Source organism: Variovorax sp. F042, assembly GCF_057814215.1.
The window spans coordinates 53601-104234 of sequence record NZ_JBVASX010000020.1; the positions used below are offsets into that span (position 1 = coordinate 53601).

Genomic DNA, 50634 nt, shown 5'->3' on the forward strand with positions numbered 1-50634 from the left:
GTGAACGGCGAAGCCGACCACCTGCCGGAACAAGCGTTCTACATGGTGGGCACCATCGACGAAGCGTTCGAAAAAGCCAAGAAGGTCGCTTAAGGCGGCATAGGAACTCAGATGGCAAACACCATTCACGTCGACGTGGTCAGCGCGGAAGAGTCGATCTTCTCGGGCGAAGCCAGGTTCGTCGCGCTGCCCGGTGAAGCCGGTGAGCTCGGCATCTATCCGCGCCACACTCCGCTGATCACGCGCATCCGCCCCGGCGCCGTGCGCATCGAAACGGCCGACGGCAAGGAAGAGTTCGTCTTCGTGGCCGGCGGCATTCTCGAAGTGCAGCCCAACGCCGTCACCGTGCTGTCCGACACCGCGATCCGCGGCAAGGACCTCGATGACGAGAAGGCCAACCAGGCCAAGGCCGCCGCCGAGGAAGCGCTGAAGAACGCGAAGAGCGACATCGACATCGCGATGGCTCAGTCCGAGCTGGCCGTGATGGCCGCCCAGATCGCGGCACTGCGCAAGTACCGCCAGAAGAAGTAATCGGTCTTCCCGATTGCTCCGACAAGAAGCCGCCTTCGGGCGGCTTTTTTGCGTCCGTACGCTTTCGCTCGATCATCTTTGGCTGAAACATGGTCGAAGTTCGGCCTTGTCTGGCTGAAGAGCGCCGCCTAGTATTCACCTTCGTCCAGCAGCCGGGGCTGCGGGCGCAAAGCAAAAGAACACCGGAGACAAAGCGCGTGGCACCCTGGAGTGGCATCACTGCGGACGAGATGCGGCTGCTGGAAACGACCTTCTGGTCGGCCGGCGGCTCGCGCCACGCCATGGCCGAGCAACTCGGCTTTTCCAAGAGCAAAGCCAACGGGCTGATCGCCGGCCTCGTCGACCAGGGCCTGCTCGCCGAAGCCGGCCTGCAACGTTCCTCAGGCGGTCGCCGCGCGGAAAACCTCCAACTGCATGCCGGCCTTGGCGTGCTCGTCGGCATCGACATCGGCGCCACCAGCCTCGACGTGGCCGTGCTTCGGCCCGATCTCACCGTGCTCGCGCAGCACGACGAACCGGCCGACGTGCGCGAAGGCCCGGCCGTGGTGCTGGCCCGCGTGCGCACGCTCATGCGCGAACTGCTGGCCCGCTGCAACGCGAGCGCCAAGGACGTGCTCGGCATCGGCATCGGCGTGCCCGGCCCCGTCAACTTCGAGATCGGCCAGCTCGTGAACCCGCCGCTGATGCCCGCGTGGGACAGCTTCTCCATCCGCGACTACCTGCGCGAGGACTACGCGGCGCCCGTCTTCGTCGACAACGACGTGAACCTCATGGCGCTCGGCGAACTGTGGCGCCTCAAGCGCTCGCTGACCAACTTCCTCGTCATCAAGATCGGCACCGGAATCGGCTGCGGCATCGTCTGCCACGGCGAGGTATACCGCGGCGCCGCAGGCTCGGCCGGTGACGTGGGCCACATCTGCGTCGACCAGGAAGGCCCCCGCTGCCACTGCGGCAACCTCGGCTGTGTCGAGGCCATGGCCGCCGGCCCCGCGATCACGCGCATGGCGATGCAGGCGGCCGAGGCCGGCGAGAGCGCGACGCTGGCCGAGTGCCTGCGCGTGCACGGGCGCATCGACGCCATCGATGTGGGCCAGGCCAGCCGCGGCGGCGACACGGCCGCTAACGCCATCATCCAGCGCGCGGGCAGCCTGATCGGGCAGATGCTCGCCTCGGTCGTCAACTTCTTCAATCCGTCGCATGTGTTCATCGGCGGCGGCATCACGCGCATCGGCCCGCTGTTTCTTGCGGCCGTGCGGCAGAGCGTGTACCAGCGCTCACTGGCGCTCTCCACGCGACATCTGGAAATCCAGTACACGCCGTTGGGCATGCAGGGCGGCCTGATCGGCGCCGGCGTGCTCGCGATGCAAGAGACCCTGAAGGCCCGGGGAGTGGCGCCATGAACGCGGCCGAGAACATCAAGGGCAGTGTCGCTGTCGAGTTCGATGGCGTGGTCAAGGCATTCGGCCCCGTGCAGGTGCTGCACGGCGTGAGCTTTGCGCTCGCGCCCGGCCACGTCTACGGCCTGCTCGGCGAGAACGGCGCAGGCAAGTCCACGCTGATGAAGATCCTGGCCGGCTACGAGCCGCTGAGCGGAGGCACGCTGCGCGTCAACGGACAGCCGCAGCAGTTCGCGAGCTCGCGCGATGCCGAAGCACTGGGCATCGTGCTGATCCACCAGGAGTTCAATCTCGCCGAAGACCTGAGCGTGGCGCAGAACATCTTCCTCGGCCACGAGAAGAAAAAGGGCTGGCTGCTCGACGACGCCTCGATGGAGCGCGACGCCGCCACCGCACTTGCAGCAGTGGGCCTGAACATCGACCCCCGCACCAAGGTGCGAAAGTTCATCGTCGCCGAGAAGCAGCTCGTCGAGATCGCGAAAGCCATCGCTCGCCGCGCACGCCTGCTCATCATGGACGAGCCCACGGCCACTCTGACGCCGGGCGAGACCGAGCGCCTGTTCAAGCTCATCGCCCAGCTGCGCGCCGATGGCGTCACCATCGTCTACATCTCGCACAAGCTCGACGAAGTGGAGCAGGTGACGGACGAAGTCATCGTCATGCGCGACGGCCGCTTCGTCGCGCGTGCGCCGACGTCCGAGGTCACGCGCCAGCAGATGGCCAACCTCATGGTGGGCCGCGAACTGGCCGACCTCTACCCGCCGCGCGACGTGGTCGTCGCCGCCGACGCGCCCGCCATGCGCGTACGCAACTTCAGCGTGCCCGGCTGGGCGCAGGACGCGAGCTTCGAAGTGCGCCCCGGCGAGATCCTCGGCTTCGCGGGCCTCGTCGGCGCGGGCCGCACCGAACTCTTCGAAGGCCTGCTCGGCCTGCGCCCCGCGAGCGGCAGCGTAGAGATGCTCGGCAAGCCCGTGCCCCACGACAAGGGCTGGCGCAACCCGCGCGATGCCGCCAAGCACGGCCTCACCTACCTCAGCGAAGACCGCAAGGGCAAGGGCCTGCACGTCAACTTCGGCCTGCGCCAGAACCTCACGCTGATGGCGCTCGAACGCTATGCCCAGCCCTGGCTCAAGCCCGAGGCCGAACGCGGCGCCTTGGCCGGGGCGGTGAAAGACTACGGCATTCGCACCGGCTCGCTCGACGTCAAGGCATCGTCGCTCTCGGGCGGCAACCAGCAGAAGCTCGCGCTCGCCAAGGTGCTTCAGCCGCAGCCCAAGGTAGTGGTGCTTGACGAGCCCACGCGCGGCGTCGACGTGGGCGCCAAGCGCGACATCTATTTCCTGATCCAGCGACTCGCCCGCGAAGGGCTCGCGGTGATCGTCGTCTCGTCGGAGCTGATGGAGCTGATCGGCCTGTGCCACCGCGTCGCGGTGATGCGCGCGGGCCGTCTCGTTGCCACGCTCGACGCGGACCATCTGACTGAAGAGGAGCTCATCGCTCATGCCACCGGAACAGCCAACACCACCGCAGACGCTTGAAGCCGCGCAGCAGCAGCACCGCAGCGAGGCCAAGCCGGGCTGGGTGCAGCGCCTGCACGGGCTCGGCCCGGTCATCGGCCTCGTGCTGCTGTGCATTGCCGGCACGCTGCTGAACGGCGACTTCGCGACCCTCGACAACGCGATGAACGTGCTCACGCGCACGGCCTTCATCGGCATCATCGCGGTGGGCATGTGCTTCGTGATCATCTCCGGCGGCATCGACCTGTCGGTGGGCTCGATGGCCGCACTCATCGCGGGCAGCGTGATCATGTTCATCAACTGGGCCGGCCCGGCCTCGGGCTCGCCGCTGCTCGCGGTGGTGATGGGCGCTGTACTGGCGGTGGTGCTCGGTGCGGTGTTCGGGCTCGCGCATGGCCTGCTCATCACCAAGGGGCGCATCGAGCCCTTCATCGTGACGCTGGGCACGCTCGGCATCTTCCGCGCATACCTCACGTACTTTGCCGACGGCGGCGCGCTCACGCTCGACAACGACCTGTCGGACCTCTACGCGCCGGTGTACTACGCGAGCCTCGCGGGCATTCCGGTGCCGGTGTGGGTTTTCGTGATCGTCGCGGTCATCGGCGGCATCATCCTCAATCGCACAGCGTATGGGCGCTACGTACAGGCCATCGGCTCGAACGAACAGGTGGCGCGTTACGCGGCAGTCGACGTCGACCGCGTGAAGATCCTCACCTACGTGCTGCTCGGCGTGTGCGTAGGCATTGCCACGCTGCTGTACGTGCCGCGCCTGGGCTCGGCCTCGCCGACCACCGGCCTGCTGTGGGAGCTCGAAGCCATTGCCGCGGTGATCGTCGGCGGCACCGCGCTCAAGGGCGGCGCGGGCAGCATCACCGGCACCGTGGTGGGCGCGATCCTGCTCTCGGTCATCAGCAACATCCTGAACCTCACCAGCATCATCAGCGTGTACCTGAACGCTGCGGTGCAGGGCTTCGTGATCATCATCGTCGCGTTCCTCCAGCGAGGCCACCGCTAATCCCTTTCCCGTTCGTTCCATCAACCACAAGGAGACACCCAGCATGACGACTTTCACCCGACGCCTCGCACTCACGGCAGTTGCCGCCGCAGCGTTCGCCAGCCTGCCCGCGCTTGCCGCGGAAAAGGTCAACCTTGGCGTTTCGATTCCCGCGGCCACGCACAGCTTCATGGGCGGCATCAACTACTGGGCCAACCAGGCGAAGAAAGACCTGGAGAAGGAACACAAGGACCTGAAGATCACGATCAAGACGGCGGCCAACGCGCCCGAGCAGGCCAACCAGCTGCAAGACCTGTCGACCGTCACCAAGATCAACGCGCTGGTCGTGTTCCCCTTCGAATCCGCCGCGCTGACCAAGCCGGTTGCGCAGGTCAAGGCCAAGGGCGCCTACGTGACCGTGGTGGACCGCGGCCTCACCGACACCAGCGCACAAGATGCGTACGTTGCCGGCGACAACACGGCCTTCGGCAAGATCCCGGCCGAGTACATCGTGAAGCAGCTGGGCGGCAAGGGCAACGTGGTGGCGCTGCGCGGCATTGCGACCACGCTCGACAACGAACGCATGGACGCCTTCAATGCAGTGCTCAAGGGTAGTCCCGACATCAAGCTGCTCGACGCCAAGTACGCCAACTGGAACCGCGACGACGCCTTCAAGGTCACGCAGGACTACCTGACGCGCTTCAAGAGCATCGATGCCATCTGGGCCGCCGACGACGACATGGCCGTGGGCGTGCTCAAGGCCATCGAGCAGGCCAAGCGCGACGACATCAAGATCATCTTCGGCGGCGCGGGCGCCAAGGGCATGGTCAAGACCATCATGGACGGCAAGGACAAGCGCATCACCGCCGATGTGAGCTACTCGCCGAAGTTCATCTACGACGCGATCAAGCTGACGGCCGAGGCGCGCCTGAAGGGCGAGAAGCTGCCGGCGACGACGATCATTCCTTCGGTGCTGATCACCAAAGAGAACGCCAAGGACTTCTACCACCCCAACTCGCCTTTCTAAGGTGACCGAGATCGCTTCACGCAAGCTCCGCTACGCCATGGTCGGCGGCGGCCGCGACGCCTTCATCGGCGGCGTGCACCGCAAGGCCATGGCGCTCGACGGCCAGATCGAGCTCGTGGCCGGCGCGCTGTCGTCGAGCCCGGACAAGGCGCGCGCCTCGGGCCGCGACCTCGGCCTGGCCGACGACCGCAACCACGGCGATTGGCAGGCGCTGCTGGCCGACGAGCTGAAGCGCCCGGAGGGCGAGCGCATCGACTTCGTGTCGATCGTCACGCCCAACCACGTGCATTTTCCGGTGGCGCAGGCCTTTGCCGAAGCGGGCTTCCACGTGGTCTGCGACAAGCCGCTGGTGCACACGCGCGAGCAGGCCGACGCGCTGGTTGCGACCGTGGCGAAGCAGGGCACGGTGTTCGGCGTCACCTACAACTACACCGGCTATCCGATGGTGCGGCAGGCGCGCGAGATGGTGCGCTCGGGCCAGATCGGCGAGGTGCGCAAGGTCGTCGTCGAATACAACCAGGGCTGGCTCGCAAGCCATGTCGAAGGCGGCACCAACAAGCAGGCTGACTGGCGCACCGACCCCGCACGCAGCGGCGCGGCCGGCGCCATCGGCGACATCGGCTCGCATGCCGAGAACCTCGTGGCCACAGTCACCGGACTGCAGATCGAAAGCCTGTGCGCCGACCTCGGGGCGCTGGTGCCGGGCCGCATGCTCGACGACGACGGCAGCCTGCTGCTGCGTTTCAAGGGCGGCGCGCGCGGTGTGCTCATCGCTTCGCAGATCAACACCGGCCTGGAGAACGACCTGCGCCTGCGCGTGTCGGGCACGCTGGGCACGCTCGAATGGCGCCAGGAGCAGCCGAGCCGGCTGGTGCACCTGCCGCATGACGGGCCCCTGCGCGTGTTGACGCGTGGCGCGGCGTGGCTGTGCGAATCGGCGCGGCGCGCAAGCCGGCTGCCGGCGGGGCATCCCGAAGGCTTCATCGAGGCCTTCGCCAACGTATACGCAGGCGTTGCTGCGGACATCCGCGCCCGGCTCGCGGGCCAGCCGGCCGATCCGCTGGATGCCGACTACCCGCGCGTGGAAGACGGCGCGCGTGGGGTGCGCTTCATCGAACGCACGGTGGCTTCGTCGAAAAGCGAATTAAAGTGGACGCCCTGGTAGCGCGCAGCGCGCTGCACAGGCCTCCATGACACCCTCCGCATCCGACGCTTCTTCCACTTCATCGGCAACGCAGCCCTGGCTCGCCGCCCTCTGGCGCCGCTGCATCACGCTGTTCCCCCTGAAGCTGGTCGGCAACACGGTCGCCACCCTCGGCTTCTTCCCGCTGTACTTCTGGATCATGAAGAACGCCGGCCAGGCCTGGGTGCTGCCGCTCACACCCATCGACCGGCTGATCGCCTTCTGGCCGGCGCTGCTGCCGGTGTACCTCTCGCTCTGGGGCTACATCGCGCTGCCGGTGCTGCTGGCCAAGGACAAGCGCGAGCTGCTGGGCTTCTCCTTCGGCTGCGCGGCCATGACGGCGCTGGCGCTGCTCGTGTTCTGGTTCATGCCCACGGCGATTCCCAACTTCGCGGTCGAGGCGGCCCCGGGCACCTCGCTGCAATTCCTCAAGATGGTCGACTCGGCCGGCAACGCCTTTCCCTCGCTGCACGTCTCGTTCTCGGTGTTCGCCTGCGTCATGCTGGCGCGGCAACTGCGCGATGTGGGTGCGCCGGTTTGGCTTCGCGTCGTGAACGTGGCCTGGGCCGCGGGCATCGTCTATTCGACGATGGCGGTGCGCCAGCATGTGCTGATCGACGTGCTGGGTGGCCTCGCGCTGGGTGTGGCGCTCGGTGTCGTCACGCGGCAGCGCGGCCCGGTGCTCGCGCCGGCGCAGCAGGCGCGTCCGGCTTAGGCCGATTGCGCTATTCCGCCGCCGCGGTGCACGCGGTACAACCCGGGGATCGTCGTCCACCGATGCGGGAGCCCGTCATGAAGATCCGTTTGTCCGCCGCCGCTGCCTGCATGGCGGCCAGCGCCATCGCGTGTCCCGCGTTCGCGCTCGATTTCCCTTCGCGCAAGCCCGGCCTGTGGGAGATCCAGTCCGGGGACCCCACGGGCAAGGGCGCCGGCCACACCATGCAGCAGTGCATCGACGCGGCCAGCGACAAGGCCTTGCGCGACATGGGCCAGGGCATGGGCAAGGACATGTGCTCCAAGCAGGAGCTGCGCGCCGACGGCGGCAAGCTGGTGATGGACTCGGTCTGCAAGATCGGCAACACCGTCGCCACCTCGCATGCAGTGATGAGCGGCGACTTCAGCACCGCCTATCGCATGGAAAGCAAATCGACCTACAACCCGCCGCTGATGGGCCGCGCCGAAGGCGCGAGCGTCATGGAGGCGAAGTGGATCGGCCCCTGCAAGGCCGACCAGAAGCCGGGCGACATGGTCATGTCCAACGGCATGAAGATGAACGTGCTCGACATGATGAAGACCCGGCCGCAAAAACCATAGCCTGTTGCGCAAGCCCGGCTGCGCCTACCATGGCGTGCCATGCCCGCAAAGCAGGAAGAAGATCTCCTCGTTGTCGCCCGGCCCGAGGGCCTGTACTGCCCGCCCGGCGATTTCTACATCGACCCGTGGCGGCCGGTGGCGCGCGCCGTCATCACGCACGCGCACTCTGACCACGCGCGCCCCGGGCATGCGCACTACCTGGCCCACACCGACAGCGCCGGCACGCTGCGCACGCGGCTCGGCCCTGACATCGACCTGCAGACGCTAGCCTACGGCGAGGCCATCGAGCACCACGGCGTGCGCGTCTCGCTGCATCCGGCCGGCCATGTGCTGGGCTCGGCACAGGTGCGGCTCGAACACGGCGGGCGCGTGTGGGTGGCCTCGGGCGACTACAAGACCGAACCCGACGGCACCTGCACGCCCTTCGAGCCCGTGCCTTGCGACACTTTCATCACCGAGTCGACCTTCGGCCTGCCGATCTACCGCTGGCCCACGCAGGCCGTGCTGTTCGCGGAGATCGATGCATGGTGGCGCGCCAATGCGGAAGCAGGACGCGCGTCGGTGCTGTTCTGCTATGCCTTCGGCAAGGCGCAGCGCATCCTGCACGGGGTGGACGCAAGCATCGGGCCGATCGTCGTGCACGGGGCGGTGGAGCCGCTCAACGCCGTGTACCGGGCGGCGGGCGTGGCATTGCCGCCTACCTCGCGCGTGAGCGATGAAGGCGTCGATGCCGCATTGCTGAAGCGCGCGCTGGTGCTCGCGCCGCCATCAGCACAAGGCTCGCCGTGGATGAAGCGCTTCGGCAACTACGCCGATGCCTTTGCGAGCGGGTGGATGCAGCTGCGCGGCACCCGGCGGCGGCGCGGCGTGGACCGCGGCTTCGTGATGTCCGACCATGCCGACTGGCCTGGACTGCAGCAGGCAATTGCAGGCACCGGCGCGGAGCGCGTGTTCGTCACGCATGGCAGCGTGCAGGTGATGGTGCGATGGCTCACCGAGATCGGCCTCGACGCACAAGGCTTCAAGACCGAGTACGGCGACGAGGACGATCAGGAGGCAGAGGCATGAAAGCCTTCGCTGCCCTCTACCGCGACCTCGACGCCAGCACGTCGAGCCTCGCCAAGCAGGCGGCACTGCAGCGCTACCTGCGCGACGCAGATGCTGCCGATGCCGCATGGGCCGTCTACTTCCTCGCCGGCGGCAAGCCGCGCCAGCTCGTGCCCACCAAGCTGCTGCGCCTGCTTGCACAGGAAGCGGCGGGCCTGCCCGAATGGCTGTTCGACGAAAGCTACGACGCGGTGGGCGACCTCGCCGAAACCATTGCGCTGCTGTTGCCGCCACCGAGCGAGGCGCATGAGCTCGGCCTCGCGGACTGGGTCGAGCAGCATCTGCTGCCGCTGCGCGAAGCCGCAAAGACCTCGCCCGAGCAGCTTGCAGACCGCCTGCGCGCGCAATGGCGGCAGCTTGCTGCCGAAGAGCGGCTGGTGTACTTCAAGCTCATCACCGGTGCGTTCCGTGTCGGCGTGTCGAAACTGCAGGTCACGCAGGCGCTCGCCGCGGTCGGCGGCATCGATGCCAAGCGCGTCGCGCAGCGGCTCATGGGCTACACGCACATCGGCGCGCGGCCAAGGGCCGACGACTACCGCACGCTCATCGCCCCCGAGTCAAGCGCCGAGCAGGTGCAGAAGACCAGCGGCCAGCCGTACCCCTTCTTCCTCGCGCATCCGTTCAACCTGCCGCTCGAGCAGTTCGACGCCGCGCTGGGCCCGCCGTCCGACTGGATCGTGGAATGGAAATGGGACGGCATCCGTGCGCAGCTCATCAAGCGCGCGGGCGTCGTGTGGCTGTGGTCGCGTGGCGAAGAGCTGGTGACGGAGCGCTTCCCCGAGCTCGCCGCTCTCGGTGAAGCCCTGCCCGACGGCACCGTGCTGGACGGCGAGATCGCCGTGTGGCGCGACGACCGCGTGCAGCCCTTCGCCGAGCTGCAGAAGCGCATCGGCCGCAAGACGCTGGGCGCGAAGCTGCTGCGCGACATTCCCGTGGTGCTGCTGGCCTACGACATCCTCGAATGGGAAGGCCGCGACCTGCGCGTGCTGCCGCAGTCGCAGCGCCGCACGCTGCTCGACGACCTGGTCACGCGCATGCAGCGTCCCTCACTGCTGCCGAGCCCGATGCTCACGGGCTCAGACTGGTTCGATCTCGCGCGCCAGCGCGAAGCGGCACGCACCATGGGCGTCGAAGGCATGATGCTCAAGCGCCGCGACGCGCAGTACGGCGTGGGCCGCACCAAGGACGTCGGCGTATGGTGGAAGTGGAAGATCGACCCGCTCAGCGTCGATGCGGTGCTGATCTACGCGCAGCGCGGCCACGGCCGGCGCGCGAGCCTCTTCAGCGACTACACCTTCGCCGTGTGGGACGGCCCGCCCGGGCAGGAAGACCGAAAGCTCGTGCCCTTCGCCAAGGCCTACTCGGGCCTCACTGATGCCGAGATGGCGCGCGTGGACGCGATCATCCGCAAGACCACGGTGGAAAGCTTCGGGCCGGTGAAGAGCGTGAAGCCGACACTGGTGTTCGAGTTGGGCTTCGAGGGCATCGCGCGCAGTACGCGGCACAAGAGCGGCATCGCGGTGCGGTTTCCGCGGATGCTGCGGTGGCGGGAAGACAAGCCGGTGGAAGAAGCGGACACCCTGCAGACGCTGGCGGCGTTGTTGCCCCTATGAAAAGGGCCGTCAAGCAGGCGCTCGACGTGTGGTTCGCTGCGCGCGGCTGGAAGCCCTTCAAGTTCCAGCGCGAGGTCTGGAAGGCCATCGGCGAAGGCAAGTCCGGCCTGCTGCATGCCACTACCGGTGCAGGCAAGACCTACGCGGTGTGGCTCGGCGCACTGCAAGCCTTCTCGCAGGCTCGCAAGGCAAGCGCGCGGCCTGTGGCCCCGCCGCTCACCGTGCTGTGGCTCACACCCATGCGCGCGCTTGCGGCCGACACGCTGCGCGCCCTGCAGCAACCGCTCGAAGCCCTAGGCGCCGAGGTGCATCCGTGGAGCGCGGGCGCGCGCAGCGGCGACACCACGTCTGCCGAACGCAGCGCGCAGAACCAGCGCCTGCCCACGGTGCTCGTCACCACGCCCGAAAGCCTTTCGCTGCTGCTCGCGCGTGCCGATGCCCGCGAGGTGCTCGGCCACGTGCAGATGGCGGTGGTCGACGAATGGCACGAGCTGCTCGGCAACAAGCGCGGCGTACAGGTGCAGCTTGCGCTCGCGCGGCTGAAGCGCTGGAACACTGGCCTCGCGATCTGGGGCATGTCGGCCACGCTGGGCAATCTGCATGAGGCGATGCATGCGCTGCTGGGGCATGAAGAAGGCGTGCTCGTGCAGGGGCAGGTGCCGAAGAAGCTCGTCATCGATTCGCTGCTGCCTGGCACTGCCGAGCGCTTTCCGTGGGGTGGTCACCTCGGCCTCACGATGCTGCCGCAGGTGATCAGCGAGATTGCCGCGAGCAAGACTGCGCTGGTCTTCACCAACACACGCTCGCAGGCCGAGATCTGGTACCAGGCGATGCTCGAAGCCAAGCCCGAATGGGCCGGCCTCATCGCGCTGCATCACGGCTCGCTCGACCGCGAAGTGCGCGAGTGGGTCGAGCTGGGCCTGAAGAGCGGCGAGCTGAAGGCAGTGGTCTGCACATCGAGCCTCGACCTGGGCGTGGACTTCCTGCCGGTCGAGCGCGTACTGCAGATCGGCTCGCCCAAGGGCGTGGCGCGGCTGCTGCAGCGCGCGGGCCGTTCGGGCCATGCGCCAGGGCGGCCGTCGCGCATCACGCTCGTGCCCACGCACAGCGTCGAGATGGTGGAAGGCTCGGCAGCGCGCACGGCCATTGCGGCGGGGCACATCGAGGCGCGGCATTCGCCCGACCAGCCGCTCGACGTGCTGGTGCAGCACCTGGTGACGGTGGCGCTGGGCGGTGGCTTCGTGCCCGGCGACCTGTACGAAGAGGTGCGAGGCACGGCCGCGTACGAAGGCCTTTCGCGCGAGAGCTGGCAGTGGTGCCTCGACTTCGTCTCGCAAGGCGGCCCCTCGCTCGCGGCCTATCCGGACTACAAGCGCGCCGTGCCCGATGCAGAAGGCGTCTGGCGCGTGCCCGATGCGCGGCTCGCACGGCGGCATCGCATGAACATCGGCACCATCGTGAGCGACGCGAGCATGTCGGTGCAGTACCTCGGCGGCTCGAAGATCGGCAACGTCGAAGAGAGCTTCGTCGCACGCATGAAGGCCGGCGACTGCTTCCTGTTCGGCGGCCGGTTGCTCGAACTCGTGCGCATCCACGACATGACGGCCTGGGTACGGCGCGCCAGTGGCAAGCGCCCTGCGGTGCCGCGCTGGAGCGGCGGGCGCATGCCGCTGTCGAACACGCTGGCCGATGCGGTGGTGCAGCAGCTGGCGCTGGCCGGCGAGGGGCACTACGACTCGCCCGAGCTGCAATGCGTGCGCCCGTTGCTCGAAATACAGCAGCAGTGGTCGGCACTGCCGACGCCGCAGACGCTGTTGGCCGAGACCTTGAGCACGCGCGAGGGCTCGCACCTGTTCCTCTATCCGTTCGCGGGCCGGCATGTGCACCTTGGGCTCGCGAGCCTGCTGGCCTGGCGCGTCGCGCAGCATGAGGCGCGTACCTTCTCGATCGCAGTCAACGACTACGGTTTCGAGCTGCTGAGCGCGACCGAGGTCGATTGGACTGCGCTGCTGCCGCAAGTGCTGAAGTTGCCGGAGGGCGATGACGCGCATGCGGCGTTGCTGCACGAAGTGCTGGCGTCGCTCAACGCGAGCGAACTCGCGCAGCGGCGCTTCCGCGAGATCGCGCGCGTGTCGGGGCTCATCTACCAAGGCTATCCGGGTGAGAAGCGCAGCAGCAAGCAGTTGCAGGCATCGTCCTCGTTGTTCTGGGAGGTGTTCCGCAAGTACGACCCCGGCAACAGGCTGCTGCAGCAGGCCGAGCAGGAGCTGCTTTCGCAGGAGCTCGAAATCGGCCGCCTGCGCGCCAGCCTCGAGCGCATGGCCACGCAGCAGCTCGTACTGAAGCCGCTGGCGCGGCCGACGCCGTTCTCATTTCCGCTGATGGTCGAGCTGTTCCGCGAGAAGCTGTCGAACGAGAACGTGGCCGACCGCATTGCGCGCATGGTCGAGCAGCTGGAGAAGGCTGCAGGTGGCGCTGTCACGGCTGGTGGCGTGGAGCGCGTGAAAGGCACGCTGGCCTTCGGTCAGGAGGGGCCGGGCAAGCCGGCGAAGTCGCCGTCAAGTTCTCGACGAGAGCGCAGGCGGCCTTCGCGTCCGTTGCCGCCCCTGTGAACAGATCAGCCGGCGCCGTGCGCCTTCACCCATCGCACGATGTCCGCCGCACTCATCGCTCCGGCCTGTCGCGCTACTTCGCGGCCACCGCGGAACAATGCCAGCGTCGGGATGCTGCGGATGTTGAAGCGCGCGCCCAGGGCAGGCACGGCCTCGGTGTCGACCTTGGCCAACCGCACCCGCGGTTCGAGCTGGGCCGCGGCCTGCTCGTAGCCCGGCGCCATCTGGCGGCACGGGCCGCACCAGGGCGCCCAGAAGTCGACCAGCACCGGGATCTCGTTGCGCGAGATGTGGCGGTCGAAGGTGGCTTCGTCCGGCAGCGCAGTCGAATGGCCGGCGAACAGCGGGCGGTGGCAGCTGCCGCAGTCGGGCGCACTGCCCAGCTGCGCCGCGCGCACGCGGTTGGTCGTGTGGCAATGCGGGCAGACGATGTGCAGCGGGGGCGATTCGGTCATCTGTAGAAACTGGGGGCTGCTGGAGCCCATTGCAAGACGGTCGCCTGCCAGAGCGTCTTTTGCGACACTGGCAGCCCGTGACCTTTCCAGACTCCTCCGCATCGCCGCTCCCGGTCCATTGGGCGGGCGAACTGCTGCACCTGCTGCCCGAGCGGGCGTTGTGGTGGCCCGATGCGCGCGTGCTGTTCGTGGCCGACCTGCATCTGGGCAAGGCCGCGACCTACCGCGCGCTCGGCCAGCCGGTGCCGGGCGGCACCACGCAGGAAAACCTGGCGCGGCTCGATGTGCTGATCGAACGGCATGCACCGCAGCGCATCGTGTTTCTCGGCGACTTCCTGCACGCGGCGCAGGCGCGCACCGTGCTCGCCACGGTGGAGGCTTGGCGCACGCGCCATGCGGGCGTCCCGATGACGCTGGTGCGCGGCAACCACGACAGCCGCGCGGGCGATCCGCCGGACACGCTCGGCATCGCGGTGGTCGACGAGCCATTTCTGCTCGGGCCGTTCGCCTGCTGCCACCATCCGCAGACCCATGCGACGCACTTCGTGCTGGCGGGGCACCTGCATCCCGTTTGCAGGCTCCACGGACCGGGGCGCGACAGCGTGCGGCTGCCTTGCTTCGTGAGCGATGCGCAGCAAGCCGTGCTGCCGGCTTTTGGCGAGTTCACGGGCGGGTGGTTGATGGAATCGGCGCCGGGGCGGCGCTTTCATGCGGTGGGTGGCGATGCCGTGTGGGCCTTGCCGCCGCAGGAAGGCTAGAGCACGACGGGCTCGTCCGGCAGCTCGTTCACGTCCACATCGCCCTCGCCCAGCGGAAAGTGTTTCACCAGCAAGGCCGAGATTTCTTCCAGCGCCTGCGTGAGCCCATCCTCGAAACGGCCTTCGCGAAAGGCCGCGCCCATGCGCTGCGCCATTGCGGCCCATTCGGCATCGTCTACGCGAGCATTGATGCCGCGGTCCGCCACGATCTCGATGGCGTGTTCGGCCAGCAGCAGGTAGATGAGCACGCCGTTGTTGTGTGCGGTGTCCCACACGCGCAGCTTGCCGAACAGCGTGACGGCACGCTCGCGCGGCGGCGCATGGCGCCACAGGTACGACATCGGCAGGCCGGCCTCGACGCAGATGCGGATCTCGCCGCTGTGGCGTCGCTCGCTCGCGGCCACGCGGCCTGCAAGGCGTTCCAGCGCGGCCGCGGGTAGCGCACGGCGAACCTCGGACTCGTCGATCCAGCGATGGCGCCAGATGCGGCCGAGCTTTGAGAAGAAGCTGGCGTCGGTTGGATTGGTCGTCGTCATCGTGTTCACCAGTCCCCCGACGCGCCGCCGCCGCCGAAATTGCCGCCGCCGCCGGAGCTGAAACCTCCGCCGCCGCCGCCACCACCGCCGCTCCAGCCTCCGCCTCCACCGGAGCTCCAGCCGCCACCCCCGCCGCCGCCAGTCCGCCCGGCGCCCGCGACCAGCGAGACGATGAGTGCGACAAGCGCCGCGATCACCGCGATGGCGATGCTGGTGGTGATGAAGAAAACGACCACGCCCACACCGCCGCCCACGACCATCGTGCCCAGCTTCTTGCCGAGGACGGCGCGCGCGACCGGCGCACCGATGAAGACGCCGACGAACAGGAAGATCGCGAGGTTCTCCCAGTCGAAGCCACCACCGCCGCCTCCGCTGCCCGTGTCGCGCGAAGGCTCCGGCAGCGGCTCGCCGTCGACCAGCCCGATGAGCCGATCCACCGCCGCGTTCAGTCCGCCCGCGAAGTCGTTGTTGCGAAAGCGCGGCTTCATCTCCTCGTCGATGATGCGCACGGCCGCGAGGTCGGGCACCGCACCTTCGAGCGCCTTGGCGGTGGCGATGCGCATCTTGCGGTCGTCCTTGGCCACGACCACCAGCAGGCCGTCGCCGACGTCCTTGCGGCCGATCTTCCAGGCGTCGCCCACGCGCTGCGTGTAGCTGGCGATGTCCTCGGGCGCGGTGGTCGGCACCATCAGCACCACGATCTGCGAACCCTTGCGCTGCTCGAAGGCTGCGAGCTTGGTGTCCAGGCCGTTGCGCTGCGCGCTGTCCAGCGTGCCGGTCTGGTCGATCACCCGCGCGGTGAGCGCGGGCACCGGCAGCAGGCCCTGGGCCAGCGCGACCCCGGCCAGGGTCGCGAGAACGAGCGCGGCCAGTGCGCGACGGAGCAGTGCGGCAATGGCCATTGGTGCTGGCTTACTTCTTCGGAGCGCTGAAGTCGACAGTAGGCGGCGTGGAAATCTGCGCCTCGTTCTGCACCGAGAAGTTGGGCTTCGGCGCGTAGCTGAAGATCTTGGCCGTGATGTTGGTCGGGAAGCTGCGCGCGAGCACGTTGTACTCCTGCACGCTTTCGATGTAGCGGTTGCGCGCCACGGTGATGCGGTTCTCGGTGCCTTCCAGCGTCACGCGCAGGTCGCGGAAGGCCTGGTTGGCCTTGAGCTCGGGGTAGCGTTCCGACACCACCATCAGCCGCGACAGTGCTGACGAGAGCTCGCCTTGCGCCTGCTGGAACTTGTTGAAGGCTTCGGGGTTGTTCAGCGTCTCGGGCGTCACCTGGATCGAGGTGGCCTTGGCGCGCGCCTCGATCACCTTGGTGAGCGTGTCCTGCTCGAAGCTGGCTTCGCCCTTCACGGTGGCCACGATGTTGGGCACGAGGTCGGCGCGCCGCTGGTACTGGTTGAGCACCTCGCTCCAGGCCGATTTGCTGGCCTCGTCGAGGGACTGGAACTGGTTGTAGCCGCATCCGCTCAGGGACAAGACCGCCGCGAGAATCAAGAGCCAGCGCTTCATCATCATTTGCATTACCTCCGCAGAATTGCCGGAAGGTAGCATAGATGGCTCCATGTCCCTCGACCCTCTACAAGCCTTGCGGGCCGCCAACCGTGCGGTACTGCCCGTTGCTTCCGACGCTTTCGGCACGCTGCTGATCGCGGGCGCGACCGGTGCGCTGGGAGCGGAGCTGCTGCGGCGGCTGGCCGGCAGCCACCGGCATGCCCATACCCGCGTGCTGGCGCGCGAGCCCATTCGCGACGGGTTGCGCGGCGTGGAAACCTACCTGAGCCCGGCCCCGCCGATCGCGCAATGGCCGCTGACTTCGGCCCACACGGCCATCGTCGCCTTCGATCCGCCGCGGCTATACCACGACCGCGAACGCGCGCTGTGGGTGCCCGAGCCTTCAGATTTGCCCGAACTGGCCCGATGGCTGCGCGCCTGCGGCGTGCAGACGCTGGCCATCGTGCAGCCGCACGACCAGGGCCGGCTGCCCGAGGCGCTCAAGCGGGGGCTCGCGAGCCTCGACGAGCAGGCGGTGGTGGCCTGCGGCTTCGAGCGCGTGATCCTCGTGCGCTCGGCGCGCAAGCCGGTGAACGCGAAGTTCGCCAACCCGCTCGAGCGGCTGGCCGCGTGGATGCTGTCCGTCGTGCGCTTCATGGTGCCTAGCAGCGAACAGCCGGTGCGCGCATCGAAGGTGGCCGAGCTGGTCGACGTGGCGCTGCGCATCGCGCCGCCGGGCGTGCATGTGGCCGCACCCGAAATGGTGTGGCAGGCCGCCCAGGGCGACATGCCCGGCGTGGCCGCACGCTGGCTTGGCGTATCGGGTTAATTCAGCTGCGCCACTGGCGCAGCAGTTCCGCCGAATCGACCACCAGCCCGAGGTGCAGCGACACCATCGCCAGCGCCGCGCCCTCCAGGTGCGGGTCGGTGCCGCGCACCAGGTCGCGCAGCACGATCACGCGGTAGTTGTGGTTGTTGGCGTCGAAGGCCGTGTTGAGCACGCAGCAGTCGGTAAAGCCGCCGTTGAGCACCACCGTCTCGATGCGCTGGTTGCGCAGCAGAAAGTCGAGGTCGGTCGGGTAGAAGGCCGACAGCCGGCGCTTGCTGTCCACGCGCATGTCGCCGGGCTCGACGCGCGTGACCCACTCGGTCCACTTCGAGCCTTCGATGGCGTGCGCGTCGGCGTTCGGAATTTCGCCGACGTGCAGCGGAAAGGTGCGCCGCCATGCAGAAGGAATGCCGCGAATGTCGTCCACGCCATCGGGCCGCAGCACCGACTTGATGTGCACGATGCGCACACCCATGGCGCGCACTTCGTCGTGGAAGCTGTCGATGGGCGCCACCACGTCGCGTGCGCGCGGCGCGGGGCAGGGGCAGTCGGGGCTGTCGTCGAGGTGGCCCCGATGCATGTCGATGGAGACGACCGCGGTGGTGGCGGGGTTCAGGTAGTCGGCGAATTGCGCCGCGTCGAGCTCGCGCTCTTCGTTGTAGACCCAGGCCTTCATCGGCGTTCTTCTCTCACGTAGGGTTGGCCCAGCGCGCCGGGCTCTTCATCGGCGCCGCGCCGCGAGAGCGCGACCCACACCATCACGCCGAGCGTCACCGCATACGGCGTCATCATCACGAAGTACTGCGGCAGCTGCACGCCGGCTGCGGCCAGCTGCGGAATCAGCGCCTCGATGCAGCCGAACAGCAGCGCGCCGACCAGCGCCTTCCACGGCGACCAGCGCGCGAAGATCACCAGGCCCACCGCGATCCAGCCGCGTCCGCCGGTCATGCCCGCGATCCACAGCTTGGTGCTGACCACCGAGATGTAGGCGCCCGCCAGCCCCACCAGCGCCGAGCCCGCGAGCACCGCCGCGAAGCGCCATGCCGTCACGCGGATGCCGGCCGCGTCGGCCGCCTGCGGGTTCTCGCCCACCGCGCGCAGCCGCAGGCCGGTGGAGGTGCGTGCAAAGAACCACGCCACCGTGCCGAAGATCGGCAGCGTGAGCCACACCATCGCGTTCTGCTCGAAGAGCCTGCCCACGACCGGCAGCAGCGACAACGGCCACAGCGCCATCGCGCCGATGCCTTCGGTGGCATGGTTGGTCCAGTCGGCCATCGAGCCGACCAGCGCCGTGAGCCCCTGGCAGAAGAACACCAGTGCGAGACCGGCAATCACCTGGTTCACGCGCAGCCAGATCACCATTACCGCGAACAGCACCGACACCACGCTGGCCGCCAGCATTGCGAGCACCAGCGACACGGCCGGCTGCCCGATGACGATCTGCGCACCGATGCCGGCGAGTGCGCCGACCAGCATCAGCCCTTCGGCGCCGAGCGCGAGCACGCCCGCGCGCTCGCAAATGATGAGGCCCAGCGCCGCAAGCGCATACGGCACCGCGAAGTCCGGCGTGCTCGCGAGCCAGTTGAGCATGATGCTGCCGCTCATTGCGCAGCCTCCCCGCCCACGCGGCGCAGCCGGTGGCGAATGAAGAAATCGCTCGACGCCACGCACACCACGATCACCGCCTGGATGAGCTGCACCATCGAGAACGGCACCTGGTAGAACACCTGCAGGCTGCGTCCGGTGACGAACAGCGCCGCCACCAGCAGCGCCACCACCGTGGCCGCGAGCGGGTTGTTGCGCGCGAGAAAGGCGATAAGGATGCCCGAGAAGCCATAGCCCTGATAGAAGGCCTGAGTGAGCCGGCCCTCCTGCCCCGCGACCACCGCGAAGCCCGCGAGTCCGGCCATCGCGCCCGACAGCAGCACCGCGCCATAGATCGTGCGCCGCACCGGCACGCCGTTGGCATGCGCAACGCGCGGGTTCGCATCGACGAAGCGCAGGTAGAGCCCCACGCGGCTCACGCTCACCAGCCACCACGCCAGCAGCGCGACCACGCCTGCGAGCAGGATCGAACTGCCGATGCCCGCACCCAGCTCGGGCAGCCGCTCGAACACGCGGAACTGCGGCGAGTACGGAAAGTTGTCCTTCGGGTCCTTCCAGCTGCCGTAGACCAGGTGCAGCAGGAAGTTGGCCGCCATGTAGTTGAGCATCAGCGTCGAGATGATCTCGTTCACGCCGAGCTTCAGCTTGAGCCACGCGGGGCCCAGCACCCACAGCAGGCCGCAGCCGATGGCTGCCGCAAACATCAGCGGTAGGCGCAGGTTCTCGGGGCCGATCTGCCACATCGAGATGGTGGTCGCGCCGATGGCGCCCCAGATCATCTGGCCCTCGAGGCCGAGGTTCCAGAAGCGCGCGCGGAATGCGATGGAGCCCGCGAGGCCGACGAGGATCATCGGCGCGGCCTGGAACAGCACGGCGCGGAAGTTCTGGCCGTCGAAGAAGGTCTGCATCACGAACTCGTTGGCGAGTTCATCGGCGGGCACGCCCGCGGCCACGAGGATCGCGGCGGAGATGGCGAAGCCCACGAGCAATGCGGCCGCAAGGATCAGCGCCTGCCAGCGCCAGGCCATGTGCTGGCGGATTTCGAGCGCGTAGCGGCGGCGCGCGAGCGGTTGTGTGTGCTGCTGCGAGTTCACCTGGGTCCTGGGTGCTTGTGCCATGTCGACGGAGAGCGAGGCATCAGCCATGGTCCACCATCGCCTGTCCGATGGCCTGCCGGTCGGCGGGTTGAGCGAACTCGCCGGCGATGCGCCCGCGCGTCATCACGCCCACGCGGTCGGCCAGCTGCAGCACTTCGTCGAGGTCTTCGCTGATCAGCAGCACCGCCGCGCCGCTGTCGCGCGCGGCGCGCAGCCGCGCGTGCACCTCGGCGCTGGCGCGCACGTCGAGCCCGCGGCTCGGGCTGTGCGCAAGCACCAGCGTGGGCGACTTGCCGAATTCGCGCGCGAGCACCAGCTTCTGCGCATTGCCGCCCGAGAGCAGCGCGGCCTTCTGCGCGACCGAGCGCACGCCCTGCACGTCGAAGGCGCGCACCGCTTCCTGCGTGTCGCTCTGGATGCGGCCGCGGCGCAGGCGCCACACGGGGCCGTAGCGGCCGGTGTGCACGCGGCCGATGGCGTAGTTCTCGGCGACAGAAAGGCCACCCGCGAGCGCGAGCCCGTAGCGGTCGGCCGGAATGGCTGCAATGCCGATGCCGCGGCGTGCCGATGCGGCCATGGTTTTCAGGTCGCCGTGGCCTTCGAGTCGTATCTCGCCTTCCGTGGCTTCACCCGGCAGGCCCATGATCGCGCCCGCCAGCTCGCCCTGGCCGTTGCCGCCTACACCGGCCAGGCCGTAGATTTCGCCCGCGTGCAGTTCGAGATTCACGCCGTCGAGCACGCGCCGGCCTTCGGGCGAGGCGGGTGTGCGCAACCCGCGCACCGAAAGGCGCACGGGGCCGCGCGATGCGGTCGAAGCCTGGAATCCTTGCGTGGCAATCGATTCACCCACCGTGAGCTTCACCAGCTCGGCGACCGATGCTTCGCCCGGCTTCAGCGTGGCCACCGTGCGCCCGCCGCGCATCACCGTCACGCGGTCGGCATACGTCTTCACATCGGCCATCTTGTGCGTGACCAGCACCACGGCGGAACCGGCGCGCGCCAGGCCCTGCACCGTCTGCAGCAGGCGCGCGGCCTCCTGGTCGGTCAGCACGGCCGTGGGCTCGTCGAGGATCAGGATGCGCGCACCCGCGAGCAGCACCTTGAGGATCTCCACGCGCTGCTGTTCGGCAATCGACAGTGCATCGATGCGTTTCGACGGATCGATGTCGAAACCCAGCTCCGAGGCCTTGTTGCGGATGTCGCGCTCGATCTCGCGCAGCCGCTCGCCATGGCTTTGAAATTCGGCCGGCGGCGGCGCGGTGAGCAAGATGTTCTGCGCCACGGTGAACGGTCGCACCAGCTTGAAATGCTGGTGGACCATGCCGATGCGGTGCTTCGCCGCGTCACGCGGACCGGCGAAGCGCACCGCGTTGTCGTCCACCAGCAGCTGCCCGGCCTCGGGCGCATAGAGCCCGGCCGCGATGTTCATCAGCGAAGACTTGCCCGCGCCGTTCTCGCCCAGCAGCGCATGCACTTCGCCCCAGCGCGCGGCAAAGTGAGCGTCGGTCAGCGCCGCGAAGCCGTCGAAGGACTTGCGGATGCCAGTGAGTTCTAGCGCGTTGTTGGGCATGAAATTACTTCTGCGTGACCACGCCCTTGACGAACCAGTCCATCTTCCACAGGTCCGCATCGGACAGCACCGCGCCCTTGGCAACGCGCTCCTTGCCGTCGCGGTCGGCGAGCGGGCCGGCGTAGACCTGCTTGCCCTTCATGATCGCGTCGCGCTCGGCGGTGATGACCGCGGCCTTGTCCTTGGGAACGGCGGGGCCGAAGCCCGCGATGTCGGTGCCGCCGTCCTTCATCTCGATGAAGGCGCCGTACTGCGCGGGCTTCCAGTTGCCGGCCATCACTTTCTTCAGCTCGGGCGTCAGGAAGCGGTCCCACACCCACACCGAAGAGCAAAGCGTGGCCTTGGGCGCGAACTGGCGCAGGTCGCGGTGGTGGCCGGTGCCGTACACGCCGCGCTCCTGCGCGACGATCTGCGGCGTGGGGCTGTCGACGTGCTGGCCGATCACGTCGGCGCCCTGGTCGATGAGCGCGGCGGCGGCGGCGCGTTCCTTCACCGGGTCGTTCCAGGCGCCGGTGTAGATCACATTGACCGTGGCGTTCGGGTTCATCTTCTGCGCGCCGAGCGCGAAAGCGTTGATGGTCCAGTTCACCACGCCGAAGGGGTTGGCCGCGACGAAGCCGAGCTTGCCGGTCTTCGATGCAGCGCCGGCGGCCATGCCGCAGAGGTACTGGCTTTCGTAGGTGCGGCCGTAGAACGATTCGAGGTTGCTGCCGTTGGTGGTACCCGAGCCGTTGAGGAAGGCGACATCGGGGTACTTGGCGGCCAGGTCCTTGAAGCTGTCGGAATAACCGAAGGCCGTGCCAATCACGATGTTGGCGCCGCGCTGGATGAACTTCTCCGCCGCGGGCTTGATGGCCGATGCGTCTTCGGGCACGTTCTCGACGAACTGGATCTTCTGGCCGATTTCCTTTTCGATCTTCACGCGGGCCTCGTCAAAGGCCTGCGTCCAGCCGCCGTCGTTCTTCGGGCCGAAGTAGAGCATCGCGATCTTCGGCTTGTCCTTCAGCGTGAAGCCGTCGGCGGCTGCGGCGGGCAGTGTGGTGAAGAAGGCGCCGCTGGCCGCGATGGTCATCGCGAGGCCCAGGCCGGGAGTGAGGGTGCGCAACTGCATGGGACTACCTTTGGTGAGAGGCTTTGAAGAAAGGGAGGACGGAAAAAAGAGAACGAGCGCAGCGCATGTCACATCATGAAGTTGATGCGGAACACATTGCCCTCGGGATCGAGCAGCACCGATTGGTACCAGTTGTAGTAAGTGACGTACGGCGGCTTGATGAGCGTGGCGCCGGCTTCGAGCGCGACAGGCACCATGCGGTCGACGTCGGCCTGGCTGTCGACGTCGATGTTCAGCAGGAACTTGACGCCGCGTGTGTCTGAAAACTCGCTCAGGTGCAGCAGTTCGTAGGCATCGAGTGCGTTGAAGCCAAGGCTCGACTTGCCGGTGTCCAGGCCTCGGAAGATGGGTGAGCGAATCGCTTCGATCTCTTTGAAACCGAATACTCGCTGGTAGAAGCCGCTGAGTGCGACCACGTCTTTTGCGAAGACGTTGACGTAGGAGAGGTGGGCCATGTCAGTTGCTCATTGGGCGTTTGCTGTTGTTCTTGTTCGGGGTGCGAGCACGCCGTCGGCGTGATCGCACCCCGAAGAACAGCAGGCAGTCATTTCAAGCCATCGCCTTCGTGCCACCAAAGGTCGTCTGCTTGACGAACTTCGACGTCAGGTGGTCCCCAGAAGAAATCGGCGCGTACTTCGCCGACTCCCCTGGCGCGAGGCAGCTAGGCAGGCACTCGACCATCGCGTCGTAGTTCGGCTGATGGAAGAACACCAGCGATTGCCGGCGATTGGTGCTCGCGATCTCGAAAGGCGGATTGATCACGCGGTGCAGCGTGGACACCCACTGGTCGTTGGTCCACTGCATCATGAGGTCGGCGATGTTGACCACCAAGCCGCCTTCGACCTGCGGCACGTCGACCCACTGGCCGGCCTTGTTGAACACCTGCAGGCCCTTGTCGTCGGGCAGCACGATGGTGAGGCTGCCGTAGTCGCTGTGCGCCCCCGCGCGCAGCTGGCCGGGCAGCGGTTGCTCGCGCTGCGGCGGATAGCTCAGCACGCGGAACATGCTGATGTGCTTGTCGATCTTGTCGTCGAAGAAGGTCTCGGGCAGCGACAGGCCGAGCGCAAAGACACGCATCAGCGAGCGCGAGAGATCGCTCATCGCCTCGAAGTAGCCTTCGTAGGCTTCGCGGAAGCCTTCGATGGGCGGCCAGCTGTTGGGCTCGAAGTGCGGACCGGCGGCGGGGCCGCGGTGGTAGTCATCTTGCGGCACGTTCGACGGGCCGATAGAGAAAGATTCCTTCAGGTCGCCGGGAGCCGCTTCTTCGAGGCTGTACGAGAGCCCTTCCTCGCCCACCGCGCTGTAGCCGCGCACCGCGTCTTCGCGCGGGCGGTCGACCTTGCGCTTTTCACCCAGCGGCATGTCGAAGAACTTGCGCGAGAGCGACGACACGCGCGAGATCAGCTCGGGCGCTATGCCGTGGTTCGTGATGACGAGAAAGCCGATGCTGCGGCAGGCCTCGTCGACCTTCTTCGCGACCTCGGCCTTGCCTTCGGCGGTGCCCGCGAAGTAGGGCTCTAGATCGATGATGGGGACAGACAGCAGGGTCATGGCAGGTTCCTCATGCTTGGCATGCCTTTCGCCATGCAACGTCTGTGCCAGTTGGACCAAATGGACAAAACGCATTCGTCGCGTCAGCATGGTGCGCAACGACGCGCTGCGAAGGCTGCTGCGGCGCAAGGCGATGCACCACGGCCTTACAGTGGTGCGCTGTGTTGCCTGCCGATTCACCAACGAACGAACAAGAGCGAGGGAAGATGCCGAAGACCAAAGCGCTGGCTGCCAGTGCCAGCAAAGAGAAGAGCCCAGCGCGCAAGCGCGCAAAACCCGCGGTGCGCAGCGCGTCCGCGGTGAGCCGCCGGCTGCGCCAGATCGAGGACAAGCGCAACGCGATCCTCGGTGCGGCGCTGGGGCTGTTCTCCCGCTTCGGCCTGCATGGCACGTCGATCGACCAGGTGGCGGCACGCGCCGATGTATCGAAGAGCAACCTGCTCTACTACTTCGCGAACAAGGAAGAGCTCTACGTCAACGTGCTGCGCGATCTGCTCGCGCTGTGGCTCGAACCGCTGCGCGGCTTCAGTGCCGAGCAGGACCCGGCGGAGGCCATCGGCGACTACATCCGCCGCAAGCTGGTGGTCTCGCGCGACAGGCCCGATGCATCACGGCTCTTCTGCCTGGAAATGATCCAGGGCGCGCCATTGCTGCGCGACGAGCTCGACCGCGAGCTGCGCACGCTGGTGGAGAAAAAGTCGGAGGTGATCCGTGCGTGGGTCGAGGCGGGCAAGCTGGCGCCCGTCGATCCGCATCACCTGATCTTCGCGCTGTGGGCGGTGACGCAGCACTACGCGGACTTCGGCGTGCAGGTGCAGGCGCTGTCGGGGCATACGCTGGACGATGAGGCGTTCTTCGAGAAGACCGTCGAGAACGTGCAGCGCATCTTTCTTCAAGGCATTACGCCGCGCTGATTCAGGTGGATTTCAGTGCGGCGGCGCCGCGATCTCGTGATAGCGCCGGTCGAAGTAGATCAAGCCCTGCGTCGCACCACCGATGGCAATGGCCACCGCTTCGCAGAACAGCACGTCGTGCGTGCCCGCGCTCGTCGCATGCACCACGCGGCAGTCGAAGGACACGGCTGCATCGTCGAGCATCGGCGAGCCAGTGGTCTTGCGGCTCCACTGGCCGGCGGCGAAGCGCTCATCCATCGGCGTCTTGCCGCCGAACAATGCGGAGAGCGACTGGTGTCCCGCTGCCAGCACGTTCACGCACAGCACGCCGTTGGTCTTGAATGCCGGGTACACCGAGGCCGAACGGTTCAGGCATACCAGCAGCGTCGGTGGCTCGTCGGTCACGCTGCACACGGCCGATGCCGTGAAGCCGGCGCGACCCGCGGGGCCGTCGGTGGTGATGATGTTCACCGCCGCGCCCAGCCGCGCCATCGCGTTGCGGTAGTCGGCCTTCTCCAGGCTCGGCAGCAGGCCGGCGGGGTTCGATGACGATGAAGCAGCGTGGGAGGCCATGGCATTCAGCAGCATGTGGTGAGTCCTTCAGGCCAGCACGCAGGCCTCGTCGAAGGGCAGCCGCGGCAGGCGGCCGAACACCTTCGACGCATCGCCGTGGCCCAGGTTGATGAGGAAGTTGACGGTCCAGTCGGTGCCTTCGAAGAAGGCCGCGTCGACTTTCGCCTTGTCGAAGCCCGACATCGGGCCTGCATCGAGGCCGACCGCGCGCGCTGCGAGCAGCAGGTAGCCCGCCTGCAGGCTGGCATTGCGAAAGGCGGTCTCGTGCGCGGCCTCGGGGCTGCCGGTGAACCAGCTGCGCGCATCGGCATGCGGGAACAGCGTGGGCAGCTTGTCGTAGAACTTGCGGTCCCACGCGGCGATGACCGTGACCGGTGCGGCCATGGTCTTGTCGAGGTTGCCCTTGGAGAGAGCCGGTGCGAGGCGCTGCTTGCCTTCGGGCGTGCGCACGAAGACGAAGCGCGCGGGCGAGCAGTTGGCCGATGTGGGGCCGAGGCTCGCCAGCGCGTAGATCTGCTGCAGCTGTGCGTCGGTGACGGGTTCGTCGGTCCAGCCGTTGTGGGTGCGTGCGCCGGTGAAGAGCAGCGACAGCGCGGCGTCGTCGAGTGTGGATGCAAGAGTTGTGGTCATGCTGGAACGGCGGATGCGCTGACCCGCGAGAGAAAGTCGAGCAGGCTGCGGTTGAAGGCTTCGGCCTCGGTCACGCTGTGGGCATGGCCGCCGTGCGGCATGAAGTCGAGCGTGACGTCGCTCAGGCCATCGGCCAGGCGCTGCGAGCAGGTCCAGGGCACGAGCGTGTCGTCTTTCGCCGCGGCGATGAGTGTGGGTGCGGTGATGTCGACGAGGCGAGCGTCGATGTCGAAGGCGCGCAGGGCAGCGATGCGCGCACGCATGTTGGCCTCGCCCGGAAAGTGCGCGAAGGCGTGGTCGACTTCGTCGGTCACGCGCTGTGCGTGTTCGGCGGCCCAGGCTGCGGGGTACAGGAAGATCGGTTGCGCTTCTACGTACGCGCGCGGGCCGCATGCGCCGAGCAGTGCGAGCCGCGCATCGAAGCAGCGCGCCGAATGCGGGTTGGGCTTCGACCACGCGTTGACGAGCACGAGGCTCGCAATGCGCGAAGGCGCGTCGAGCGCTAGCTGCAAACCCACGAGGCCGCCGAGTGCATGGCCCGCGAAGTGGCATTGCGAAGTGTTCGTGGCGTCGAGGATTTCGAGCACGTCCTTCGCCATGTCTTCGATGGCATACATCTCTGGCAATGCGGCAGGGCTGCGGCCGGTGCCGCGCTGGTCGTACGCAATGACGCGGTGCCCGGCGGCAACCAGCGCGCCGAGCTGCGGCTGCCAGAACCCGGCCGAGCCACCGAGGCCCGACGACAGCAGCACGGTGGCTGCGGCATCGGACGGCCCGTGCACTTCGTAGTGCAGCGACGGCATGTGCTTCAGCCCTTCTTGCCGACGTGCGCGATCGAGGCGATCTCGACCAGGGCATCGGGCTTCACCAGGCCGCACTGGATGCAGTAGCGCGCGGGCTTGGTGCCGGGAAAGAACTCGGCATACACCGTGTTGATCTTCCCGTAGTCGGCCCAGTCCTTGATCATGATCTGGTTGAAGGTCACGTCGTCCATGGTGCCGCCCGCTGCCTCGACCACGCCCTGGATGATGGTGAGCACGTGACGAGCCTGCGCGGCCGCGTCGCCCACGTGGACCACGTTGTTGTCCTTGTCGAAGGGCAGCGTGCCCGACACGTAGAGCACGCCGTCGGCGAGCGTGCCGGGAACATAGGGGGCGAGTGGCACGCCGGTGCCGGGCGGGATGATGGCTTGCTTGGGCATGAAGAGAGCTCCTTGAAAAGAATCAGACAGTGGCCGCTTCGGCCGGTGCGGGTTGGGTGATGGATGCGGGTGCGAAGGTGCTGCAGAAGTGCTCCACCGTGGAGACCCATCCGAAGAAGGTCTCGACGTTGTAGACAGATGCCTTCTGGATCGCGGGCCCGCCGAGTTCGTGCGTCGCGTCTTCGAGCATCACGGCGAAGTATTCGAGGTGAAAGGCGTCGCGCAGCGTCGATTCGACGCACACGTTGGTGGCGATGCCGGTGAACACCAGGTGGCGGATGCCGCGCGAGCGCAGCGTGCTGTCGAGCGTGCTGTTGAAGAAGCCGCTGTAGCGCGTCTTCGGCACGACGATGTCGCCGGGCCGCGGCTTCATCTCTTCGATGAGTTCGTAGTCCCAGCCGCCCTTGGCGAGGAACTTGCCCTGCAGCTCGGGCTTTGCACGCATGGTCTTGAGCGCGTTCGACTTGTGCCAGTTCGGCGAGCCGGGGCCGCCGGCCTCCACGTATGCCGCGTCCCAGCCGTTCTGCAGGAACACGACCAGCATGCCGGCCGCGCGTGCAGCCGCTATGGTGCGCGCGATGTTGGCGATGGTGCCTTGCGCACCGGAGATGTCGAAGCCGGCCGAGTCGACGTATCCGCCGATGGATGCATAGGCGTTCTGCATGTCGACGACGATCAGCGCCGAGTCGCTCGCGTGCAGTGCCAGCGGTTCGGGGCGTGCGGGCAGCACCAGCGGTGCCGGGGCGCCCGGCAGGCGCGGTGCGCCAACGGGGGTGTTCGATGTGAGGGTGGTGTTGCGTGCGGGAGTGCTCACGTGACGCTCCTGCTCAGGCCGCGAGGCGTTCGGGTTCGACCCGCGACGGCACGGGGCTCTGCACGTGCGCGCGGCTCTTCATGTGCGGCTGGATGCGTTCGCCGAAGGCCTCGACGCCCTGCAGGAAATCGTCGAAGGTCAGCAGCACGCCTTCGGTGCCTGGCACCTCGGCCATTTCGTCGAGCATGCGCGCGACGTTTTCATACGAGCCCACGAGCGTGCCCATGTTGATGTTCACGGCCGAGGTCGGGTCGGCCATCTGGCGCACGTTGGTGTCGGTGCCCGACTTGGTGTCGGCCGCGCCCTGCTGGCCCAGCCATGCGATCGCTTCGTGATCGGCGCCGGCCTTGTAGTGCTCCCACTTGGCGCGCGCGGCCTCGTCGGTCTCGTCGGCGATCACCATCATCAGCACGTAGGTGGTGACGTGGCGGCCGGTCTTCGTGGTGGCTTCGATGAGCTTCTCGGCCGCGGGCGCGAAGGCCTTGGGCGTGTTCACGCCCTTGCCGAAGCAGAAGTTGTAGTCGGCGTACTTCGCGGAGAACTCCATGCCCGCGTCGCTCTGGCCGGCGCAGATCACCTTCATGTCGGCCTGCGGCTGCGGGCTCAGGCGGCAGTCGTCCATCTTGAAATGGTCGCCCTTGAAGTCGGACTGGCCGGTGCCCCAGAGGTCGCGCAGCACCTGGATGTATTCGCTCAGGTACTGGTAGCGCGTGCCGAAGAACTGGTCGCCGGGCCACATGCCCATCTGCGAATACTCGGGCCGCTGCCAGCCGGTGACGAGGTTCAGGCCGAAGCGGCCGTTGGAGATCGAATCGATGGTGGACGTCATGCGCGCCACGATGGCCGGCGGCATGACCAGCGAGGCAGCGGTGGCAAAGAGCTTGATCTTGCTGGTGACGGCAGCGAGCCCGGCCATGAGCGTGAAGGACTCGAGGTTGTGGTCCCAGAACTCCGTCTTGCCGCCGAAGCCGCGCAGCTTGATCATGGACAGCGCGAAGTCGACGCCGTAGCGCTCGGCCTTCAGCGTGATCTGCTTGTTGAGTTCGAAGCTGGGCTTGTACTGCGGTGCGTTTTCCGAAAGCAGCCAGCCGTTGTTGCCGATGGGAATGAAGATGCCGACGTTCATGGAAGGGCTCCTGTTGCGAGGTCGCGAAGCTCCTTGCATGCGCCGTGCCAGTTGGATAAGTCATTTGAAATCAATGACTTATGGAAAATTGGCATCTGCGTTTTGACCATTTGGTCCAAAACGGAGCAGATGTTCTGGCCGGATTGCGGCAGCACGGTGCAGCCCGGACCAAAGCGGTGCAGTGCCGCCGTCACGGACAGCGCGGCAAAATCGCGCAATGCCCAAGACCCCACTCCGCGCCGCCGCGGCCATCGGCGGCACTGCCGACGACGTCGAAGCGGCCTTCTATGAAGCGCTGCAACGCGGCGACATCGATGCGCTGATGGCCTGCTGGGCCGACGAGGACGAAGTGTTCTGCGTGCACCCCGGCGGCCCACGGCTGGTGGGGACCGTGGCGATCCGCGCGGCCTTCGAGCAGATGTTCGGCAACGGCGCGATCCACGCCATGCCGGCGCGGGTGCGCAAGATCGAGTCGCTCGGCAGCGCAGTGCACAACGTGCTCGAGCGCATCGAGGTGCTCACGGCCGAAGGCCCGCGCCATGCCTTCGTGCTTGCCACCAACGTCTATCACAAGACTGCCCAAGGCTGGCGCATGGTGGCGCACCATGCGAGCCCGGGCAGCGCGCGCGAGCCGGACGACGCGAACGATCCGCCCCAGACCCTGCATTGATGCCTTCCTTCGCTGCTTCTTCTTCCGCTGCTTCTCCCACTGTTCTCCAGTCGATGGACTACGCGGCACCGCGCTGGCTGCCCGGCGGCAACCTGCAGACCATCTGGGCTGCGCTCTACGCTCGGCGCTTCGACGGACCGGCTCCGGTCTACCGGCGCGAACGCTGGCCTACGCCAGATGGCGACTTCATCGACGTCGACTTCGTGGATGCGCCAGCGCCAGGCCCGAAGCCGCTGCTGGTGCTGTTCCATGGGCTCGAAGGCTCGTCGCGCAGTCATTACGCCGAAGCCTTCGCTGCCTTTGCAGCGTCTCGCGGCATGGCCTTCGCGGTGCCGCATTTCCGCGGCTGCAGCGGCGAACTGAACCTGGCGCCGCGCGCCTACCACTCGGGCGACTTCGAGGAGATCGGCTGGATCCTGGCGCGCATGCGCGACCAGCATGCGCAAGAGGGCGGCGGGCCGGTGCTGGCTGCGGGTGTGTCGCTTGGCGGTAATGCGCTGATGCGATGGGCCTCGGAGGCGGGCGAGACCGCTTCGGGCGTGGTGGGCGCGGTGGCCTCGGTCTGCGCCCCGCTCGACCTTGCGGCGGGCGGCGAGGCCATTGGCCAGGGCTTCAACAAGCTGGTCTACACGCGCATGTTCCTCGCGACCATGAAGCCCAAGGCGCTGGCCAAGCTGGCGCAGTTTCCGGGCCTGTTCGACCGCGAGCGGCTGATGTCGTCGCGCAACCTCTACGACTTCGACAACGTCTTCACCGCGCCGTTGCACGGCTTTCGCGACGTCGATGACTACTGGTCGCGGGGCTCGGCCAAGCCGCACCTGGCTTCGATCCGCGTGCCTGCGCTGGTGGTGAATGCGCGCAACGATCCGTTCATTCCGGCGCGCAGCCTGCCGAAGCCCGGCGAGGTGGGGGCGCACGTCACGCTGTGGCAGCCCGCGCACGGTGGGCATGTCGGCTTTCCGATGGGGCTGCCGCCGGGGCATGTGCGCGGCATGCCGGAACTGGTGGGCGGCTGGCTGCAGCTGCATGGCGGCGCTTCGGCTGACGGTAGGGGCTTGTCGCCAGGACGAGAATGACGCGATGGACGACATCGTCAAACAAGCATTGGCCAAGTGGCCCAACGTGCCGCACTGCTACGGCTGGCTCGGCCTCGACGCGCGCGGCAACTGGTACATGCGCGACGACCGCACGCAGGCCATGGGCCCATTCCGCTCGGCCAAGGGCTCGATGCTGCGGCACGACAAGCTGATCGACTTCATCCATCGCAACTACGAGCACGACGACGAAGGTCAATGGTTCTTCCAGAACGGGCCGCAGCGCGTGTATGTGGAGCTGGAGGCTTCGCCGCTGGTATGGCGGGTCGCCGAAGATGAGGGCGGCGGCTTCACCGTCACGGCCCATACGGGCAAGGCGACCGAGGTATCGGGCTGCCTGCTCGACGAGGACGGCCGGCTCTATCTGGTTTCGCCTTTCGGGCTCGGGCTGGTGCACACGCAGGACGTGGGCATCGCTGCCGAGGCCGTCGAACGCGGGCTGTGGATACCGGAGGCGGTGCAGGCCAGCGAGCTGCCCGGCCGCTTCGGACACGTGCTGAGCCCGGCGGAGCGCCACGCCGACTCGGCCGCACCAGCCCCTGTCGCACAGCCATGAAAAAAAAGCCGGCGCTGAGGCCGGCTTTCTTTCGTGACTAGGGAAAACGCTTACTTGGCAGCAGCGCTGGCCGCAGGGGCCGCACCCGAGGCACCTTCAGCAGGTGCAGCAGCAGCCGGACGATCCGGCACCGGGAACTTGGCGCCACCGGCGTTGGCCATGTAGACCACTGCACGACCCACTTCGAGGTCTTCGAAGTCGCCGCCACCCTGCGGGGGCATGGCGCCCTTGCCCTTCAGGGCATGCTCGAGGAGCGTTGCATAGCCTTGGCCGATACGGGGACCCCAAGCGGCTGCGTCCTGGAAGTGCGGGGCGCCGGGAATGCCGGGCGCTCCGTGGCAGGCGACGCACTGGGCCTTGAACACGACCTCGCCTGCAGCGAGCGGGCGGTTGGCGTCGCGGATCTCGATGGCTCCGACCTTCTTGAGGCGTTCGGCCACTTCGCGGTCGCGCGCTTCCTTGGTCACGCCATAGAGCGACATGCTGTCGCCCTCCGCGATGCCTGCGGGCTTGGTGCCCGAGACCACGTAGGAGACAAGACCCACGATGATCAGGATCGGGGCTATGAAGGAGAAAAATACCGCGAGCAGCAGTTGCTTCGGGTTCTTGATCGGCCCGGTGTGGGCTTCTTCTGTGGCCTGGTAATGCGGGTCTGCGCTCATTGGCGTCCTCAATTATCGGGGGCTCGTCGGGGGGCTTGTCCTAACCAACCGGCGATTATAGAGAGGCCCCTTGCCCGAACGGACAAGGGACCACCCTTATCGGACGCCTTGGCGTCTCAGCCCTTGTCGCGTGTGGCCCAGCCGCCACCCAGCGTCCGGTACAGCGTGACCTGGTTCTGCAGCTGCAGCAGGCGCGTGGTCACGGCCGATTGCTGCGCCGTGAACAGCGAGCGTTGTGCGTCGAGCAGGTCGAGCGCGCTGGCGATGCCGTTGCGATAGCGCAGGTCGGAGAGCTTGAAGCGCACCGCCTCCGCATCGGCCTGCGCACGCTGTGCGCGCACCTGCTCGCCCAGCGTGGCGCGGCCCGCGAGGGCATCGGCCACTTCGCGGAACGCGGTCTGGATCGATTTCTCGTACTGCGCCACCGCGATTTCGCGCCCGGCCTTGGCTGAGTCGAGCGTGGCGATGTTGCTGCCGGCGTCGAAGATCGGCAGCGTCACCGTCGGCGCGAAAGACCAGGCCTTCGAACCGCGATCGAACAGGCCCGAGAACTCGCTGCTCGCGGTGCCGATGGAACTCGTCAGCGACACACGCGGGAAGAAGTTCGCGCGCGCCGCGCCGATGTTGGCGTTGGCCGCAATCAGCTGCTGCTCGGCCGAGCGGATGTCGGGCCGTTCGGCCAACAGGTCGGAAGGCAGGCCGGCCGGCACGTCGGGCATCGGCTTGATGCCGTCCAGGCCCTTGATGCCGCCCGCCGTGGCGTCGGGCGGTACCGGCGCGCCCAGCAACAGGGCGAGGGCGTTCTCGTCCTGCATGCGCGCGCGCTGCTGCTCCGCATAGGATGCGCGCGCCGTTTCCAGCAGCGAGTTGGCGGCCTGGAAGTCGAGCTCCGACGACACGCCGTTGTCGAAGCGCATCTTCGTGAGGCGCACCGACTCTTCGCGCGTGACCATCGTCTGGCGCGTGATCTCGAGCAGCTCATCGTCCGCCAGCAACGTGAGCCAGCCGTTGGCGACCGACGCGATCAGGCTGATCTGCACTGCCTTGCGCGTCTCGTCCGTGGCGAGGTACTGCGCCAGCGCCTGGTCCTTCAGCGCGCGGATGCGGCCGAAGAAGTCCAGCTCCCAGGCGTTGAAGCCCAGGTTGACGCTGTACGACGACGACACGCTGCCCACGCTGGAGTCGAAGGCCTGGTAGGGGTTCGGGCTCGAGCGCGAGCCCGAACCAGTGAGGCCCACAGCCGGGAACAGCGCCGAGCGCTGGATCTGGAACTGCGCGCGCGCCTGCTCGATGTTGAGCACCGACACCCGCAGGTCGCGGTTGTTCACGAGCGCGGTCTGGATCAGGCCCGCGAGCCGCGCGTCGGTGAAGAAGTCCTGCCAGGGCAGGTTGGCTGCGGCCTGGCCGGGCGGCTGCGCCGGGTCGCCCGGGTAGGTGGTGGGCACAGGCGCGGCGGGGCGCTCGTAGGTCGGAATCAGCGAGCAGCCGGCCAGCAGCATGGCGGCGGCCAGGGCTGTGGGAATCAGTTTCTTAGTCATGTTTTTCCTCCGCGATGCCGGCGGCTTCGGCGTGTCGCTTGTCGGCTTCATGCTGGCGCGCGCTGCCCTTGAACAGGGTGCGCACCACCACGAAGAACACCGGCACGAAGATCACGGCCAGTGCAGTGCCCGTCACCATGCCGCCGAGCACGCCGGTGCCGATGGCGCGCTGGCTGGCAGAGCCGGCGCCCGAGGCGATTGCGAGCGGCACCACCCCGAGGCCGAAGGCCAGCGAGGTCATGATGATCGGGCGGAACCGCAGGTGGGCGGCGGCCAGCGCCGATTCGATGACGCCCTTGCCCTGCGCCTGCAGGTCCTTGGCGAACTCGATGATCAGAATCGCGTTCTTCGCGGATAGGCCGATGATGGTGATCAGCCCCACCTGGAAGTACACGTCGTTCGAATAGGCGCGCAGCATCGTCGCCACCAGCACGCCCAGCACGCCCAGCGGCACCACCAGAATCACCGACAGCGGGATCGACCAGCTTTCGTACAGCGCGGCCAGGCAGAGGAACACCGCCAGGATCGCGAAGCCGTACAGCACGATGGCCTGCGAGCCCGCGAGCTTTTCTTCGCGCGACTGGCCGGTCCACTCGAAGCCGAAGCCTTGCGGCAGCTGCGCGGCGAGCTTTTCCATCTCGGCCATTGCGGCGCCCGTGCTATAGCCGGCGGCGGCGTCGCCGCTGATGCGGATCGCCGGGTAGCCGTTGTAGCGCACCGTCTGCGTGGCGCCCGTGACCCACTTGGTGGTCGCGAAGGCCGACAGCGGCACCGGCTGGCCCTGCGTGTTGCTGGCGTTCAGCTTGAGCAGGTCGTCGGGCTGCATCCGCGCCGGAGCGTCGGCTTGCACCACCACGCGCTGCAGGCGGCCGCGGTTCGGGAAGTCGTTGATGTAGCTCGAACCCAGGCCGGTCGACAGCGTCGCGTTGATCGCGTCGAAGCTCACGCCAAGCGCATTCGCCTTGTCGCGGTCGATGTCGATCTGCAGCTGCGGCGCGTCTTCCAGGCCGTCGGGGCGAACCTGCGCCAGGACCTTGCTCTGCGAGGCCATGCCCAGCAGCTGGTTGCGTGCGTTGATCAGCGCCTCGTGGCCCGCGCCCGAGCGGTCCTGCAGACGGAAGCTGAAGCCGCTGGCATTGCCCAGTTCAGGAATGGGCGGCGGGCTCAGCGGGTAGATGAAGGCGTCGCGGATGCCCGACAGCGCACCGAAGGCACGGCCGGCCAGCGCGCTGGCCGAGTGGGCCGGGTCCTTGCGCTCGTCCCAGTCCTTCAGCGTCACGAAGGCGAGGCCCGCGTTCTGGCCCTGGCCCGAGAAGCTGAAGCCCATCACGCCCACCATGCTCTGCACTTCGGGCTGCTTCAGGATGAAGCCCTCGACCTGCTGCATGACCGACAGCGCGCGCTCCTGTGTCGCACCAGGCGGCAACTGCACGTTCACGATGATGTTGCCCTGGTCTTCCTGCGGCAGGAACGAGCTCGGCAGCCGGGTGTAGGTGAACACCACCGCGCCGATGATGGCGAGGTAGATCACGAGGTAGCGGGCAGCGCGGCGCAGGATGCGAGCGACCACGCTCTCATAGCCCTTGGCCGTGCGCGCGAAGCCGCGATTGAACCAGCCGAAGAAGCCGGTCTTCTCGTGATGGTGGCCGGCCTCCACCGGCTTGAGCAGCGTGGCGCACAGCGCCGGCGTGAGCGACAGAGCCATGAATGCCGAGAAGGCGATCGAGGCCACCATCACCGCCGAGAACTGGCGGTAGATGTTGCCGGTCGAACCCGCGAAGAACGCGAGCGGCACGAACACCGAGATCAGCACCACCGTCACGCCGATGATGGCGCCGGAGATCTGCTTCATGGCCTTGCGCGTGGCTTCGAGAGGCGGCAGCCCCTCCTCGCTCATGATGCGCTCGACGTTCTCCACCACCACGATGGCGTCGTCCACCACGATACCGATCACCAGCACCATGCCGAACATGGTCAGCACGTTGATCGAGAAGCCGAGCGCCAGCAGCGAGGCAAAGGTGCCCAGCAGCGCGATCGGCACCACGATGGTCGGGATGATCGTGTAGCGCCAGTTCTGCAGGAACAGGAACATCACCACGAACACCAGCGCCACGGCTTCCAGCAGCGTCTTGACCACTTCGGTGATCGAGATCTGCACGAAGCGCGAGCTGTCGTACGGAATGTTCCACTTCACGCCCTGCGGGAAGTAGCGCTCGAGTTCGGCCATCTTGGCGCGGACCGCCTTGGCCGATTGCAGCGCGTTGCCGTTGGGCGTGGGCTGGACGCCGATACCGACCGCGGGCACGCCGTTCAGGCGGGCCGAGGTGGCATACGACTGGCCGCCGAGTTCGACGCGCGCCACGTCCTTCAGCCGCACGGTCGAGCCATCGGTGTTGGCGCGCAGCACGATGTTCTTGAACTGCTCAACGTTGACGAGCTGGCCGTTCACGGTCACCGTGGCCGCGATGGCCTGGCCGGGAATGTTGGGCAGGTCGCCGAGCGTGCCCGAAGACACCTGGGCGTTCTGTGCACGGATGGCGTTGTTGACGTCGGTCGCCGACAGGTTGAAGCCCTGCAGCTTGGCCGGATCGATCCACACGCGCATCGCGTTCTCGGAGCCGAACAGCTGGGCCTGGCCCACGCCGACCACGCGCTGCAGCTCGGGCACGACGTTGCGCGCGGTGTAGTCGCCGAGCGCCACCGGGTCGATGTTCGGGTTGTCCGAGGACAGCATCACGAACATCAGGAAGTTGTTGCGCGACTTGTCCACGCGCACGCCCTGCTGCGTCACGGCAGCCGGCAGGCGCGGTGTTGCGCGCGACAGCCGGTTCTGCACGTCCACCTGTGCGAGGTCGTCGTTGGTGCCGGCCTCGAAGCTGATCGTGATGGAGCCGGTGCCGTCGGCCTGGGCCACCGATTCCATGTAGATCAGGCCTGGCGAGCCGTTCATTTCACGCTCGATGACGGACAGCACGCTGTCCTCGAGCGTCTGGGCCGAGGCGCCGGGGTAGGCGACGTTGATGACGATGGCGGGGGGCGCCACCGGCGGGTACTGCGAGATCGGCAGCTGGGTGATTGACACGCCGCCCACCACCAGGATGAACAGTGCGATCACCCAGGCGAAGATCGGTCGGTCGATAAAAAATTTGGCCATTTGCGGGCGCGCTCCTGATTACTTCTTCTCGGCCGCGGCCTTGTCGGCCGGGGCGGCAGGCGCCGCCGGTGCGGACCCCGCTGCGGCCGGCGTGGCCGCGGCGTTCGGGTTCGGCTTGGTCCAGGGGACCGCCTTCACCGGCGTGCCGGGCGGCATCATCTGCAGCTTCTGGAAGCCGTCGACCATCACCTGCTCGCCGGCCTTCAGGCCATCGAGCACCACCCACTGGTTGTCCTTGGCGGCGCTGATCTTCACGGTGCGCTTGCCGATCTTGCCGTCCTTGTCGACCACCGACACGGTGTCGCCCTGCTGGGTGCGCGTGACGGCCTGCTGCGGCAGCGTGATCGCGTTGGTGGCCTGTGCCTGTTCGAGCTTCACGCGAACGTACAGGCCGGGCAGCAGCTCGCCCTTGGGGTTGGGCACTTCGGCGCGCAGCGTGACCTGGCCGGTGGTGGAGTCGACCGTGAGGTCGGAGAACAGCAGCTTGCCTTCCAGCGGGTAGTCGGTGCCGTCCTCCAGCACCACGCGGATGGTTGCGGCTTCCTCGCCGCTCGCGCGCTTGTATTGGCCGGCGGCCACTGCGCGGCGCAGCTTCATCGCGTCGGAGGCCGACTGCGTGAAGTTCACGTACAGCGGGTTGATCTGCTGCACCACGGCGAGCTCGGTGGCGTCGCCCTGGCCCACCAGTGCGCCTTCGGTGACGAGGGCACGGCCGATGCGGCCCGAGATGGGCGAGGTCACGTCGGCGTAGCCCTGGTTGATCTTGGCGGTCTGCAGCGCCGCGCGGCCCGAGGCCACGTCGGCTTCGGCCTGCTTGGCAGAGGCCACGGCGGTCGCGTATTCCTGCTTGCTGACCGCATTGGCTTCGACCAGCGGCTTGTAGCGGTCGGCGAGGGCCTTGGCCTGCACGGCATTGGCTTCGGCGCGGGCCAGCGTGGCTTGGGCGTTCTGCGTGGCGGCCACCAGCGGGGCGGGGTCGATGCGGAACAGCAGCTGGCCGGCCTTCACGTCGCTGCCTTCGCGGAATTCGCGCTTCAGCAGGATGCCCGAGGCACGGGCGCGGACCTGGGCGACGCGGGAGGCCTCGAGGCGGCCGGGCAGTTCGGTGACGAGGCCGACATCGGTCGGCGCAGCCACCACCACGCCCACCTCGGGTGCAGGGGGATGGCCACCACCGCCGGCGCCGCCCGGACCGGCGGGCGCATCGCTCTTGCCACAGCCCGCAAGGACCAGCAGGACGACGGCGGCCACGGTCGCGAGACGCGGCGAAAAGGACGAATGACGCGAAACATGCAGGAGAGGCATGCGATTCCTTTGAAGCGAAGACGGGAGATGGCGCGTTCGCGGAACAAACCGGAAACCTGTGTAGCCAGGTGGGCCATCGAGGAAACCGGCGAGTTTACATACATTCATGGATGTATAGTGACAACCACGAATGGCCCCACGATACATAGAGGGCGTTGTCTTTACAAATCAGGAGACTTGGTGGCACGTCGGACGAAAGAAGAAGCATTGGCCACGCGGCATCGGTTGCTCGATGCCGCGGAGCTGCTGTTTCAGGCGCAGGGCGTTTCGCAGACCACGCTGCAGCAGATCGCGCAGCAGGCCGGCGCGACGCGCGGCGCCATCTATTGGCATTTCAAGGACAAGGCCGACCTCTTCAACGCGATGATGGAGCGGGTCATCCTGCCGCTGGAAGCCGCGCCGAAGCCCGCCACCGCAGGCGTCACCGACGACCCCCTGGCCGAGATCGAGGAAGGCATGATCCACGCGCTCACCCTCATGGCCACCGACCCCCAGGTGCGCCGCGTATTCGATGTGGCGACCCACAAGGTCGAATACACCCACGACATGGCCTCGGTGCAGCAGCGCCACCTCGACGCCCGCAACGCCTGCGTGGGCGACTTCGAGAAGGCCCTGCGCCTGGCCGCGCGCCGCGGCCATATCAAGCTGCCGCTGCCGGGCAACGCGGCGGCGCAGGGGTTGCACGCACTCATCAGCGGGCTCATCCAGAACTGGCTGCTCGACCCCGAGGCCTTCGACCTGGTGCATACCGGAAGGCGCACTTTCCGGGTCTATCTGGCGGGGCTCGGGTTCGCCCGGCCGCTGCCGGGCACCGCTGTTGCGGCTGAAGCCGAAACGGTCGCCGCCTGATAGGCGATAATGCGTGGCTCCGGTGCATGCCGGACCCCAATTCCTCGCTGTATTTCAACGGATAGAATTCGGCCCTCCGAAGGCTGAGATCCAGGTTCGATTCCTGGCGGCGGGACCAGATACAAGGCCGGAAGCTTTCAGAAGCTTCCGGCCTTTTTCATTTTTCCTCGGAGAAATGCCTCTGCATGAAAACATTCACTCGCCATGACGCGGTGATCGTGGGGAAGATCCTGGCCGAAGTCGCGCGCGCCGAGATCATGCCGCGCTTCAATGGCTCGCTGGCCAGCAGCACGAGAGAAAAATCCTCTACCTTCGACGTGGTCACGGATGCAGACGAAGCTGCGGAACGCGAGATTGCGCAGCGGCTGCTTCAGCTATATCCGGGCGCGCTCGTCATTGGCGAGGAGGCGGCTGGTCGCGACCCCGGCGTGCTGTCGCGGATCGCAACGGCCGACCTCGCGTTCATCATCGACCCCATCGACGGAACGAAGAACTTCTCTTCCGGCGTTCCTCTCTTTGGCGTCATGCTCGCGGCCACAGTGCGAGGCGAGGTTGTCATGGGCGTCATCCATGACCCTGTCTGCGACGACACGTCATTCGCAGTGCGCGGGGGCGGTGCCTGGCGGCAAGGGGCTGACATGATCGACAAGGAGATAAAGGTCGCTCTCCCTGTGCCGGTCAACCAGATGCACGTGGTGGCTGGCACCAACTTCCTTCCGCAGCCTATGCGCTCGACGGTGATCCGGAATTTGCCGAAGGTCGCCATGAACTTCTGGATGCGCTGTGCTGCGCATGAATACCGGATGGCGGCCGCAGGCCATTGCCACGCGCTGCTCTATTACAAGCTGATGCCCTGGGACCACGCCGCGGGCTGGCTCATTCATAAAGAGGCGGGCGGCTACAGCGCTCATTTCGACGGGTCGCCGTACAAGCCGGACCATCTCACTGGCGGGTTGATCTGCGCGCCCGATCAGAGCTCTTGGGGTTTGTTGAGAGACGCTCTTTTTTCGGATGCGCCCGAGGGCGATCCGACTACCGACTAGTAAACACTCGAAACCAACGTTCTCGCCGAGGCACGCAAGCCACTTTTGGCGCGTGTATTCGTTCACGGATTCGCAGGCACTTCTCATTGCTGCCTGCCGGAAAGCTCCAGGCACTTACATACTCTGACAAAGCTTACCGCCGTTAGAGCGGAGCGATTTCAGGGAGGATCCATGTCCATCTTCGATGGCACGCGCTGGCATGTTCGCCCGGCGTGCGTCTCTGCGTCTTCGGCGGTGCAATGACCCGCCGCGTCACCATTCAAACGCCGCTGAGAGCGGCGCTGCAATTCCATCGGCTTGCCGGTCGTGAGGCGCTGAGCCGGCTCTACGATTTCGAAGTCGACCTGCTGGGCAGCAGCAACGGCATCGATCCGAAACTGCTGCTCGGAAAGCCCGCCACCGTGGCGGTGCAAACGGAAAGCGGCGGCATGCGCTACCTGGGCGGCATCGCCGCAGGCTTCGGGCTTCAGCAGGAAGACGCCCGGCATTCTTTCTATCGCCTTCAGTTGCGGCCTTGGCTGTGGCTCGCGACGAGGCGCAGCGATTTCCGCGTATTCCAATCAAGGAGCGTTCCCGAAATCGTGATGGAAGTGCTGGAGCGCTACGGCTTTCCCTCCGAGCAGAAGCTCAGCCGCAGCTACCGCACGTGGGATTACTGCACTCAATACGACGAGACCGATTTCGCCTTCATCTCGCGCCTGTGCGAACACGAAGGTATCTATTACTACTTCAGGCACGAGGCCTCGCAACAGGTGCTCGTGTTCGCGGACGACATCGCCACATCGCACGATCCGCTGCCCGGTGGCGAGACGGTGCGCTTCCATCCCCTGGAGAAGGCGGGCATGACTGGAGGAGGCCCAGGGCCGAACGAGCGCATCTACGAATGGAAGAGCGGCGAAGAAGTCCGCTCCGGCTTTCACTTCACCAATGAATACGACCCCCTCAAACCCAGGGCGGACCTCTCGAGTCAACTGCAAATGCACTCGGGTCATGCATTCGATGACTTCGAGTTGTACGCATGGCCCGGCGGCTACAAGCAGCACGACGACGGAGAGACCTACGCGCGCATTCGAACCGAAGAGCAGTTGAGCGCGCGCTGTGTTGCGGGTGGGCACTCCAACCGGCGCGAGCTCGCGCCAGGCTACACATTCGAGCTCGCCAGCCACCCAAGGGACGACCAGAACCAGAAGTACCTTCTGACCAGCGTCGAATACGAGCTGCAAGAAAACCTCCAGGCCAGCGAAGGTGCCAATGCCGGCGAGGGCTCCGTCCAGCGCTTTGCCTTCGAAGCGCAGCCAGTCAGCTACGCATGGCGACCGATGCGCACCACGCCAAAGCCTCGCACGCGCGGCCCGCAGACGGCCATCGTGGTCGGCCCGAAGAATGAAGAAATTTGGGCCGACCAGTACGGCCGCGTCAAAGTCCAGTTCTACTGGGATCGCCTCGGCCAGCGCAACGAGAACTCCAGCTGCTGGGTGCGCGTGTCCACGTCCTGGGCCGGCGACACCTTCGGCACAGCGGCCTTGCCACGCATCGGCCATGAAGTCATCGTCGATTTTCTGGGTGGCGATCCGGACTACCCCATCATCACCGGACGCGTGTTCAATGCAGAGAACATGCCGGCGTGGCGTTTGCCCGAACAGACGAATCTCTCAGGCATTCGCAGCCGCGAGCTGAGCGCAAACGATGGTTCGGGCAGTACGGGCGGAGCACGCGGCAATCATCTGGCGCTGGACGACCACCCCGGAAAGATCCAGGCGCAACTCAAGAGCGACCACCTCAGCAGCAGCCTGAGCCTTGGCCACATCGGTCGCATCGATGACACGGCAGGCCGCAAGGACGACCGCGGCGAGGGCGCCGAACTGCGTACCGATGGCCATGCCGCAGTGCGCGCCGCCAGGGGCCTGTTGCTTTCCACCGAGACACGACCCGATGCGCAGGCGCATATCACCGACCTGGGGGAGACCGTGGCGCGCCTGACGGCCGCACGCGATTTGCACGAACGCCAGAGCCAAACCGCCCAAGAGGCCAAGGCGCACGAAGCGGGCGACCAGGACGCAGTCACGACGGTTCTCAAGGAGCAGAACGACGCCATCAAGGGCAAGGGTGGCGATGGTGGCTCGCAGCAAGGCGCGTTTCCGGAACTCAGCGAACCTCACCTCGTGCTCGCCAGCGCGGCCGGCATCCAGAGCACCGCGGCGGGCACCACCCACATCGCCAGCATCACCCACAACGCGTTGAGCAGCGGTGGCCATACCAGCATCAGTGCAGGCAAGGGCTTCCTGGTCAGCGTGAAGGAGGCCGCACGCCTCTTCGCCTACAAGGCCATCCGCCTGACAGCCGCTACCGCCGGCATAGACATCGTCGCCCTGCAGAACAGCATCAACCTGCTGGCCAAGCTCGACATCAAGCTGGAGGCCAACAAGATCAGCATCACCGCCAAGGAAGAGATCCTGATCAATGGAGGCAGCAGCTTCACCAAGTGGAGCGCCTCGGGGATCGTGCATGGGACGAAAGGCCTTTGGCGTGAGCACGCGGGCACCCATAGCTACGCGGGGCCGACGGACATGGAAAAGCTCCTGCGAATGGAGGGTGTCGGCCACGACGATAAGTACAGCGTTCGCTTCGCACCTCTTGGCAGCGACGAAGTCTTCAAGCACATGGAAATGGCGGGGCTGCCCTACAAGATTCTGGACGAGCGAAAGCAGATCAAGGCTGAGGGAGTCATTCCCGACGATGGGCGGCTACCGCGAATCAGCTTCGAGACGCCCGACGAGGCAACGCTGATCGTGGGTGAAGAAGTCTGGGGCTGGAGCCCTATTCCGACGATTCGTACGGCACGGAGCAATGCAGATGCTTTCGAGCCTGAAAACGACGAAGGCGAAAGCGATGGCCCGAGCGATAGCTCGTCAGATATCGAAAACTCAAGATTCGCCAAATCGACGGGCAATTTCGGTCTCAATCATTTTCTTTCTGAGTCTGCGGTGGAGGCCCATTTGAAAGGGCAGGCGTAAGCGCTAAATCTGATCATGCCAAAGCTGATATCTGCAACTTACCACCCCAATATCGAAGTCGCTGAATTCATCTGTGAAGACGGCCGCCATTTGCTGCGCTCTGGCGGAACCTTGCCATGGCGAATCAACAATCCTGGAGATTTGACAGCCCGAATGGTAAATGGTGTGCCAGCCCCAAAGAAGGCAAAGGGCTACATCGGGTTTGCCACAACTCGATCGAACAGAACATTTCTGATCTTTCCCGACGAAGACTCAGGGCGAGAGGAGTTGAAAGCAAACCTGAAGCGGCTGCACGGCGAGCGAACCATCTCAGAGGCTATCCCCATCTATGCCCCGAAAAATGAAAACAATACAGAAAAATATACGAGCGATTTACTCAAGACGAGCGGCATTCCAGCCCACAGAAAAATAGGCGAATGCACCGATGCAGAGCTCGAAAAAATAATGAACGGCATTTCGGAGATCGAGGGATATCACGCCAATACCGAGACTCGAAAAGAAACCTGGGTTGTCGTAAGCAGAATCAACGCTACCAATGGCAGTCAACCTCTGCCTGATACGGAAATCATTTTGCAAAAAGGAGGCAAGGAAGAAAAGGCTAAATCTGATGAAACAGGGCGCTTCCCGCCCGTGATTCATCCTGCAGACAACTCAGCCGTGCATGTCAAGGTCATGGACCCGAAGACCAAGGAGCCAGTGATAGTTGGATCGATTCGAGGAAGCGCCGGCAAGGATTTCAATCTTTTGGCGAAATTCAGAAAGTGGAAGGGTGTTGCGGGTTCGGAGAAGATCAACAGCTCCACGGCAGGGAAGAAGAAGCCGATGAGCTATGTGGTTCAGCCTGGAGACAGCCTCTGGAAAATTGCAAAGCTATATCGCACCAGCGTTGATGCAATCAAGGATGGTAATGGCTTGAGCAGCGACAGGATTTATCCGGGCGAGGTATTGCCGATCAATGGAAGTGGCAAGGTAAAACCAAGCGATAAGTTGGCGACTCCACTAGTAACAACGGCGGAGACGCCAATAGCCTCGGTAACTCCAACAAAGCGCCCACGTCTTCCTCCACCACCAGCACCTCCAATTCCATCTGGCATAGAGCCATCGAATTCAGAGCGATCCAAGGAAGGAGCGGGGAAGGTCTTGGCATTGATCAACCCGGCGCCAGGGCGTGCTCCCTGGATGCCCATTGCTATTGCCGAAGCAAAGCTTAGACGTGGAGAAACTGAGCTCACGCTGCAGGACAAGATCAACTATCACATTGAAATTGATGATGGCGTTAAATCGATGGCTGGAAGGAATAATGCCTGGTGTGCGGCTTTTGTGAATTGGTGCCTGTTGCAGGCAAAGTATCCGATAGAAAACATAGGCTTTCCAAATCGAAAAATACCTAAAGCTCGCGCGCACGGTTTTTATGAAGTGGACGGGCCGAAAGAGAAATCTGAAAAACTGGCGCCTGTAGTCCGAAATCCTTTATTTGTTGAGCTGAATGAACCGATATATGGGGCCATTGGAATGGTTACGTCTAAATCCGGTCACGGGCATCATGTTGGATTTGTCTACGCCAAGAAGGGTCGTGAGGATTTGATCCTTCTTGGAGGAAATCAGAGTAGTCGAATAAGATTTACTCCTTTCCCGATGAAAATCGAGGCTCCAGTAAGAGTCAGGGGAAAAGATGGAAAGATGGAGGTTAAAAGCGAGGGCAGTTCAAATTATTTGAAATACTTCGTTCCTGTTTCTTATTATGAGCAGGCAAAAAGAGATCTGATCTCTCCAGGGTTGGAGGAAATGGACGTTACGTCGCTGAATTTGATGTTGGGAATACCTCCAGATAAGCCCGGAAAACGCGGAGCTCAATTAAATAATGATATCTTGTGAGGGGTGGTGGATGATTTATTTGGCTTTAAAAAAAGTATTCATTATTTTTGTTGTGATTTTTTCTTTTTTTTTGGTGTCCTGTGAGTTCATTTGCAGGGTACAGAAGTGATCGGCTGGTGGTTTGGATTAACCTGGAAAAGGATCGTGATGCCTTTAATGTCGATGGAGTGATTGTAAATTTCATAAGATCTGGGCGAATTGATTTGGAGTGTGGCGTTGATTGGAAAGACGGGGGGTCAATGTTGTACATGAAAAAACGACCCGTTGGGATTACCAATGATCTGGCTTGGAAGGTTTTCTTAAAAAAAGACAAGGTGGCGCTTCGGCATTTGAATTATCTCTTGAAATCTTTCAGAGATGCTGAGAACGGAGTCGACGAAGGGCTGGATGGAGTAGTCATCTACTCCAATAAAAATGGACCACACATGATGAATTTGGTTGCGGGCAAAAAGAAGATAAAAAGCTATCCATTAACGTCTAATAATGCTTCTCTGACGGCTCAGGATGTTGAAGAGGCATTTTGCATACTTTTGCCTCCCGTTACGCGCGCACCGTAGGTATGTCAATGAAATGCCCGGCTTTTACAAGTTGGGCCAACTCACTAAAAAACGGAGTGCAATTTGATCGGAGTGAGTGGGGCAACCTTGGTCAGTTGTTGTTTAGCAAAGAAAACATGAAATATCCGGAGGAACCACAGCAATCCAAGACGGAGCTAGATCCGCCTACCCAAAAGCCGCACCACGCCAAATCCGCCCACCTGCGGGCACGCTCGGTGCTCCAAAAATCCCGATGGTGTCGGGCGGGCTGTGGCGAGTTGATTGCGGACGGGCCGCTCGGCTGGTGGCCGTGCTGCAGCGAGGCTTGCCTGGAAGCCTGGAATGCTCGCTCTCCCACAGTTCAGCTCTCGCGCATCGAGTGGCCTCCTCGCCAGCAAAGCCACGAATGAACAGACCGTAATGAGTTCGCAAGAAATCATCCTCAACCACGACCTCTGGCGCAAAGGCGCGGGTGGCGCTCCGGCCGGCTTGGCTGGGCAAACGGACGCCTCTGCCTATGTCGATCTTGACCTCGATCTGGCCCGGTTCACCGATTCCGTGTTCGCTGGCAGCAGGTTCGCAGCCACGACTTTTCGCCAAGCGCAGTGGACGGCCTGCCGGTTCACCGACTGTGTCTTCGATGCCTGCGATTTCAGCGGCATCTCCATCACCGGCTGCACTTTCGTCAACTGTGTCTTCGATCACGCCGGATTCGGGCGAAGCACTCTCAGCGGTAGTTGCTTGATGCAGTGCCGGTTGAACGGAGTCAACTTCGATCAGGGCCGGTGGTCCGAAGTCAAGCTGCTCGAATGCACCGGCACGCAGGTCAAGGCCCTCGGATTGCGAGGCGAGGGCATCGACTTCACGGGCAGCAACTTCGAGCACTTGCAGTTCGAGGACACGATCCTCAACAGCGCGGTGTGACGGGGCGTTCTTCGCATGCTGCTGCGCAGCGCACGCACGGTTGCCATGGTCCCCGCACTCGTGACACCATGGCCGCATGCCCTACCAACTCCATTACTGGCCCACCATCCAGGGCCGCGGCGAATTCGTGCGGCTCGCGCTCGAGGCGGCTGGCGCCGACTATGTCGACGTGGCGCGGCTACCTGAAGCCAAGGGCGGAGGCGAGTCAGCCCTCGGCGAGCGGCTGGACGACCCCAACAGTGCGCGCCCCGCATTCGCACCGCCTTTTCTCGTCGATGGCGACATCGTGGTTGGGCAGACCGCCGCGATCCTGCTGTACCTGGGGCCGCGGCTCGGCCTGTCTGGCGTGGGCGAGTCCGACGGGCTGTGGACGCACCAGCTGCAGCTCACCATCGCCGACGTGGTGGCCGAGGCGCACGACACGCACCATCCGATCTCGGTTGGCGCTTACTACGAAGACCAGCGCGACGCAGCCGTACAGCGTGCACGGGCCTTTCGTGACGAGCGCATCCCGAAGTTCCTGAACTGGTTCGAGCGGGTGCTCCAGCGCAACCCCGCGGGCAGCCTGCACCTGGTGAGTGATGTACTGACCTATGCGGACCTGTCGCTGTTCCAGCTGGTGGACGGCCTGCACTACGCATTTCCGAAGGCCACGGCGAGAGCGCTGGCCGCAACGCCCGCGGTCGAGAAGCTGCATGCCAACGTCAGGCGCCGCCAGCGCGTGCATGACTACCTGCAGAGCCCGCGCCGCATTGCGTTCAACGAAGACGGCATCTTCAGGCGCTACGCCGAGCTGGACGCCTAGGCTTCTTCCGCGCCATTGCGAATGCGCAGCGCGGTCTCGTACAGCGTATTGCGCGCCGCGCCGCTGATCTCGGCAGCCAGCTTCACCGCGGTCTTCACGGGCAGCTCGGCCAGCAGCAGGCGCAGCACGCGTTCGCCTTCCGCGCCGCCGTCGCCGCTCACCGCCACGGGGTGCAGCACCAGCGCGAACTCGCCGCGCGTGCGGTCGCGGTCGGCGCTGAACCACTCGGGCAGGGCGCTGGCCGCGACGGTGGCGATTTCCTCGAACTGCTTGGTGAGCTCGCGGCCGACGGTGATGCGGCGCTCGCCCAGCATGGCCAGTGCACGCGCCAGGCTCTCGATGCGGTGGGGCGCTTCGAGCAGCACCACGGCGCGCGGCTCTTGCAACAGCGCCTGCACGGCGGTGTCGCGCTCGCCAGCCTTGCTCGGCAGAAAGCCGGCGAAGACGAAGGCGCTGCTACTGGCATTGCCGTCGCTGCCGCCATCGGCCACGAGGCCCGCCGCGCCGATCAGCGTGGTCACGCTGCTGGCGCCCGGCAGCGGCAGCACGCGCTGCCCGGCCGCGCGCACGGCTGCGGCCAGTCGCGCGCCGGGGTCGCTTACGCCGGGTGTGCCGGCGTCGCTGACATAGGCGATGCGCTCGCCCTGCGCGAGCCGCGCGACCACGGTCTGCGCGGCCTCGGCTTCGTTGTGCTGGTGCACCGCCAGCAGCCGCGCGCCGGGGCGGTCGATGCCGTAGGCGCGCAGCATGCTCTGCGTGTGGCGCGTGTCCTCGCAGGCGATGGCGTCCATCAGCTGGAGCACATGGAGCGCGCGCAGCGTGATGTCGGCCAGGTTGCCGATGGGCGTGGCGACCACGTAGAGCGTGCCCTGCGGATAATGCTGCGCACCCGCGGCGTCGTGCGCGGCCGCGAGGGCGGCGCCGAAAGAAGCAGGGGCGAGTGAAGCCAAGAGGTTTCTCCGTCGGAATGAACGAACAAAAAAGAAGATTGCAGGCAGGGAGCCATGAAGACCACCACAACGAAGCATCGGGGCGATGCGGCGGAAGACGCCGCGCTCGACTACCTGCGGGACGCCGGCCTGTTGCTGCTCGCGCGCAATTATCGGACGCCCGGGCGCGGCGGCGGCGAGATCGACCTGATCATGCGCGATCCGCGCGGCTCCTCAGGCGGCACGCTGGTGTTCGTCGAGGTCCGTCAGCGCAGCGCCGGCACGCACGGCGGCGCGGGCGGCAGCATCACAGGGATGAAGCAGCGGCGCATCGTGTTCGCCGCGCAGCACTACCTGAGCCGGCTGCGCGTGGTGCCGCCATGCCGTTTCGACGTGGTGCTGGTCGAGGAGAAAATCACCTGGCTTCAAGGCGCCTTCGATGCCGGCTGAAGTGCCCCGCATGGGGAACTGAAGCCCTGCCGAGGGCTCCACAACTCACACGTCTTGTTTCACAACCCCCAGTTATCATCCCGCCTCATGCTTGAGCAACGTATTCAGCAGCACTTCATCGATAGTGCCGACCTCAAATACCAGACCGGACCGGTCCTCAGCAAACCCATCTCTCAAGCGATGCAGGCCATCCTGGCCTGCGTGACCAGCGGCGGCAAGGTGCTGGCTTGCGGCGCCGGCGTGTCTGGTCTGCTGGCGGCCCAGTTCGCCGCGCAGTTCGTGGGCCGCTTCGAACGCGAGCGGCCCGAGCTCGGTGCCATCGCGCTGCCCGGCGACACCACCGACCCCGAGGCCGACAGCGCCAGTGCTGCGGACTCCGACCGCTTTGCCCGACAGGTGCGCGCGCTCGGCCAGGCCGGCGACGTGCTGCTCGCACTGAGCGCCAGCGGGCAGTCTGCGTCGGTGCTGGCCGCGGTGGCTGCAGCGCACGAGCGCGATATGACCGTGGTCGCGCTGCTGGGCAATGCCGTTTCGGGCGTGCCCTCGGCTCCGGGCGCGGGCAGCAGCGGCTCGGGCGGCGCCATCGGCCGCGCGCTGCGCGAAACCGACGTCCAGATCAGCGTGCCGCACGAGCGTGCGGCACGCATCCACGAAATCCACCAGATCGCGCTGCATTGCCTGTGCGACGGCGTGGATGCCCAGTTACTCGGAGAACAGGAAGCTTCCTCATGACCATGACGACCATGAAGACGACATCGACCCAGCGTTTCGCCCTTGCCCTCACCTTAGGCGCCGCACTGGTTGCAGGCCTTTCCGCCTGCGTGCCGCTCGTCGTGGGCGGCGCGGCCGTGGTGGGCGTGGGCATGGTGGCCACCGATCGCCGCAGCTCGGGCGCGCAACTGGATGACCAGGGCATCGAACTGCGCGCCGCGGCCCGCGTGCGCGACATTGCCAACGACCAGATGTACGTGAGCGTCACCAGCTTCAACCGCCAGGTGCTGCTGACCGGCGCCGTGGGCAGCGATGCCGACCGCCGCCGCGTCGAGGACGAGGTGAGCCGCATCGTGAACGTGCGCTCGGTGGTGAACGAACTGACCATCGGCGCCTCGAGCACTTTCCAGGACCGCTCGAACGACCTCTACATCACCGGCAAGGTGAAGGCTTCGCTGCTCGATGCCAAGGACATCTTCGCCAATTCCTTCAAGGTGGTGACCGAGCGCGGCACGGTCTACCTGATGGGCATCGCCACGCGGCGCGAAACCGACCGTGCTACCGAAATCACGCGCGGCATCTCGGGCGTGGTGAAGGTGGTGCGGGTGGTCGAGATCGTGAGCGAAGCGGACCTGGCAGCCAGCCAGGCGGCGAACCAGGCTGCGGCGCAGCGTGGCGGTACGGGCCCGGCGCCGGTGACGTCGGCCTCGCCGTCCACGCCTTCGTCGTCGTCTTCTTCTTCCACCTCGCGCGTGCCGCTGCCGCCGATGGAGCCGCTGCCTGCGTCGGGCTCCACGTCCACGCAGCCGTCGGGCAACGCGACGACCTCGCCGGTGCGCTGACAAACAGGCAGCAGCGTCGTGACCCGTCCTGCCATAGGTTGACACCTATGAGGGACACAGAGCCGGCCTGTTCAAGCCGGCCAGAGACGCCCGATGGACCTCATCGGGCGTTTTCAATTTTAGGGATTGATGCGGTCGCTCCTGG

The 50634-nt window shown here is 65.9% G+C and carries 51 protein-coding genes and 1 tRNA gene (1 of these 52 cut by a window edge); 29 read left to right on the forward strand and 23 right to left on the reverse strand.

Translation table 11 applies throughout. The features are described 5' to 3' along the window. The 12 genes from atpD to ACZYSP_RS33645 all read left to right on the forward strand — a co-directional run. Positions 1–93, forward strand: partial view of a F0F1 ATP synthase subunit beta gene (gene atpD, locus ACZYSP_RS33590; RefSeq protein WP_093057731.1) — the 3' end only. It extends 1308 nt beyond the left edge of the window; 93 of the gene's 1401 nt are visible here — the last part of the coding sequence; its start codon lies beyond the left edge, outside the window; it ends in the stop codon at positions 91–93. Positions 94–111: 18 nt separating this feature from the next. Then, a complete protein-coding gene (locus ACZYSP_RS33595) occupies positions 112–531 on the forward strand; it encodes a F0F1 ATP synthase subunit epsilon (RefSeq protein WP_093057730.1) in 420 nt (139 codons plus the stop codon). Positions 532–761: 230 nt separating this feature from the next. Continuing rightward, positions 762–1931 carry an ROK family protein gene (locus ACZYSP_RS33600; protein WP_093079044.1) on the forward strand — a complete coding sequence of 390 codons (1170 nt, stop codon included), beginning with the start codon at positions 762–764 and terminating at the stop codon, positions 1929–1931. After that, positions 1928–3466 carry a sugar ABC transporter ATP-binding protein gene (locus tag ACZYSP_RS33605; protein ID WP_489018887.1) on the forward strand — a complete coding sequence of 513 codons (1539 nt, stop codon included), beginning with the start codon at positions 1928–1930 and terminating at the stop codon, positions 3464–3466. Before ACZYSP_RS33600 ends, ACZYSP_RS33605 begins: the two co-directional genes overlap by 4 nt. Then, entirely contained in the window at positions 3429–4460 is a 1032-nt protein-coding gene (locus tag ACZYSP_RS33610) for an ABC transporter permease (RefSeq protein WP_489018889.1), read from the forward strand. The genes ACZYSP_RS33605 and ACZYSP_RS33610 overlap by 38 nt, the downstream gene beginning before the upstream one ends. Positions 4461–4503: 43 nt before the next feature. Beyond that, the gene (locus ACZYSP_RS33615) at positions 4504–5466 is read left to right on the forward strand and encodes a substrate-binding domain-containing protein (protein ID WP_093057726.1); all 963 of its coding nucleotides are present in this window, start codon (positions 4504–4506) and stop codon (positions 5464–5466) included. 37 nt (positions 5467–5503) lie between these two features. Further along, entirely contained in the window at positions 5504–6631 is a 1128-nt protein-coding gene (locus ACZYSP_RS33620) for a Gfo/Idh/MocA family protein (protein WP_489018941.1), read from the forward strand. 25 nt (positions 6632–6656) lie between these two features. Next, positions 6657–7364 (forward strand): phosphatase PAP2 family protein, encoded by a 708-nt coding sequence (locus ACZYSP_RS33625; RefSeq protein WP_489018892.1) that lies wholly within the window; start codon positions 6657–6659, stop codon positions 7362–7364. A 77-nt stretch (positions 7365–7441) separates the two neighbouring features. After that, entirely contained in the window at positions 7442–7963 is a 522-nt protein-coding gene (locus tag ACZYSP_RS33630; protein WP_093079037.1) for a DUF3617 domain-containing protein, read from the forward strand. Between the two features lie 39 nt (positions 7964–8002). Continuing rightward, positions 8003–9031, forward strand: coding sequence for a ligase-associated DNA damage response exonuclease (locus ACZYSP_RS33635; RefSeq protein ID WP_489018894.1), 1029 nt, complete (start codon positions 8003–8005; stop codon positions 9029–9031). After that, positions 9028–10683 (forward strand): ATP-dependent DNA ligase, encoded by a 1656-nt coding sequence (locus ACZYSP_RS33640; RefSeq protein WP_489018896.1) that lies wholly within the window; start codon positions 9028–9030, stop codon positions 10681–10683. The genes ACZYSP_RS33635 and ACZYSP_RS33640 overlap by 4 nt, the downstream gene beginning before the upstream one ends. Then, entirely contained in the window at positions 10680–13295 is a 2616-nt protein-coding gene (locus ACZYSP_RS33645) for a ligase-associated DNA damage response DEXH box helicase (RefSeq protein WP_354336825.1), read from the forward strand. Before ACZYSP_RS33640 ends, ACZYSP_RS33645 begins: the two co-directional genes overlap by 4 nt. A 5-nt stretch (positions 13296–13300) precedes the next feature. Here the strand turns inward: ACZYSP_RS33645 and trxC are convergent, their stop codons facing one another. Further along, positions 13301–13750 (reverse strand): thioredoxin TrxC, encoded by a 450-nt coding sequence (trxC, locus tag ACZYSP_RS33650; RefSeq protein WP_093079099.1) that lies wholly within the window; start codon positions 13748–13750, stop codon positions 13301–13303. A 77-nt stretch (positions 13751–13827) separates the two neighbouring features. Here trxC and pdeM point away from each other — a divergent pair, with 77 nt between their 5' ends. Continuing rightward, on the forward strand, positions 13828–14508 hold the full coding sequence (pdeM, locus tag ACZYSP_RS33655; protein ID WP_489018899.1) for a ligase-associated DNA damage response endonuclease PdeM: 681 nt from the start codon (positions 13828–13830) through the stop codon (positions 14506–14508). Here pdeM and ACZYSP_RS33660 read toward each other — a convergent pair. Genes ACZYSP_RS33660 through ACZYSP_RS33670 form a run of 3 tightly spaced genes read right to left on the reverse strand, consistent with a single transcriptional unit; the run spans position 14505 to position 16556 of the window. After that, a complete protein-coding gene (locus tag ACZYSP_RS33660) occupies positions 14505–15044 on the reverse strand; it encodes a TPM domain-containing protein (RefSeq protein ID WP_489018901.1) in 540 nt (179 codons plus the stop codon). The genes pdeM and ACZYSP_RS33660 overlap by 4 nt on opposite strands. Before the next feature lie 5 nt (positions 15045–15049). Beyond that, positions 15050–15946: a TPM domain-containing protein gene (locus ACZYSP_RS33665; RefSeq protein WP_489018903.1), complete on the reverse strand. Its 897-nt coding sequence runs from the start codon at positions 15944–15946 to the stop codon at positions 15050–15052. Between the two features lie 10 nt (positions 15947–15956). Next, the gene (locus ACZYSP_RS33670) at positions 15957–16556 is read right to left on the reverse strand and encodes a LemA family protein (RefSeq protein WP_371127398.1); all 600 of its coding nucleotides are present in this window, start codon (positions 16554–16556) and stop codon (positions 15957–15959) included. Positions 16557–16602: 46 nt separating this feature from the next. Here ACZYSP_RS33670 and ACZYSP_RS33675 point away from each other — a divergent pair, with 46 nt between their 5' ends. Beyond that, the gene (locus tag ACZYSP_RS33675) at positions 16603–17361 is read left to right on the forward strand and encodes a hypothetical protein (protein ID WP_489018906.1); all 759 of its coding nucleotides are present in this window, start codon (positions 16603–16605) and stop codon (positions 17359–17361) included. A gap of 1 nt (position 17362) precedes the next feature. Here ACZYSP_RS33675 and ACZYSP_RS33680 read toward each other — a convergent pair whose 3' ends face one another. From ACZYSP_RS33680 to ACZYSP_RS33710, 7 genes are all read right to left on the reverse strand, one after another. Continuing rightward, entirely contained in the window at positions 17363–18037 is a 675-nt protein-coding gene (locus ACZYSP_RS33680; protein ID WP_097197816.1) for a cysteine hydrolase family protein, read from the reverse strand. Beyond that, the gene (locus tag ACZYSP_RS33685; protein ID WP_489018908.1) at positions 18034–18966 is read right to left on the reverse strand and encodes an ABC transporter permease; all 933 of its coding nucleotides are present in this window, start codon (positions 18964–18966) and stop codon (positions 18034–18036) included. The genes ACZYSP_RS33680 and ACZYSP_RS33685 overlap by 4 nt, the downstream gene beginning before the upstream one ends. Next, positions 18963–20084, reverse strand: a complete 1122-nt coding sequence (locus tag ACZYSP_RS33690; protein WP_371258851.1) for an ABC transporter permease — start codon at positions 20082–20084, stop codon at positions 18963–18965. The genes ACZYSP_RS33685 and ACZYSP_RS33690 overlap by 4 nt, the downstream gene beginning before the upstream one ends. A gap of 19 nt (positions 20085–20103) precedes the next feature. Continuing rightward, entirely contained in the window at positions 20104–21633 is a 1530-nt protein-coding gene (locus ACZYSP_RS33695) for an ABC transporter ATP-binding protein (RefSeq protein WP_489018910.1), read from the reverse strand. A gap of 4 nt (positions 21634–21637) precedes the next feature. After that, positions 21638–22744: a BMP family ABC transporter substrate-binding protein gene (locus tag ACZYSP_RS33700; protein WP_093057712.1), complete on the reverse strand. Its 1107-nt coding sequence runs from the start codon at positions 22742–22744 to the stop codon at positions 21638–21640. Positions 22745–22812: 68 nt separating this feature from the next. Then, complete coding sequence (locus tag ACZYSP_RS33705) at positions 22813–23199, reverse strand: VOC family protein (protein ID WP_097197820.1); 387 nt, start codon at positions 23197–23199, stop codon at positions 22813–22815. A gap of 94 nt (positions 23200–23293) precedes the next feature. Beyond that, positions 23294–24295: an isopenicillin N synthase family dioxygenase gene (locus ACZYSP_RS33710; RefSeq protein WP_093079020.1), complete on the reverse strand. Its 1002-nt coding sequence runs from the start codon at positions 24293–24295 to the stop codon at positions 23294–23296. 206 nt (positions 24296–24501) lie between these two features. Between ACZYSP_RS33710 and rutR the strand changes: the two genes are divergently transcribed. Continuing rightward, a complete protein-coding gene (rutR, locus tag ACZYSP_RS33715) occupies positions 24502–25209 on the forward strand; it encodes an HTH-type transcriptional regulator RutR (RefSeq protein WP_489018913.1) in 708 nt (235 codons plus the stop codon). A 12-nt stretch (positions 25210–25221) separates the two neighbouring features. Here the strand turns inward: rutR and rutF are convergent, their stop codons facing one another. Genes rutF through ACZYSP_RS33750 form a run of 7 tightly spaced genes read right to left on the reverse strand, consistent with a single transcriptional unit; the run spans position 25222 to position 29750 of the window. Continuing rightward, complete coding sequence (gene rutF / locus ACZYSP_RS33720; protein WP_354336838.1) at positions 25222–25776, reverse strand: NADH-dependent FMN reductase RutF; 555 nt, start codon at positions 25774–25776, stop codon at positions 25222–25224. A 12-nt stretch (positions 25777–25788) separates the two neighbouring features. Further along, the gene (locus ACZYSP_RS33725) at positions 25789–26391 is read right to left on the reverse strand and encodes a malonic semialdehyde reductase (RefSeq protein WP_307617310.1); all 603 of its coding nucleotides are present in this window, start codon (positions 26389–26391) and stop codon (positions 25789–25791) included. Continuing rightward, complete coding sequence (gene rutD, locus ACZYSP_RS33730) at positions 26388–27194, reverse strand: pyrimidine utilization protein D (RefSeq protein WP_489018916.1); 807 nt, start codon at positions 27192–27194, stop codon at positions 26388–26390. Before rutD ends, ACZYSP_RS33725 begins: the two co-directional genes overlap by 4 nt. Positions 27195–27199: 5 nt before the next feature. Next, complete coding sequence (rutC, locus tag ACZYSP_RS33735) at positions 27200–27592, reverse strand: pyrimidine utilization protein C (protein WP_093057706.1); 393 nt, start codon at positions 27590–27592, stop codon at positions 27200–27202. A gap of 22 nt (positions 27593–27614) precedes the next feature. Beyond that, complete coding sequence (gene rutB / locus ACZYSP_RS33740) at positions 27615–28406, reverse strand: pyrimidine utilization protein B (RefSeq protein ID WP_489018918.1); 792 nt, start codon at positions 28404–28406, stop codon at positions 27615–27617. 13 nt (positions 28407–28419) lie between these two features. Further along, complete coding sequence (gene rutA / locus ACZYSP_RS33745) at positions 28420–29532, reverse strand: pyrimidine utilization protein A (RefSeq protein WP_489018920.1); 1113 nt, start codon at positions 29530–29532, stop codon at positions 28420–28422. After that, positions 29529–29750: a hypothetical protein gene (locus ACZYSP_RS33750; RefSeq protein ID WP_489018922.1), complete on the reverse strand. Its 222-nt coding sequence runs from the start codon at positions 29748–29750 to the stop codon at positions 29529–29531. Before ACZYSP_RS33750 ends, rutA begins: the two co-directional genes overlap by 4 nt. Here ACZYSP_RS33750 and ACZYSP_RS33755 point away from each other — a divergent pair. The 3 genes from ACZYSP_RS33755 to ACZYSP_RS33765 are packed head-to-tail and all read left to right on the forward strand — an operon-like array spanning position 29750 to position 31852. Beyond that, entirely contained in the window at positions 29750–30202 is a 453-nt protein-coding gene (locus ACZYSP_RS33755) for a YybH family protein (protein ID WP_093057704.1), read from the forward strand. The two genes, ACZYSP_RS33750 and ACZYSP_RS33755, sit on opposite strands and share 1 nt — an antisense overlap. A 53-nt stretch (positions 30203–30255) precedes the next feature. Next, on the forward strand, positions 30256–31278 hold the full coding sequence (locus tag ACZYSP_RS33760) for a YheT family hydrolase (protein ID WP_489018944.1): 1023 nt from the start codon (positions 30256–30258) through the stop codon (positions 31276–31278). 4 nt (positions 31279–31282) lie between these two features. Further along, positions 31283–31852 carry a DUF2946 family protein gene (locus ACZYSP_RS33765; RefSeq protein WP_489018924.1) on the forward strand — a complete coding sequence of 190 codons (570 nt, stop codon included), beginning with the start codon at positions 31283–31285 and terminating at the stop codon, positions 31850–31852. Positions 31853–31902: 50 nt separating this feature from the next. Here ACZYSP_RS33765 and ACZYSP_RS33770 read toward each other — a convergent pair whose 3' ends face one another. From ACZYSP_RS33770 to ACZYSP_RS33785, 4 genes are all read right to left on the reverse strand, one after another. After that, positions 31903–32514 carry a c-type cytochrome gene (locus tag ACZYSP_RS33770; RefSeq protein ID WP_258352659.1) on the reverse strand — a complete coding sequence of 204 codons (612 nt, stop codon included), beginning with the start codon at positions 32512–32514 and terminating at the stop codon, positions 31903–31905. Positions 32515–32630: 116 nt separating this feature from the next. Beyond that, positions 32631–34052, reverse strand: a complete 1422-nt coding sequence (locus ACZYSP_RS33775; protein WP_093057700.1) for an efflux transporter outer membrane subunit — start codon at positions 34050–34052, stop codon at positions 32631–32633. Then, a complete protein-coding gene (locus ACZYSP_RS33780; protein ID WP_093079004.1) occupies positions 34045–37206 on the reverse strand; it encodes an efflux RND transporter permease subunit in 3162 nt (1053 codons plus the stop codon). Before ACZYSP_RS33780 ends, ACZYSP_RS33775 begins: the two co-directional genes overlap by 8 nt. An 18-nt stretch (positions 37207–37224) precedes the next feature. Continuing rightward, the gene (locus tag ACZYSP_RS33785; protein ID WP_489018927.1) at positions 37225–38511 is read right to left on the reverse strand and encodes an efflux RND transporter periplasmic adaptor subunit; all 1287 of its coding nucleotides are present in this window, start codon (positions 38509–38511) and stop codon (positions 37225–37227) included. 177 nt (positions 38512–38688) lie between these two features. Between ACZYSP_RS33785 and ACZYSP_RS33790 the strand changes: the two genes are divergently transcribed. The 8 genes from ACZYSP_RS33790 to ACZYSP_RS33825 all read left to right on the forward strand — a co-directional run bounded on the left by ACZYSP_RS33790 (position 38689) and on the right by ACZYSP_RS33825 (position 47557). Continuing rightward, a complete protein-coding gene (locus tag ACZYSP_RS33790; protein ID WP_307617305.1) occupies positions 38689–39360 on the forward strand; it encodes a TetR family transcriptional regulator in 672 nt (223 codons plus the stop codon). Positions 39361–39403: 43 nt separating this feature from the next. Next, positions 39404–39478 (forward strand) — tRNA-Arg (locus ACZYSP_RS33795). Positions 39479–39545: 67 nt separating this feature from the next. Beyond that, positions 39546–40403, forward strand: coding sequence for an inositol monophosphatase family protein (locus tag ACZYSP_RS33800; RefSeq protein ID WP_354336845.1), 858 nt, complete (start codon positions 39546–39548; stop codon positions 40401–40403). Positions 40404–40642: 239 nt separating this feature from the next. Continuing rightward, entirely contained in the window at positions 40643–43417 is a 2775-nt protein-coding gene (locus ACZYSP_RS33805; protein WP_489018930.1) for a type VI secretion system Vgr family protein, read from the forward strand. Positions 43418–43432: 15 nt separating this feature from the next. Continuing rightward, the gene (locus ACZYSP_RS33810; protein ID WP_489018932.1) at positions 43433–45292 is read left to right on the forward strand and encodes a LysM peptidoglycan-binding domain-containing protein; all 1860 of its coding nucleotides are present in this window, start codon (positions 43433–43435) and stop codon (positions 45290–45292) included. Positions 45293–45408: 116 nt separating this feature from the next. Then, positions 45409–45849: a hypothetical protein gene (locus ACZYSP_RS33815; protein ID WP_489018934.1), complete on the forward strand. Its 441-nt coding sequence runs from the start codon at positions 45409–45411 to the stop codon at positions 45847–45849. Positions 45850–46248: 399 nt separating this feature from the next. Next, positions 46249–46752: a pentapeptide repeat-containing protein gene (locus tag ACZYSP_RS33820; RefSeq protein ID WP_489018936.1), complete on the forward strand. Its 504-nt coding sequence runs from the start codon at positions 46249–46251 to the stop codon at positions 46750–46752. Between the two features lie 76 nt (positions 46753–46828). Then, positions 46829–47557, forward strand: coding sequence for a glutathione S-transferase (locus ACZYSP_RS33825; RefSeq protein WP_093057693.1), 729 nt, complete (start codon positions 46829–46831; stop codon positions 47555–47557). Here the strand turns inward: ACZYSP_RS33825 and rsmI are convergent. Further along, complete coding sequence (rsmI, locus tag ACZYSP_RS33830) at positions 47554–48507, reverse strand: 16S rRNA (cytidine(1402)-2'-O)-methyltransferase (protein WP_093178463.1); 954 nt, start codon at positions 48505–48507, stop codon at positions 47554–47556. The genes ACZYSP_RS33825 and rsmI overlap by 4 nt on opposite strands. Before the next feature lie 54 nt (positions 48508–48561). Here rsmI and ACZYSP_RS33835 point away from each other — a divergent pair, with 54 nt between their 5' ends. The 3 genes from ACZYSP_RS33835 to ACZYSP_RS33845 all read left to right on the forward strand — a co-directional run bounded on the left by ACZYSP_RS33835 (position 48562) and on the right by ACZYSP_RS33845 (position 50489). After that, complete coding sequence (locus ACZYSP_RS33835) at positions 48562–48936, forward strand: YraN family protein (protein ID WP_093178462.1); 375 nt, start codon at positions 48562–48564, stop codon at positions 48934–48936. 87 nt (positions 48937–49023) lie between these two features. Beyond that, complete coding sequence (locus tag ACZYSP_RS33840) at positions 49024–49668, forward strand: SIS domain-containing protein (RefSeq protein ID WP_093057690.1); 645 nt, start codon at positions 49024–49026, stop codon at positions 49666–49668. Next, the gene (locus tag ACZYSP_RS33845) at positions 49665–50489 is read left to right on the forward strand and encodes a BON domain-containing protein (protein ID WP_177192832.1); all 825 of its coding nucleotides are present in this window, start codon (positions 49665–49667) and stop codon (positions 50487–50489) included. The genes ACZYSP_RS33840 and ACZYSP_RS33845 overlap by 4 nt, the downstream gene beginning before the upstream one ends. Positions 50490–50634: the final 145 nt, after the last annotated feature.

What these genes read in the sequence shown, in the direction of transcription:
- ACZYSP_RS33595 (WP_093057730.1), top strand. Translation starts at nt 112, where the DNA reads ATGGCAAACACCATTCACGTCGACGTGGTCAGCGCGGAAGAGTCGATC.
- ACZYSP_RS33600 (WP_093079044.1), top strand. Translation starts at nt 762, where the DNA reads ATGCGGCTGCTGGAAACGACCTTCTGGTCGGCCGGCGGCTCGCGCCAC.
- ACZYSP_RS33605 (WP_489018887.1), top strand. Translation starts at nt 1,928, where the DNA reads ATGAACGCGGCCGAGAACATCAAGGGCAGTGTCGCTGTCGAGTTCGAT.
- ACZYSP_RS33610 (WP_489018889.1), top strand. Translation starts at nt 3,429, where the DNA reads ATGCCACCGGAACAGCCAACACCACCGCAGACGCTTGAAGCCGCGCAG.
- ACZYSP_RS33615 (WP_093057726.1), top strand. Translation starts at nt 4,504, where the DNA reads ATGACGACTTTCACCCGACGCCTCGCACTCACGGCAGTTGCCGCCGCA.
- ACZYSP_RS33620 (WP_489018941.1), top strand. Translation starts at nt 5,504, where the DNA reads ATGGTCGGCGGCGGCCGCGACGCCTTCATCGGCGGCGTGCACCGCAAG.
- ACZYSP_RS33625 (WP_489018892.1), top strand. Translation starts at nt 6,657, where the DNA reads ATGACACCCTCCGCATCCGACGCTTCTTCCACTTCATCGGCAACGCAG.
- ACZYSP_RS33630 (WP_093079037.1), top strand. Translation starts at nt 7,442, where the DNA reads ATGAAGATCCGTTTGTCCGCCGCCGCTGCCTGCATGGCGGCCAGCGCC.
- ACZYSP_RS33635 (WP_489018894.1), top strand. Translation starts at nt 8,003, where the DNA reads ATGCCCGCAAAGCAGGAAGAAGATCTCCTCGTTGTCGCCCGGCCCGAG.
- ACZYSP_RS33640 (WP_489018896.1), top strand. Translation starts at nt 9,028, where the DNA reads ATGAAAGCCTTCGCTGCCCTCTACCGCGACCTCGACGCCAGCACGTCG.
- ACZYSP_RS33645 (WP_354336825.1), top strand. Translation starts at nt 10,680, where the DNA reads ATGAAAAGGGCCGTCAAGCAGGCGCTCGACGTGTGGTTCGCTGCGCGC.
- trxC (WP_093079099.1), bottom strand. Translation starts at nt 13,750, where the DNA reads ATGACCGAATCGCCCCCGCTGCACATCGTCTGCCCGCATTGCCACACG.
- ACZYSP_RS33660 (WP_489018901.1), bottom strand. Translation starts at nt 15,044, where the DNA reads ATGACGACGACCAATCCAACCGACGCCAGCTTCTTCTCAAAGCTCGGC.
- ACZYSP_RS33665 (WP_489018903.1), bottom strand. Translation starts at nt 15,946, where the DNA reads ATGGCCATTGCCGCACTGCTCCGTCGCGCACTGGCCGCGCTCGTTCTC.
- ACZYSP_RS33670 (WP_371127398.1), bottom strand. Translation starts at nt 16,556, where the DNA reads ATGATGATGAAGCGCTGGCTCTTGATTCTCGCGGCGGTCTTGTCCCTG.
- ACZYSP_RS33675 (WP_489018906.1), top strand. Translation starts at nt 16,603, where the DNA reads ATGTCCCTCGACCCTCTACAAGCCTTGCGGGCCGCCAACCGTGCGGTA.
- ACZYSP_RS33680 (WP_097197816.1), bottom strand. Translation starts at nt 18,037, where the DNA reads ATGAAGGCCTGGGTCTACAACGAAGAGCGCGAGCTCGACGCGGCGCAA.
- ACZYSP_RS33685 (WP_489018908.1), bottom strand. Translation starts at nt 18,966, where the DNA reads ATGAGCGGCAGCATCATGCTCAACTGGCTCGCGAGCACGCCGGACTTC.
- ACZYSP_RS33690 (WP_371258851.1), bottom strand. Translation starts at nt 20,084, where the DNA reads ATGGCACAAGCACCCAGGACCCAGGTGAACTCGCAGCAGCACACACAA.
- ACZYSP_RS33695 (WP_489018910.1), bottom strand. Translation starts at nt 21,633, where the DNA reads ATGCCCAACAACGCGCTAGAACTCACTGGCATCCGCAAGTCCTTCGAC.
- ACZYSP_RS33700 (WP_093057712.1), bottom strand. Translation starts at nt 22,744, where the DNA reads ATGCAGTTGCGCACCCTCACTCCCGGCCTGGGCCTCGCGATGACCATC.
- ACZYSP_RS33705 (WP_097197820.1), bottom strand. Translation starts at nt 23,199, where the DNA reads ATGGCCCACCTCTCCTACGTCAACGTCTTCGCAAAAGACGTGGTCGCA.
- ACZYSP_RS33710 (WP_093079020.1), bottom strand. Translation starts at nt 24,295, where the DNA reads ATGACCCTGCTGTCTGTCCCCATCATCGATCTAGAGCCCTACTTCGCG.
- rutR (WP_489018913.1), top strand. Translation starts at nt 24,502, where the DNA reads ATGCCGAAGACCAAAGCGCTGGCTGCCAGTGCCAGCAAAGAGAAGAGC.
- rutF (WP_354336838.1), bottom strand. Translation starts at nt 25,776, where the DNA reads ATGCTGCTGAATGCCATGGCCTCCCACGCTGCTTCATCGTCATCGAAC.
- ACZYSP_RS33725 (WP_307617310.1), bottom strand. Translation starts at nt 26,391, where the DNA reads ATGACCACAACTCTTGCATCCACACTCGACGACGCCGCGCTGTCGCTG.
- rutD (WP_489018916.1), bottom strand. Translation starts at nt 27,194, where the DNA reads ATGCCGTCGCTGCACTACGAAGTGCACGGGCCGTCCGATGCCGCAGCC.
- rutC (WP_093057706.1), bottom strand. Translation starts at nt 27,592, where the DNA reads ATGCCCAAGCAAGCCATCATCCCGCCCGGCACCGGCGTGCCACTCGCC.
- rutA (WP_489018920.1), bottom strand. Translation starts at nt 29,532, where the DNA reads ATGAACGTCGGCATCTTCATTCCCATCGGCAACAACGGCTGGCTGCTT.
- ACZYSP_RS33755 (WP_093057704.1), top strand. Translation starts at nt 29,750, where the DNA reads ATGCCCAAGACCCCACTCCGCGCCGCCGCGGCCATCGGCGGCACTGCC.
- ACZYSP_RS33760 (WP_489018944.1), top strand. Translation starts at nt 30,256, where the DNA reads ATGGACTACGCGGCACCGCGCTGGCTGCCCGGCGGCAACCTGCAGACC.
- ACZYSP_RS33765 (WP_489018924.1), top strand. Translation starts at nt 31,283, where the DNA reads ATGGACGACATCGTCAAACAAGCATTGGCCAAGTGGCCCAACGTGCCG.
- ACZYSP_RS33770 (WP_258352659.1), bottom strand. Translation starts at nt 32,514, where the DNA reads ATGAGCGCAGACCCGCATTACCAGGCCACAGAAGAAGCCCACACCGGG.
- ACZYSP_RS33775 (WP_093057700.1), bottom strand. Translation starts at nt 34,052, where the DNA reads ATGACTAAGAAACTGATTCCCACAGCCCTGGCCGCCGCCATGCTGCTG.
- ACZYSP_RS33780 (WP_093079004.1), bottom strand. Translation starts at nt 37,206, where the DNA reads ATGGCCAAATTTTTTATCGACCGACCGATCTTCGCCTGGGTGATCGCA.
- ACZYSP_RS33785 (WP_489018927.1), bottom strand. Translation starts at nt 38,511, where the DNA reads ATGCCTCTCCTGCATGTTTCGCGTCATTCGTCCTTTTCGCCGCGTCTC.
- ACZYSP_RS33800 (WP_354336845.1), top strand. Translation starts at nt 39,546, where the DNA reads ATGAAAACATTCACTCGCCATGACGCGGTGATCGTGGGGAAGATCCTG.
- ACZYSP_RS33805 (WP_489018930.1), top strand. Translation starts at nt 40,643, where the DNA reads ATGACCCGCCGCGTCACCATTCAAACGCCGCTGAGAGCGGCGCTGCAA.
- ACZYSP_RS33810 (WP_489018932.1), top strand. Translation starts at nt 43,433, where the DNA reads ATGCCAAAGCTGATATCTGCAACTTACCACCCCAATATCGAAGTCGCT.
- ACZYSP_RS33820 (WP_489018936.1), top strand. Translation starts at nt 46,249, where the DNA reads ATGAGTTCGCAAGAAATCATCCTCAACCACGACCTCTGGCGCAAAGGC.
- ACZYSP_RS33825 (WP_093057693.1), top strand. Translation starts at nt 46,829, where the DNA reads ATGCCCTACCAACTCCATTACTGGCCCACCATCCAGGGCCGCGGCGAA.
- ACZYSP_RS33835 (WP_093178462.1), top strand. Translation starts at nt 48,562, where the DNA reads ATGAAGACCACCACAACGAAGCATCGGGGCGATGCGGCGGAAGACGCC.
- ACZYSP_RS33840 (WP_093057690.1), top strand. Translation starts at nt 49,024, where the DNA reads ATGCTTGAGCAACGTATTCAGCAGCACTTCATCGATAGTGCCGACCTC.
- ACZYSP_RS33845 (WP_177192832.1), top strand. Translation starts at nt 49,665, where the DNA reads ATGACCATGACGACCATGAAGACGACATCGACCCAGCGTTTCGCCCTT.